Origin of the sequence: Pseudomonas sp. GM21 (assembly GCF_000282215.1) — a bacterium.
GTDB lineage: Bacteria > Pseudomonadota > Gammaproteobacteria > Pseudomonadales > Pseudomonadaceae > Aquipseudomonas.
On the sequence record NZ_AKJS01000105.1, the window covers coordinates 1 to 57,671 of the forward strand.

General features: G+C 60.3%; 44 protein-coding genes and 1 pseudogene (1 of these 45 running past the window's edge). 24 read left to right on the top strand and 21 right to left on the bottom strand.

All coding sequences use genetic code 11. The features are described 5' to 3' along the window. Positions 1–87: 87 nt before the first annotated feature. Positions 88–1,032: a SphA family protein gene (locus PMI22_RS12560; RefSeq protein WP_007946449.1), complete on the bottom strand. Its 945-nt coding sequence runs from the start codon at positions 1,030–1,032 to the stop codon at positions 88–90. A 208-nt stretch (positions 1,033–1,240) separates the two neighbouring features. Here PMI22_RS12560 and PMI22_RS12555 point away from each other — a divergent pair, with 208 nt between their 5' ends. The 11 genes and pseudogenes from PMI22_RS12555 (at position 1,241) to PMI22_RS12510 (ending at position 12,108) form a co-directional block, all read left to right on the top strand. Beyond that, a complete protein-coding gene (locus tag PMI22_RS12555; RefSeq protein ID WP_007946450.1) occupies positions 1,241–2,287 on the top strand; it encodes an AraC family transcriptional regulator in 1,047 nt (348 codons plus the stop codon). Positions 2,288–2,492: 205 nt separating this feature from the next. Further along, complete coding sequence (locus tag PMI22_RS12550) at positions 2,493–3,380, top strand: Dyp-type peroxidase (protein WP_007946451.1); 888 nt, start codon at positions 2,493–2,495, stop codon at positions 3,378–3,380. Positions 3,381–3,396: 16 nt separating this feature from the next. Further along, complete coding sequence (locus tag PMI22_RS12545; protein ID WP_007946452.1) at positions 3,397–4,368, top strand: Gfo/Idh/MocA family protein; 972 nt, start codon at positions 3,397–3,399, stop codon at positions 4,366–4,368. 269 nt (positions 4,369–4,637) lie between these two features. Continuing rightward, positions 4,638–5,390: a GntR family transcriptional regulator gene (locus PMI22_RS12540; RefSeq protein WP_007946453.1), complete on the top strand. Its 753-nt coding sequence runs from the start codon at positions 4,638–4,640 to the stop codon at positions 5,388–5,390. After that, positions 5,387–7,131 (top strand): annotated as a pseudogene (locus PMI22_RS0129465) (fumarate reductase/succinate dehydrogenase flavoprotein subunit). Before PMI22_RS12540 ends, PMI22_RS0129465 begins: the two are co-directional and overlap by 4 nt. Positions 7,132–7,157: 26 nt before the next feature. Further along, positions 7,158–7,403 (top strand): 4Fe-4S dicluster domain-containing protein, encoded by a 246-nt coding sequence (locus PMI22_RS12535; protein WP_007946457.1) that lies wholly within the window; start codon positions 7,158–7,160, stop codon positions 7,401–7,403. 257 nt (positions 7,404–7,660) lie between these two features. Beyond that, entirely contained in the window at positions 7,661–9,079 is a 1,419-nt protein-coding gene (locus PMI22_RS12530; protein ID WP_007946458.1) for an ABC transporter substrate-binding protein, read from the top strand. A gap of 188 nt (positions 9,080–9,267) precedes the next feature. Then, positions 9,268–10,014 (top strand): ABC transporter permease, encoded by a 747-nt coding sequence (locus PMI22_RS12525; RefSeq protein ID WP_162131647.1) that lies wholly within the window; start codon positions 9,268–9,270, stop codon positions 10,012–10,014. After that, a complete protein-coding gene (locus PMI22_RS12520) occupies positions 10,014–10,862 on the top strand; it encodes an ABC transporter ATP-binding protein (protein WP_007946460.1) in 849 nt (282 codons plus the stop codon). Before PMI22_RS12525 ends, PMI22_RS12520 begins: the two co-directional genes overlap by 1 nt. Then, positions 10,859–11,821, top strand: coding sequence for a HEAT repeat domain-containing protein (locus PMI22_RS12515; RefSeq protein ID WP_007946462.1), 963 nt, complete (start codon positions 10,859–10,861; stop codon positions 11,819–11,821). Before PMI22_RS12520 ends, PMI22_RS12515 begins: the two co-directional genes overlap by 4 nt. Then, positions 11,818–12,108 carry a DUF971 domain-containing protein gene (locus PMI22_RS12510; protein ID WP_007946463.1) on the top strand — a complete coding sequence of 97 codons (291 nt, stop codon included), beginning with the start codon at positions 11,818–11,820 and terminating at the stop codon, positions 12,106–12,108. Before PMI22_RS12515 ends, PMI22_RS12510 begins: the two co-directional genes overlap by 4 nt. Before the next feature lie 10 nt (positions 12,109–12,118). Here the strand turns inward: PMI22_RS12510 and PMI22_RS12505 are convergent, their stop codons facing one another. Both PMI22_RS12505 and PMI22_RS12500 read right to left on the bottom strand, forming a co-directional pair. Beyond that, positions 12,119–12,856, bottom strand: coding sequence for a TorF family putative porin (locus tag PMI22_RS12505; protein WP_007946464.1), 738 nt, complete (start codon positions 12,854–12,856; stop codon positions 12,119–12,121). A gap of 126 nt (positions 12,857–12,982) precedes the next feature. Further along, positions 12,983–14,725, bottom strand: a complete 1,743-nt coding sequence (locus tag PMI22_RS12500) for an amidohydrolase (RefSeq protein ID WP_007946467.1) — start codon at positions 14,723–14,725, stop codon at positions 12,983–12,985. A gap of 103 nt (positions 14,726–14,828) precedes the next feature. Between PMI22_RS12500 and PMI22_RS12495 the strand changes: the two genes are divergently transcribed. The 7 genes from PMI22_RS12495 (at position 14,829) to PMI22_RS12465 (ending at position 26,959) form a co-directional block, all read left to right on the top strand. Next, positions 14,829–15,761 carry a LysR family transcriptional regulator gene (locus tag PMI22_RS12495; RefSeq protein ID WP_007946468.1) on the top strand — a complete coding sequence of 311 codons (933 nt, stop codon included), beginning with the start codon at positions 14,829–14,831 and terminating at the stop codon, positions 15,759–15,761. A gap of 186 nt (positions 15,762–15,947) precedes the next feature. After that, a complete protein-coding gene (lexA, locus tag PMI22_RS12490; protein ID WP_007946469.1) occupies positions 15,948–16,565 on the top strand; it encodes a transcriptional repressor LexA in 618 nt (205 codons plus the stop codon). After that, complete coding sequence (imuA, locus tag PMI22_RS12485) at positions 16,565–17,182, top strand: translesion DNA synthesis-associated protein ImuA (protein WP_007946470.1); 618 nt, start codon at positions 16,565–16,567, stop codon at positions 17,180–17,182. The genes lexA and imuA overlap by 1 nt, the downstream gene beginning before the upstream one ends. Before the next feature lie 7 nt (positions 17,183–17,189). After that, positions 17,190–18,605 (top strand): Y-family DNA polymerase, encoded by a 1,416-nt coding sequence (locus tag PMI22_RS12480; protein ID WP_007946471.1) that lies wholly within the window; start codon positions 17,190–17,192, stop codon positions 18,603–18,605. Then, on the top strand, positions 18,581–21,679 hold the full coding sequence (locus tag PMI22_RS12475) for an error-prone DNA polymerase (RefSeq protein WP_162131648.1): 3,099 nt from the start codon (positions 18,581–18,583) through the stop codon (positions 21,677–21,679). Before PMI22_RS12480 ends, PMI22_RS12475 begins: the two co-directional genes overlap by 25 nt. A gap of 370 nt (positions 21,680–22,049) precedes the next feature. Beyond that, positions 22,050–24,161: a hybrid sensor histidine kinase/response regulator gene (locus PMI22_RS12470; protein ID WP_007946473.1), complete on the top strand. Its 2,112-nt coding sequence runs from the start codon at positions 22,050–22,052 to the stop codon at positions 24,159–24,161. A gap of 161 nt (positions 24,162–24,322) precedes the next feature. Beyond that, positions 24,323–26,959, top strand: coding sequence for an excinuclease ABC subunit UvrA (locus tag PMI22_RS12465; RefSeq protein ID WP_007946474.1), 2,637 nt, complete (start codon positions 24,323–24,325; stop codon positions 26,957–26,959). A gap of 109 nt (positions 26,960–27,068) precedes the next feature. Here PMI22_RS12465 and PMI22_RS12460 read toward each other — a convergent pair whose 3' ends face one another. The 7 genes from PMI22_RS12460 to PMI22_RS12430 all read right to left on the bottom strand — a co-directional run bounded on the left by PMI22_RS12460 (position 27,069) and on the right by PMI22_RS12430 (position 33,260). Then, the gene (locus PMI22_RS12460; protein WP_007946475.1) at positions 27,069–29,012 is read right to left on the bottom strand and encodes a response regulator; all 1,944 of its coding nucleotides are present in this window, start codon (positions 29,010–29,012) and stop codon (positions 27,069–27,071) included. After that, positions 29,002–29,877 carry a sensor histidine kinase gene (locus PMI22_RS12455; RefSeq protein WP_007946476.1) on the bottom strand — a complete coding sequence of 292 codons (876 nt, stop codon included), beginning with the start codon at positions 29,875–29,877 and terminating at the stop codon, positions 29,002–29,004. Before PMI22_RS12455 ends, PMI22_RS12460 begins: the two co-directional genes overlap by 11 nt. After that, a complete protein-coding gene (locus tag PMI22_RS12450; RefSeq protein ID WP_007946478.1) occupies positions 29,870–30,880 on the bottom strand; it encodes an ATP-binding protein in 1,011 nt (336 codons plus the stop codon). Before PMI22_RS12450 ends, PMI22_RS12455 begins: the two co-directional genes overlap by 8 nt. Continuing rightward, a complete protein-coding gene (locus PMI22_RS12445) occupies positions 30,877–31,281 on the bottom strand; it encodes an anti-sigma regulatory factor (protein WP_007946479.1) in 405 nt (134 codons plus the stop codon). The genes PMI22_RS12450 and PMI22_RS12445 overlap by 4 nt, the downstream gene beginning before the upstream one ends. Continuing rightward, on the bottom strand, positions 31,278–31,640 hold the full coding sequence (locus PMI22_RS12440; RefSeq protein ID WP_007946480.1) for an STAS domain-containing protein: 363 nt from the start codon (positions 31,638–31,640) through the stop codon (positions 31,278–31,280). Before PMI22_RS12440 ends, PMI22_RS12445 begins: the two co-directional genes overlap by 4 nt. Positions 31,641–31,644: 4 nt before the next feature. Then, positions 31,645–32,496: an STAS domain-containing protein gene (locus PMI22_RS12435; protein ID WP_007946482.1), complete on the bottom strand. Its 852-nt coding sequence runs from the start codon at positions 32,494–32,496 to the stop codon at positions 31,645–31,647. Positions 32,497–32,738: 242 nt separating this feature from the next. Further along, on the bottom strand, positions 32,739–33,260 hold the full coding sequence (locus tag PMI22_RS12430; protein WP_007946483.1) for a DUF4142 domain-containing protein: 522 nt from the start codon (positions 33,258–33,260) through the stop codon (positions 32,739–32,741). Between the two features lie 218 nt (positions 33,261–33,478). Here PMI22_RS12430 and PMI22_RS12425 point away from each other — a divergent pair, with 218 nt between their 5' ends. Next, entirely contained in the window at positions 33,479–33,721 is a 243-nt protein-coding gene (locus tag PMI22_RS12425; RefSeq protein ID WP_007946484.1) for a DUF465 domain-containing protein, read from the top strand. 109 nt (positions 33,722–33,830) lie between these two features. Next, positions 33,831–33,992: a hypothetical protein gene (locus PMI22_RS31630; protein ID WP_007946485.1), complete on the top strand. Its 162-nt coding sequence runs from the start codon at positions 33,831–33,833 to the stop codon at positions 33,990–33,992. Between the two features lie 114 nt (positions 33,993–34,106). Here the strand turns inward: PMI22_RS31630 and PMI22_RS12420 are convergent, their stop codons facing one another. The 7 genes from PMI22_RS12420 to PMI22_RS12390 form a co-directional block, all read right to left on the bottom strand. Next, a complete protein-coding gene (locus PMI22_RS12420; RefSeq protein WP_007946486.1) occupies positions 34,107–35,198 on the bottom strand; it encodes an SMP-30/gluconolactonase/LRE family protein in 1,092 nt (363 codons plus the stop codon). After that, positions 35,195–36,340, bottom strand: a complete 1,146-nt coding sequence (locus PMI22_RS12415) for a sterol desaturase/SRPBCC family protein (RefSeq protein WP_007946487.1) — start codon at positions 36,338–36,340, stop codon at positions 35,195–35,197. Before PMI22_RS12415 ends, PMI22_RS12420 begins: the two co-directional genes overlap by 4 nt. Positions 36,341–36,439: 99 nt before the next feature. Further along, positions 36,440–37,303 (bottom strand): LysR family transcriptional regulator, encoded by an 864-nt coding sequence (locus PMI22_RS12410; protein ID WP_007946489.1) that lies wholly within the window; start codon positions 37,301–37,303, stop codon positions 36,440–36,442. 54 nt (positions 37,304–37,357) lie between these two features. Next, a complete protein-coding gene (locus PMI22_RS12405) occupies positions 37,358–39,088 on the bottom strand; it encodes a hydrogenase maturation protein (protein WP_007946490.1) in 1,731 nt (576 codons plus the stop codon). A gap of 297 nt (positions 39,089–39,385) precedes the next feature. Continuing rightward, positions 39,386–41,233, bottom strand: a complete 1,848-nt coding sequence (locus tag PMI22_RS12400) for an amidohydrolase (RefSeq protein WP_033049324.1) — start codon at positions 41,231–41,233, stop codon at positions 39,386–39,388. 295 nt (positions 41,234–41,528) lie between these two features. Beyond that, positions 41,529–41,843, bottom strand: coding sequence for an SCP2 sterol-binding domain-containing protein (locus PMI22_RS12395; RefSeq protein WP_007946492.1), 315 nt, complete (start codon positions 41,841–41,843; stop codon positions 41,529–41,531). A gap of 78 nt (positions 41,844–41,921) precedes the next feature. Then, the gene (locus PMI22_RS12390; protein WP_007946493.1) at positions 41,922–42,632 is read right to left on the bottom strand and encodes a histidine phosphatase family protein; all 711 of its coding nucleotides are present in this window, start codon (positions 42,630–42,632) and stop codon (positions 41,922–41,924) included. Positions 42,633–42,835: 203 nt separating this feature from the next. Between PMI22_RS12390 and sohB the strand changes: the two genes are divergently transcribed. Beyond that, positions 42,836–43,858, top strand: a complete 1,023-nt coding sequence (gene sohB, locus PMI22_RS12385) for a protease SohB (protein ID WP_007946494.1) — start codon at positions 42,836–42,838, stop codon at positions 43,856–43,858. A gap of 185 nt (positions 43,859–44,043) precedes the next feature. Further along, on the top strand, positions 44,044–47,784 hold the full coding sequence (locus tag PMI22_RS12380) for a dermonecrotic toxin domain-containing protein (RefSeq protein WP_007946495.1): 3,741 nt from the start codon (positions 44,044–44,046) through the stop codon (positions 47,782–47,784). A gap of 52 nt (positions 47,785–47,836) precedes the next feature. On the opposite strand, the gene PMI22_RS12375 is transcribed toward PMI22_RS12380, so the two are convergent. After that, on the bottom strand, positions 47,837–48,331 hold the full coding sequence (locus tag PMI22_RS12375) for a DUF934 domain-containing protein (protein WP_007946496.1): 495 nt from the start codon (positions 48,329–48,331) through the stop codon (positions 47,837–47,839). Then, positions 48,315–49,973: a nitrite/sulfite reductase gene (locus tag PMI22_RS12370; RefSeq protein WP_033049319.1), complete on the bottom strand. Its 1,659-nt coding sequence runs from the start codon at positions 49,971–49,973 to the stop codon at positions 48,315–48,317. Before PMI22_RS12370 ends, PMI22_RS12375 begins: the two co-directional genes overlap by 17 nt. A 520-nt stretch (positions 49,974–50,493) precedes the next feature. On the opposite strand from PMI22_RS12370, the gene PMI22_RS12365 reads away from it, so the two are divergent. Continuing rightward, the gene (locus PMI22_RS12365; RefSeq protein WP_007946499.1) at positions 50,494–51,570 is read left to right on the top strand and encodes an ABC transporter substrate-binding protein; all 1,077 of its coding nucleotides are present in this window, start codon (positions 50,494–50,496) and stop codon (positions 51,568–51,570) included. On the opposite strand, the gene PMI22_RS12360 is transcribed toward PMI22_RS12365, so the two are convergent. Both PMI22_RS12360 and metH read right to left on the bottom strand, forming a co-directional pair. Further along, complete coding sequence (locus tag PMI22_RS12360) at positions 51,567–51,785, bottom strand: DUF2970 domain-containing protein (RefSeq protein WP_007946501.1); 219 nt, start codon at positions 51,783–51,785, stop codon at positions 51,567–51,569. The two genes, PMI22_RS12365 and PMI22_RS12360, sit on opposite strands and share 4 nt — an antisense overlap. 95 nt (positions 51,786–51,880) lie before the next feature. Beyond that, on the bottom strand, positions 51,881–55,591 hold the full coding sequence (gene metH, locus PMI22_RS12355) for a methionine synthase (RefSeq protein ID WP_007946502.1): 3,711 nt from the start codon (positions 55,589–55,591) through the stop codon (positions 51,881–51,883). A gap of 155 nt (positions 55,592–55,746) precedes the next feature. On the opposite strand from metH, the gene PMI22_RS12350 reads away from it, so the two are divergent. After that, positions 55,747–57,671: the 5' portion of a fatty acid cis/trans isomerase gene (locus PMI22_RS12350; RefSeq protein ID WP_007946503.1), read on the top strand. It continues 373 nt past the right edge of the window; only the first 1,925 of its 2,298 coding nucleotides appear in the window; the start codon lies at positions 55,747–55,749; its stop codon lies off the right edge, out of view.

Consider the following 57,671-nt stretch of genomic DNA (forward strand, 5'->3'; position numbering starts at 1 on the left):
GCCGAACGCAGGCTTCGCCAGCTGCTACAAAGTGCGGTTCGGCTTAACTGACTGGCATTAGGGCTTGCCCGCGATGGCGTCGTTCAGTCAGAACGCATACGGAATACTGACCTTGGCCCAAAGCATTTCCCCTTCAGGCCGGTTCTCCACATCAAACTCCTTGGCCCAGCGGATCTCCGCGCTGGCGTACTTCAAAAAGGTCAGGTGCAGCGCCGGACCAATCGCAAACACCTGCCCGCGAACCCCGTCGCTCACGTCCTCGCCATTAAACTGTACGGTGTGGCCGAACTGTTTGTCGTCGGTGGTTTGCTTGAGGTAGTAGCCGTTCAAGCCGAGCATCAAGTTGTCGGTAATTTTGTAGCTGGCCGAATAGTCGAAGTGGAAAATCTGCCCCGACTCGTAATCGGTGTCTTTGTTTTTTCCGTTGAAGCTGTACGTCGTCTTCACCGACATCTCGGTGTTTTCCGACGGCAGCCACGTGAAGGAGAACAACGGTTTGTAGGTGTAGAAGTTGTTGCTGGTGTTGGCCAGGCGATCGACCGCGTATTCGCCGGTCGGCACGGTGATTTCCAGCGCGGCGCCCAGGGTCAGGGTTGGGCCCATGTCCCAGAGAATGATCGGCGCGAGGGTGGTGTCGCCCATGCCTTCGCGGGTGTCGTGCAAGCCGAACACCGAGACTTCCTGCTTGAGCCAGGGCTGCCCAATGTAGCCCGCCACGCGGCCACCAAAAACCCGCAGCGGACTGAGGTAATCGAGGCGCGGAATCACCGCCGTGGATTCGATGTCGACTTGCGGCACCTTGCCACCGAGCGAGCTGATATTCAGCTTCGTCGACGTGTAGTGGTTGTAGTAGAGGTTGAACACCAGCATGTTGTCCGGAAGGCTGTCGGGCGACAGCGGCAACATGAAAAAACCGTCGGTTCCGGGGCCGATGTTGTCCACGCCGGCCTCGGTGGCCATTGCCGGTTGAAGGGCGCAGACGCCGGCCAGGCTGATGACCAGTAGGGGAAATCTCGTGCGGGTCGGGATCATGGGCGTACTCATTATTATTGTTAGCGGGCTTTCCTGCGTCCATACGAGGGCCGCAACATAGAAATAAGCTGTCTGCGCTGCACAAGGCAGGGTTTTGGCGGCCATTAAGGGGGACTTCTGCGGACAGCCGTTAAACCCTGTGCTAACTTCCGTCGACATAACTGGTAACAAAAATAAGAATGCAGCTCGACCAGGAATGTTTAGCCCCATGCAAATGAAAGTGATTGATCCCACCTTTGAACTGGCGCTGGTGTCGCCATTTCTTCTGCAAACACTGGCCGAAGTCGCGGAGCAAAAAGGCGTCAACCCTGACAGCCTGTGCCGAGGGCTCGGCTTTACCTTTGAAGATCTCCAAGACCCGGCGCAGCGTATTTCCTATCGCCAGGCCGTGGCGATGATTCAGCGCGCGCTCAAAGTCTTGCCCAATCAGGGGCTGGGCTTGTGGGTCGGTGCGCAGAATGTGCTCGGCACGCTGGGATTGCTGGGGCATGTGTTGTCGCTGTGCAAGACCCTGCGCGATGCCTTTGAACTGGGCATTCGGCACCAGCACACCTCCGGCGGGATTGTGGTATCGAGCGTGGAGGAGGCGGGTGATCGGGTGTTTGTCGACGCCCAATGCCGCTTGCCGTTCGCTGATGTGCAGCTGTTTGCGGTCGAGGAGTTTTTCGCCAGTCTGCTGGTGTATGGCCGGGCGCTGGTCGGGGCGGATTTCAAGCCGATGGCGGTCGAGTTCATGCACGCCGCGCCGGACTATCTCAGCGAGTATTCGCGCCTGCTGGGGCCGGACGTGCGTTTCGGCTGCCTGCAAAACCGTATGGTGATCGCGGCACATTGGCTGGATGTGCACCTGCCCAATCACCACTCCCTGGCCCTGCGTCAGGCGGTGAAATTGCTGGAGCTGGAAGCCACGCAGGTGAATCAGAAAATGGACTTGATCCAGGCGGTGGAACGGGCGATTGCCCGAGACCTGACAGAGGGCAGCCATATCGAGAAAATCGCCGGCGATCTCAACATGAGCAGTCGTACCTTGCGCCGCCGCCTCACGGAGCACTCGCTGACGTTCGAAACACTGCTGGAACAAGTGCGCCAGGCGCGCACCATGGGACTGCTGGCCAACCCGGACATGTCCATCGAGCGCATCACCGAAGAAGTCGGCTACAGCGATGTGCGCAGTTTCCGCCGTGCCTTCAAACGCTGGACCGGTATGAGCCCGAGCGCATTCCGCAATGAAAGCCCAGCCCTCGATACTTTGTAGCAGCTGACGAGCAGCGCGAGGCTGCGTTCGGCGGCGAAGCCGTCGCAAACCCTGTACGCAAGGTGTGCCTGACACACCGCATTGCCTGGTTTCTCGGCTGCTTCGCAGCCGAACGCAGCCTCGCGCTGCTCGTCAGCTGCTACGGGTCGTGCACACAAAACCTCGTGCTCCGGTTAAACTCCGTGCTCTTTTTCAAGGAGTTCATATGAGTTATTACCAGCCGGGCATTCTCGCCACCCCTGTTCCGCCTCAAGCCCGCCATATGTTCTTCGCCCTCGAATCCGCCGAAGCCTTGCCGGTCGCGCTCGACAACTTGATGCGCGTGGTGGACGGGAAGTCGGCTGTGGTCGGTTTCGGGGTGTCGCTGGTCAAGGCGTTGCACGCGCAGATCGATGGCTTGCGAGCGTTTCCGGCGTTGACCGGGGTTGGCGTCGACAACCCGTCGACACAACACGCCTTGTGGTGCTGGTTGCATGGCATCGACCGGGGTGAATTGCTCAATCGCAGCCAAGCCATCGAAGCCGCTCTGGCGCCGGCCCTGCGCCTGGTGCAGATGAACGAAACCTTCCGCCACAAGACCGGGCACGACCTGACCGGCTACGAAGACGGCACCGAAAACCCGCACGACGACGCCGCTGTCGCCGCCGCGCTGTTGGGCGAAGGTACGGACGGCCTGGTCGGTGGCAGCTTTGCCGCGATCCAGCAGTGGCAGCATGACCTCAAAGGTTTTCACGCAATGCCGTCCCATGAGAAGGACAACATCATGGGCCGTCGTTTGAGCGACAACGAAGAACTCGACGACGCGCCGGTCTCCGCCCACGTCAAACGCACTGCCCAGGAAAGTTTCGCCCCCGAGGCATTCGTGGTCCGTCGTTCGATGCCGTGGATCGAAGGTGATCGTGCCGGGCTGATGTTCCTCGCGTTCGGCTTTTCCCTCGACGCCTTCGAAGCGCAACTGCGGCGCATGAGCGGTCTGGAAGACGGCATCACCGACGGCCTGTACCGCATCAGCCGCCCAATCACCGGCGGTTACTATTGGTGCCCCCCGCTCAAGGACGGTCAGCTGGACCTGCGCGCGTTGCGCATTGGCTAACGAACAGGAGATGAACATGGACGTGGTGCGTTGGGGCATGATCGGTTGCGGCAGTGTTGCCGAGCGCAAGAGCGGGCCGGCCTTTTACAAGGCCCCCGGCTCGGCGTTGGTGGCGGTGATGGGGCGGCGGCTGGAGGCGGTGACGGATTACGCCACACGCCATGGCATCGCCCGGGTGTACACCGACGCGCAAGCGCTGATCAATGACCCCGAGGTGGACGCGGTGTATATCGCCACGCCGCCCGACAGCCATCACGCCTACAGCCTGTTGGTGGCCGCCGCCGGCAAACATTGCTGTGTCGAAAAACCGATGTCGCTGAATGCCGGGCAAAGCCGCGAGATGCAAAAGGTCTTTGCCAATGCCGGATTGCACCTGTTCGTTTCCTACTACCGGCGTTCGTTGCCGCGCTTTCAGCAAGTGCGTCAGTGGCTGGATGCAGGGCGGATCGGCGAGGTCCGGCACCTGACCTGGACGCTGACCAAAGCCCCGTCGCCAGTCGATCTGGGCGGCGCGCACAACTGGCGCACGGACCCGGACATTGCCGGTGGCGGTTACTTCGCCGACCTGGCCAGCCACGGGTTTGACCTGTTCCAGTACCTGCTCGGCGACATCACCGACGTCGCCGGTTTCACGGCGCGACAGGCCGGGCTGTATGCCGCAGAAGATGCGGTCAGCGCCAGTTGGCGGTTCGCTTCGGGGGCGACGGGCATGGGCTGCTGGAACTTCGTGGCGGATCGTCGCGAGGACCGCGTCGAAGTGATTGGCAGCCAGGGCCGGATCAGTTTTTCGGTGTTTGATGAGCACCCGCTGCAGCTTCAGGCGGATGAACATCTGAGCCTCCACATCGACCATCACGAACACATCCAGTGGCATCACGTGCTGGGCATGAACGCGCACATTCGCGGCGAAGCGCAGCATCCGGCAGTGGCCGGGGAAGCGCTGAAAACCGACTGGGTGATGGATCAGATCCTCAAGCGCGGTCACTGAACTCCACCGATGTAGCAGCTGCGGAGCACCGCGAGGCTGCGTCCGGCGGCGAAGCCGTCGCAAACCCTGCACGCAAGGTTTTCCTGACACACCGCACCCTCTGATTTCACGACGGCTGCGCCGCCTGACGCAGCCTCGCGGTGCTCCGCAGCTGATACACAGGATTGTGCTCGTTCGGCGAATCTAACCTTATGCTCAAACAGTATTTCTCAATCCTCACAACGTCTATCTAAGATCACGTCATAACTCGTTATAACAAGTGATCTGTCATGACCGATAACGTTCTATCTCTCAGTAGCGTTCCACTGCACACCCAACTGCGGGACGTACTGCGCGCCCGTATCCTCGACGGTGAATACCCGCAAGACAGCCAGATGCCTTCCGAAAGCGAGCTCGGCGCGCTGTTCAAAGTCAGCCGCATCACCGTGCGTCAGGCCTTGGGCGATCTGCAAAAAGAAGGGCTGATCTTCAAGATCCACGGCAAAGGCACCTTCGTCGCCAAGCCGAAAACCTTCCAGAACGTCAGCACCCTGCAAGGCCTCGCCGAGTCCATGACCGGTCGCGGCTACGAGGTGATCAACCGCCTGCGCAGCTTCAAATTCATCACCGCCGACAAACTCGTCGCCGAACGTTTGCAGGTCGCCGAAGGCGAAATCGTGGCGCAGATCAAACGGGTGCGGCTGATCAACCGCGAGCCGATTTCGCTGGAAATCACCTACCTGCCCAAGGTTCTCGGTGAACGACTGGAGAAGGCAGATCTGGTGACCCGCGACATTTTCCTGATCCTTGAAAACGACTGCGGCCTGACCCTCGGTCATGCCGATCTGGCCATCGACGCGGTCCTGGCCGACAGCGACCTGACCCAGGCACTGAACGTCGAACCGGGCTCGCCGATCATGCGCATCGAGCGGTTGACCCATGACGCCAGCGGTCAGCCCGTGGATTTCGAACACCTTTACTACCGTGGCGATGCCTTCCAGTACCGCTTGCGGATCGACCGGCAAAAAGGGGCGCAGGCATGACGCACAGCTCAATAACCAGAAGCACGCTGGAGCAGGAATACGACATCGTCGTGATCGGCGGCGGCACCGCAGGACCGATGGCGGCGATCAAGGCCAAGGAACGCAACCGCGATCTGCGCGTATTGCTGATCGACAAGGCCAACGTCAAGCGCAGCGGCGCAATCAGCATGGGCATGGACGGCCTGAACAACGCGATCATTCCCGGCCACTCGACGCCGGAGCAATACACCAAGGAAATTACCATCGCCAACGACGGCATCGTCAACCAGGCGGCGGTGTACGCCTACGCGACTCACAGCTTTGAAACTATCGAACAACTGGACCGCTGGGGGGTGAAATTCGAGAAGGACGAGACCGGCGACTACGCGGTCAAAAAGGTCCACCACATGGGCGCTTACGTGCTGCCGATGCCGGAAGGCCACGACATCAAGAAAGTCTTGTACCGTCAGTTGAAGCGGGCGCGGGTGAGCATCACCAATCGCCTGGTTTGCACCCGATTGCTCACCGATGAAGAGGGCGCAGTCAACGGTGTGATGGGCTTCGATTGCCGCACCGCCGACTTCCATGTGATCAAGGCCAAAGCGGTAATCCTGTGCTGCGGGGCTGCCGGACGCCTGGGCTTGCCATCCTCGGGTTACCTGATGGGCACCTACGAAAACCCGACCAATGCCGGCGACGGTTACGCCATGGCGTACCACGCCGGGGCTGAACTGGCGAACCTGGAATGCTTTCAGATCAACCCGCTGATCAAGGATTACAACGGCCCGGCCTGCGCCTATGTCACCGGCCCCTTGGGTGGCTATACCGCCAACAACAAGGGCGAACGCTTCATCGAGTGCGACTACTGGAGCGGCCAGATGATGTGGGAGTTCCATCAGGAACTCGAAAGCGGCAACGGCCCGGTGTTCCTCAAGCTCGATCATCTGGCCGAGGAAACCATCCAGAACATCGAAGAGATCCTGCACAGCAACGAACGCCCGAGTCGCGGCCAGTTTCACGCCAACCGCGGTACTGACTACCGTACGCAGATGGTTGAGATGCACATCTCCGAGATCGGTTTTTGCAGCGGGCATTCGGCATCGGGTGTGTGGGTCAACGAGCGAGCCGAGACTTCAGTGAAGGGTTTGTACTCGGCGGGTGACATGGCGGCGGTGCCGCACAACTACATGCTGGGTGCGTTCACCTATGGCTGGTTTGCCGGCAACAATGCGGCGGATTTTGTCGCCGGCGTGGGTTTTCAACGGTTGATGCCAAACAGATCGAAACAGAAAAACAAAGGGTCTACGCGCCCCTGGACCGCGAACACGGTCTGCCACCCGCGCAAGTCGAGTACAAGCTGCGGCGCTTTGTGAACGACTATCTGCAACCGCCGAAAGTGACCAAGAAAATGCAGATCGGCCTGCAACGCTTCAGTGATATCCAGCGCGATCTCGATCAGATCAAGGCCCACAACGCCCACGAACTGATGCGCGCCATGGAAGTCAGCATGATCCGCGACTGCGCCGAAATGGCCGCCCGCGCCTCATTGTTCCGCGCTGAAAGCCGCTGGGGGCTTTACCACTATCGGGTCGATCACCCGCTGCGCAACGACAGTGACTGGTTCTGCCATTGCCACCTGAAGAAGGGGGACGACGGCCGTATGACCAGCTTCAAGAAAGCCGTCGAGCCTTACATCATCCCGCTCGATGCCGAAGAAATGCAGGCCTACGACCGGCTGCGGGTCGGTGCCTTTGCGGCCTGAGCATCACTAAAAGGAGAGACCGCCCAATGGCCTATCAACCCCAGGAAATCTTCTTCCGCTCCAACGCGCCGGTCACGGTCGACGAGGATCTTTGCATCGCCCACAAAGGCTGCACCGTGTGCGTCGACGTCTGCCCGATGGACCTGCTGGCGATCAACCCGGCCACGCAGAAAGCCTACATGGCCTTCGACGAGTGCTGGTACTGCATGCCCTGCGAAAAGGACTGCCCGACCGGGGCGGTGAAAGTCGAAATTCCTTACCTGTTGCGCTGAGTGTGAGTCCCGGCATCTCTATTGAATGACCGGACGCCTTCGCCGGCAAGCCGGTCTCGCTCCCACAGGGAAATGCATTCCAACAGGGAAATACAATCTAAATGTGGGAGCGAGCCTGCTCGCGAAGAGGCCAGCCCAAACAACCTAAAGCCATCCGGCAACCCCCGGACGCCAGCTTCAAACCACCCCTCGTTTCCCACCACGCCCTGATCGTGGCGGAGACGAACATCCTATAAATGATTCGAGGGGATACATCCATGTCTTTGCCAACATTACTGCGTGCAGCGTTTGCCGGTCTCGTACTGGCCTCATTCACCTTGTCGGCCTCGGCCGAAACCATCCGCATTGCCATCGGCACCCAGGACACCACCATCAATTGCGCCGCTGGCGGATTGCTGATCCGTGAACTCGGTCTGCTCGACAAATACCTGCCTCACGACGGCCAATACAAAGACGCCCAATATGAGGTCGAGTGGAAAAACTTCACCAGTGGCGCACCGCTGACCAACGAGATGGTCGCCGGTAAACTCGATTTCGGCGCCATGGCCGATTTCCCCGGTTCGTTCAACGGCGTGGCATTTGAAACCGCCGGCAAGCACAGCCTGTTTATCAGCGTGCTCTCGGGCAGCATCAAGGGCAGCGGTAACGGCATCGTGGTGCCGAGCGCTTCGGGTGTGCAGTCATTGGCGGAGTTGAAGGGCAAGACCATTTCCGTGCCGTTCGCCTCGACAGCCCACGGCATGTTGCTGCGCGCCGTGGCGGCTCAGGGTTGGGATCCGCTCAAAGACGTCAACATCATCGCCCAGCCGCCAGAAGTCGCAGGCTCCGCGTTACAGGCCGGGAAGATCGACGCCCACGCCGACTTCGTGCCGTTCGCCGAACTGTTCCCGAGCCGTGGTTTCGCGCGCAAGATTTACGACGGCGCCCAGGCCGGGGCACCAACGTTCCACGGCGCGCTGGTGGATCAGGCGTATGCGAAGAAGTACCCGGAAATCGTCGTTGCCTATCTACGGGCAAGCATCGAAGCCAACCAGTTGCTGGCGGCGGAACCTGAGAAGTACAGCGAATTGATCGCCAAGGTCACCGGGGTCGATGCCGAGGTCAATTACCTGTTTCACGGCCCGCTGGGCGTGCAAACCCGCGACCTGAGCTGGAAGCCGGAATACCGTCAGGCGGTGGGCACCGCCATCGATACCCTCAAGTTGTTGAAGAAGGCTGATCGCGGTCTCGATCTCAATACCTTTATCGACGAGCAGTACATCCGCGCTGCGTTCAAGGCTTCGAACCTGGATTACACCGCGCAACTGGCCAACTACGCGCAGACACCTCTGAAAGCCGTGGATGCAGCGAGCGGGAAGGCGATCACTGACGTCAACCATGTGGCGGAAATCTGGGTGCGCGGTGAACCGAAGGTTCGCCAGTACGCCTCGGCGCAAGCGGCGTTCACTGCGTTGGCCGGTTTGAAGTCGGAAGGCAAAAACATCCGCGCGGTGTATGCCCAGGCGAGTGACAGCGGGATCAAGCTGCTGGCGGATCAGGCGTGGTTTGCCAGCGATGCGAAAGGGCAGCTCAGCGCGTTCCTGCTCAAAGGCCAGGCCCAACAATTCGCCACGGCCCAGGGCGGAAAGGTCTTCGACTTCACCGAAGCCTCCACCCAATCCGTCGCCGCCCGCTAACCCCAAACACACCGCATTCCCCTGTGGGAGCGGGCTTGCCCGCGATGGAGCCAGACCAGTCGATATCTATGTCGACTGACACACCGCCATCGCGGGCAAGTCGGACCGCCGCACCGCCGCTCCCACAGGGAATCAGGTTGAGAGGAAGAATTGTGTACCGATCCTATGCACGCTGGCTCCCCCGAGCCATGTCACTGCTGTTGTGCCTGCTGTTTTGGCAACTCGCCGCCAGTGGTCACTGGAACCTCGGCCTGATCACCTTCGCCAACGTCCCGACGCCGCTGGCCGTCCTCCAGGCCGCGTTGGGCCTTGGCGATTCCGGCAAGCTCGGCCAACACCTGAGCAGCAGCCTCAGCCGGGTCTTCGCCGGTTACCTCGCCGCGCTGTTTATCGGCATCGCCCTGGGCCTTGTCATCGGCCGCTCGAAATGGGCCGAAGACTTACTGCTGCCACCCTTGGAAGTCCTGCGCCCGATCCCTGCTGTCGCCTGGATTCCGCTGGCGATCCTCATGTTCCCATCCTCGGAACTGTCGATGGTCTTCATCACTTTCACCGGCGCGCTGTTCCCGATTCTGCTCAACACCGTGCACGGCGTCGAAGGCGTCGACCCGCGCCTGATCGCCTCGGCCAAAAGCCTCGGGGCAGGGCGTCGGGCGATTCTGCTGGAGGTGATTTTGCCGGGCGCCGCACCGAGCATCATCACTGGCCTGGCCATCGGCATGGGCACCTCATGGTTCTGCCTGGTGACAGCGGAAATGATCTCCGGCCAATACGGCATCGGCTATTACACCTGGGAGTCCTACACCATTCAGAACTACGCCGACATCGTCGTCGGCATGCTGCTGATCGGTGTACTCGGGATGGGCAGCAGCCTGCTGATCAAACGTCTCGGCGGGCTGTTCACGCCGTGGCACCGACCACGAGGGAAAGCCTGATGAGCGTGATGCAAACCCCGGAAGGGCGGATTGATATTCGCCAGTTGTCCATCGTCCTCGGTGAAGGCTCGCAAGCCTTTGAAGCCGTGCAAGGTCTGGATTGCCAGATTGAAGCGGGGCAGTTCGTGTGCGTTCTCGGGCCGTCCGGTTGTGGTAAATCGACCTTGCTCGGCGCGCTGGCCGGGCACCTGCAACCGCGTTCCGGCAGCCTCAAAGTCGATGGTGCGCAGGTCTCGGGCCCGTCGCCGCAGCGCGGCATGGTGTTCCAGCACCACACACTGTTCCCGTGGCGAACCGTGCGTGACAACGTCGCCTTCGGCCTGAAGATGCGCGGCATCGGCAAGGCTGAGCGCCACAAAGCCGCCGATGAAATCCTCGCTTTGGTGGGCCTCGAAGGCTTCGCCGAGCGCTGGCCCGATCAACTCTCCGGCGGCATGCAGCAACGGGTGGAAATTGCCCGGGTGCTGATCAACCGCCCACGCCTGTTGCTGATGGACGAACCCTTCGGCGCCCTCGACGCGCTGACCCGGTTGAACATGCAGGAGCTGTTGCTGGACATCTGGACGCGGATTCGCACCACCGTGGTGTTCGTCACCCATGACATCGACGAAGCGCTGTTCCTCGCCGATCGCCTGCTGGTCATGAGCTCGCGCCCCGGGCGGATCATCGAAGACCTGCGCCTCGACTTTCCAAGGCCACGCACCACCGAACTGGTGACGAGCCATGAGTTCTCCCGCCTGAAGCGCCATTGCCTCGAATTACTGCGTCACGAAGACGGTCGGCAGCTACCGCGCCTGAACCCTCTCGGACTCCCCCCTGAAAACAAACTGCCGCGATTTGCCCTATGACCTCACTATTCGATGTAACCGATAACGAAGATATTCTCGCCCTGCAACCGCGCCTGACCGATGACGATCCCGGCGTGCGCCGCATTGCGCTGATTGAACTGGCCGACCTTGAAGAACCGGACGGCTTGCTGTGGCTGGTCAATCGACTGGCGCAAGACCCAACCGAAGAAGTCCGCGCCGAAGCCGCTCGCTTGCTTGAAGCCTGGGAAGAGGCTCCGGTGGTCGAGGCCTTGTGTCAGGCGCTGACCGATTCCTCGTTGGCCGTGCAGTCTGCCGCCGCGCAAAGCCTCAGCCTGCTCAAGAGCGAGGCGGCAGGTCGGGTGATTCTGCCGTGGACCGGGCACGCCGAGGCCAGCGTTCGCATTGCCGCGTTCAGGGCGTTGCGAGAGTTGCGTTTTCCCGAGGCCGCCGCTGCCGCGTTAAACGCGTTGACGGATGCAGACGCTAGCGTTCGTCGCGAGGCGGTGGGGGTGCTCGGCTGGCTCAAGCAGCTCGATGCGTTGCCGGATTTGGCGAGATTGGCCAGCGCCGATCCCGATACTGAAGTGCGCCGCGCCGCCACCGGCGCCCTCGGGCTGGCTTGCGACGCTCACGTGCTGCCCGCGCTGCGCCAGGCCTTGCAAGACGACGCCTGGCAAGTACGCGAAGAAGCCGCGACCACGTTGGGCAAAGTCGGCCACATTGATGCCGGCAGCGCACTGGTCGCGGCCTTGAGCGACGATTACTGGCAAGTCCGCCTGCGCGCCACCCGCAGCCTCGGTCGATTGCGTTACGCCCCCGCCCTTGAAGCCTTGATCGAAACCCTTGGCCACCGCATCAGCAACCTGCGCAAGGAAGCCGCGCTGGCCCTTGGCGAATTGAACGAAAAGGGCGCCATCGCCCCCTTGCAGGCCGCGCAAGACGACGGCGATCCGGAAGTGCGCAAAGCCGTGCGCATCGCCTTGAGTCAACTGCAATGAACCCGGTGGCGGTGGGTAATTCCTTAGGTAAACAGCAGCTGCGCTTGAACTGGCCGGATGGCCGTGAGCAGAGGCTGGGGCACGCTGAACTGAGGCGTCAGTGCCCGTGCTCGCAATGCCGGGCGTTTCGACTGCAAGGTCTGACGGTGAAGGTTGATCCGCGCATTCGCGTGGTCGAGTTGAATGTCCAAGGCTACGGCCTGCAACTGATCTTCAGCGACGGCCACGAACGCGGCATCTACCCGTGGCCGTACCTGGCACAACTCACTCCCGAACCCACCTCATAACTCCTGTGGGTCAGAAGGATTTGCTGACGCTCGCCACCACGGTGGCGCTGCACAGGTCGTCGTAGCCCCAATTGCTGGTGCATTGGCTTTTCGACAGGTCGGTGTCGATGTAGGCCAGGCCCAGCAGCACCCCGGCCAGTTCGTGGGTCAGTTTGACTTCCCATTCGCGGTACGACTCTTCGCCATGACCGGAGCTCGTGAACATGCGCGGGTCCTTGAAGTCCATGTTGCCGTAGCGCAGCTTCAGGCCGGTGTCATAAGGCAACTGGGTTTCGTAACCGACATAGGTGTACATCGAATTCTGCTCGCTATCGATGCCCGGCGCATCGTCGGAGTAATAGGCTCCGAGTTTCACCCCGTAAACGCTGAGAATGCCGTAAACCTCACTCTGGTTGAACTGGCTTTCTTTCGGATAGGTGTATTTGAGGTAGCCGATGTCGAGGTTGATGTCGTCGGTGGCTTCCCAGAGCCAGCCGCCGTAGTAGTCGACTTCCTGACGGGTTTTCAGGCCGCCGCCGAAGTCGACGTTCGAAGTCCAGGCCCCCACGTACAGACCCGTGCTGTGGGCCAGCGTTACGCCGGCCTGCGCGGCGGGGTCATTGAGTGTTTGCGAAATGCCACGGGTGCGGTAATCGCTCGCCAGGGTCAGGTCCACCAGGACGGAAAAGTCGTCGTTCAAGACGATGGCCTGGCTGCTTAGCGGCAGCATGCTCAAGGAACCGAGGGCGAACAGGGTGAAAGCTTTCATGAGTAAAGTCCCGATGCTTTTTATTGTTAGGGGCAGGATTGTTTATGGGCCGTTTTTTTTGCGGCAAAGCTGCGCCGAACCCCGGCGTTGAACGCGGGATCGGCCAGCGGGTACAGCGGATTTTTATTAGAGGGTCGGTGCGTAGACTTCGCGTCCGGCGAACCAGGTTTGCAGCACTTGGGTGTCGCTCAAGGCCTTGTCGTCGACGGTGAATACGTCACGGTCCAGCACGATGAAGTCGGCTTGCTTGCCGGGTGTCAGGGAACCGATTTGCTTCTCCAGGCCAATGGTGCGCGCCGCATTCACGGTGTAGGCGTAGAACATCGTTTCACGATCCACGGCTTCCTTGATGTTCAGCACGCCCAGCGGGCCGAGGCGGGTGATGGCCTGGGCCATGGCGTTCCATGGGTTAGGCGAAGACACCGGCCAGTCACTCGCACCGGAGATGGTCGCGCCCTGTTTGAGCAGCGAATGCGCGGGGTATTGATAACGGAAGGCGAGGGCGCTGACGTAGGGCTTGATCATGTCCGTGGTGTAATCATCGGCCGACGCCCACAGCAGTTGCATCGAGGCGATGACGCCCAGCGGTTTGAACCGCGCAAACTCCTTCGGGTTGACGATTTGCAGGTGGGTGATCGAATGCGTCACGCCGCTCTGACGATCCTTGCGCGCCTGGGCGATACCGTTCAGCGACTCACGCACTGCGCGGTCGCCGATGGCGTGGATGTGCACCAGCCAGCCGCGCTGGTCGATGGCGCTGACCAGTTCGCCAAAATGCTTCGGATCGATCAGCAATTCGCCCTGTTTGTGCGAGTTGCTGTAAGGGTCGATCATCGCCGCGCTCTGGGCCGGGAATTCGATCACGCCGTCGGCGAAGATCTTGACGCCGGGCAGGGTCAGGTTCGGGATGCCCTGAAATTGCTGGCGGACTTTATCCAGTGTGTCGAGGTCGGCCGGTATGCTTTTCGGATTGGCCACCAGCAGGGCGGCGACGTGGGCGCTCATGCCACCGGTTTCGGACAATGCTTTATAAGCGGGCAGCACGCCGACGGTTTTCTCCGTGGGCTTGAGCGCGAACAGCGGTTCGCCCGGCGCGGCGTTGGCGGCGGGGTCCATCCACGCCGTGATGCCGACGCTGTTGTTGTAGCGCACGGCCGATTGGGCAGCCTTGAGCATATCGGCGGCGCTCGGCACCGGTATTTTCGAGGACACCCGGTCCCAACCGGCGTCAACCAGGAAGCCGTTAGGGGTGCCATCGGCACGTTTGCCGATGGTGTCCGCTTCGGCCGCGGGCAAGGTCTTGAGCAATGCGGCATCAATCCCGGCGCGCTTGAGCATGAAGTCGTTGGCCCAGGCGGTGTGGTGGTCGCTGCCGGTAAACACCACGGGCACGTCGGCCCATTCACCTTGGTTGAATTTGTTGCCCAGCTCCTCGGCCTTGGCCCAGTAGACCGAACTCATGCCGGCGATGGTCAGCACATCGCCGTGTCTGGCCTTGCCGTCATCACGCCAGCCGCGCAGGCGTTTTTCCAGTTCGTCGAGGCCGACCACCTCGTCTTCCATGTTGGCCGAGACCATTTCCAGACCGCCGAAAATCGCATGGGAATGGGTGTCGATCAGGCCGGGCATCAGGGTTTTGCCGCCCAGATCCACCACTTTTGTTTCCGGTGTGATCAAGGCTTTGATCTGTGCATCGCTGCCGACTTGCAGCACCTTGCCGTCCTGAACCGCCAGCGCCTGCACCTTCGGTTGGGCACGGTCGGCGGTGAAAATCTTGCCATTGATCAGCACCAGATCGGTGGCTGCCATGGCTTCCATCGAGGCAAAACTAACAGCGGCTATCAAGAGATTCGGGATGAATCTTTTCATTGAATGTTTCCTTGTTATTGCGTCTGATGGCCAGATTAGTGGCTGCTGGTGCGCAGCAGAACGCCTTCCTCACGAAAAACGTTTTTGCCGGAATGGAAAAAGTATGGACAAGTTGGGTGCGTTGAAAATGTTCGTGGTCACGGCGCAACTCGGCAGTTTCAGCCGCGCCGCCGAGCAACTGGGCAAGACCCCGTCGGCCCTGACCAAAGCGGTCAACCACCTGGAAGCCGAACTCGGCGCGCGCTTGTTTGAGCGCAGCACCCGGCGGATCTTGCTCACCGAATCCGGGCGGCTCTATCTGGAAACCGCACGCCAGGTGTTGCAGCGGCTGGAGGAGGCCGGCGAGGAAATCGAGCAGTTGCAGCATGGCCTGCGCGGCAACCTGAAAATCACTGCGCCGCTGGCCTATGGGCAGGCATTTCTCGATCAGGTGTGTGGCGGTTTTCTGGAGCAATACCCGCAGATCAATCTGCAGGTGGACCTGTGCGATGAGTTCGTCAATCTGCTGGAAAGCGGCTACGACCTGGCCCTGCGCGAAGGCCATGACGATTTGCCGGGGTTGATTGCCCGCGTCGTCGGTAGCAATCGCCTGGCTCTGTGTGGCAGCCCGGCCTATCTGGCGCGTAAAACAGTGGCCGTCACCCCGCACACCCTCGATGACCATGAGTGGCTGCTGTACCGCCATCCGTTGCTCAGCCGCGAATTCTGGTGGGTCGAGCGCGACGGGCAACGCCTGAGCCTGCCACAGCCGCAAAATCCGCGACTGCGCAGCGACAACTACGACTTGTTGCTGGCCAACGCGCTGGCCGGGCGCGGTTTGCTGCACACGCCGTTGTGGAGCGCCGCGCCGTACATCGCCGATGGCCGGCTGGTGCAGGTGATGGCTGACTACGACATCGACCCGGACAGCTTTGGCCCGCACATTCTGGCGGTGTACCCGAGCCATCGGCGGGCGACCGCGAAGGTGCTGGCGTTTATCGATTACATCGCAGGGTTTCTGACGGCTCGTGGCTTGAGCGAAGACGACGGCAGTTGAGTCTTCGTTTACACACTGGCCCGGCCCCTGTAGCAGCTGTCGAGTGAAACGAGGCTGCGATTTTTACAGACAAAATCGCAGCCTCGTTTCACTCGACAGCTGCTACATGGCTCCTACGCAGCTCCTACGCAGAGTTCCTACACGACGCCTACAAGTCCTTGTCAGGGAAATGCCAAAAGAGTACAAATGTACTCCATGACGACTTTAACTCCCCGCCGTACTGCCATCCTGACCTTTATCCGCGACCGAATCGCGGAGCACGGTCAGTCCCCGAGCCTTGCTGAAATCAGCGAGGCGTTCGGTTTCGCCTCCCGCAGCGTGGCGCGCAAGCATGTGCTGGCGCTGACCGAAGCCGGTTTTATCGAGGTCAACCCGCATCAGGCCCGTGGCATTCGTCTACTCGGGCAACCGGCGCGCCCCGAATGGCTGGACATCCCGGTGCTCGGCCGGGTCGCGGCCGGTGCGCCGATCGGCGCCGATGCCGAGGTGCACAGCCGTTTGATGCTCGACCCGGCAATCTTTTCGCGGGTGCCGGATTACATGCTGCGGGTTCAGGGTGACTCGATGATCGGGGACGGCATTCTCGATGGCGATCTGGTGGGTGTGCGGCGCAATCCGGAAGCGGTCAACGGCCAGATCGTCGTGGCGCGGCTCGACGGCGAAGTCACCATCAAGCGCTTCGAGCGCACCGGCGACACGGTTCGCCTGTTGCCGCGCAACCCGGCGTATCAGCCGATCATCGTGCAACCCGACCAGGACCTCGCTATCGAAGGGGTGTTCTGCGGCCTGGTGAGGCAAGGGTGATGGGCGCCGTCGTTGCGCTGGATACGCTGTTCAATGGCGGCCAGGTCTGGAAGGGACGGCCTGCGCCCCCGGCCGTCAGCCCGCAACCCACCGGGCATGCCGCGCTGGACGCGGCGTTGCCCACCGGTGGCTGGCCGGAAGCTGCGCTGACCGAAATCCTTCTGGCCGGGCAGGGCGTCGGAGAGCTGCAACTGGTGTGGCCGGCGCTGGCGCGGTTGTCGGCGGCGGGTGAACGCATCGTGCTGGTGGCGCCCCCTTACGTGCCATATCCCCAGGCGTGGCAGAACGCCGGGGTCGATCTGCGCCAGTTGTCGATCATCCAGGCCAGTGAACGGGATGCCTTGTGGGCGGCTGAACAATGCTTGCGTTCCGGCAGTTGCGGTGCGGTGCTGTGCTGGCCGCACAAGGCCGATGACCGGGCGTTACGGCGCTTGCAGGTGGCGGCGGAAACCGGCTCGACCCTAGCGTTCGCCTACCGTTCTATCCATGAAGCGGTCAACCCTTCACCCGCCGCCCTGCGCATCGCCATCGACGCCAGGCCTGCGCAATTGCGCGTGCTCAAGTGCCGGGGCGGGCTGGCGCGCTCGGCGCCGATTGCCTTCCCCGTGGGGCATTGAGGTTGCCATGCGCTGGGTCTGTATTCTTTTCCCGCAATTGGCGCTGGACGCGGTGCTGCGTCAGCGCCCCGATCCCGATGAGCCGCTGGCACTGCTGACCGGTCCGGCGCAGCGCCGGGTGTTGCAAGCGGTCAACGCGTCGGCGCGGGCGCTGGGCCTGCGGCCGGGCCAGTCGATGACCGCCGCGCAGGCCTTGAGCAAAGGCTTTGCCACGGCCGAATACGACGCCGCCGAGATCGAGCACTGGCAGCAGTTCCTCGCCGCATGGGCTTATCGCTTCAGCTCTCAGGTCAGCGTGCATTACCCGCGTGCCGTGGTGTTTGAAATCGAATCCAGCCTGGGCTTGTTCGGGCCGTGGCCGACGTTTGAAGCACGGTTACGCGCCGAACTCGGCGAGCTGGGTTTTCGCCATCGGATCGTCGCAGCCCCCAACCCGGTGGCCGCGCGGGTGCTGGCCAACGTGTATGACGGGCTGGTGGTGCCGGACAACGACGCCTTGCAGCACCATCTCGGGCAGTTGCCCGTCGACCGGATCGCCCTGGAACCCGTGGTGGCCACGGCGTTGTCGCGCATGGGCTTGCGCACCTTGAACCAGGTGCAGGCGCTGCCGCGACAGAGCCTGGCCCGGCGTTTCGAAGCCCAGGTGCTCAAGCATCTGGACGCGTTGACGGGGGCGCGGCGACTGGCCTTGGCGTTCTACCTGCCGCCGGACCGTTTCGACGTGCGCATCGAACTCAACTTCGACGTGCAGTCCCATCAGGCGCTGCTGTTTCCGCTGCGCCGGCTGACCGGCGACCTGTCGGCCTTTCTCTGTGGTCGGGACAGCGGCGTGCAGCGGTTTGACCTGCACCTGGAGCATGCCGGCTTGCCGGACTCGGTGATCAAGGTCGGCCTGCTCAGCGCCGAACGCGATCCGGCCATGCTCTTCGAACTGGCCCGGGGGCGACTGGAACAGGTTCAGGTCGAAGCCCCGGTGCGCGGTTTTCGGCTGTGTGCCGAAGACTTGCCGAGCTTCGTCCCGCAGTATCAGGAACTGTTCGATGACCGCCCGCAGCAATCCTTGCCCTGGGAGCAACTGCGCGAACGCTTGCGCGCGCGGCTCGGTGATGAGGCGGTGCACGGCTTGCGCTTTCAGGCCGATCACCGGCCCGAATGCGCGTGGCAGGCACGGGTCGACAGTCAACTCTGCGCGGGGTTGCCGGGTGTGCAGCGTCCGGGCTGGTTGCTGACGGAACCGCAGGCGATCCACGAAGGCTCGACCCGCATTCTCATGGGCCCGGAGCGCATCGAGTCCGGCTGGTGGGACGGCGCCGACGTGCGCCGCGATTACTACCTGATCGAAACCCGTTCCGGCCAACAGGGCTGGGCCTATCGGGCGGTGGGTGAGGGCGGTCCGCTGTGGCTGCAGGGCTGGTTCGCATGAGCATCGACTATGCCGAATTGCACTGCCTGTCGAACTTCAGTTTCCAGCGTGGCGCCTCCAGCGCCCTCGAACTCTTTCAACGGGCGAAAAAGCACGGTTATCAGGCGCTGGCGATCACCGATGAATGCACCCTGGCCGGTATCGTCCGCGCCTGGCAAGCGGCCAAGGCGGTGGAGCTGCCGCTGATCATCGGCAGCGAAATCCGCATCGAGAACGGTCCGAAACTGGTGCTGCTGGTGGAGAACCTGGAGGGTTACCAGACCCTGTGCCGGCTGATTACCCGGGCGCGGCGCCGTACGCAAAAAGGCCAATATCAGGTGCTGCGCGAAGATTTCAGCGAGCCGATGCCGGGGCTGCTGGTGTTGTGGGCACCGGACGCTGTCGATGACTTCGAACAGGGCCACTGGCTGCAACAGACTTTCACCGAACGTCTGTGGCTGAGCGTCCAGTTGCATCGCGGCCAGGACGATACCCGGCGCCTGGACGCGTTGCTGACCCTTGCGAGGGAACTGCGCATCCCAGCGGTGGCCAGCGGCGATGTGCACATGCACACCCGTGGCCGGCGCGCCTTGCAGGACACCATGACGGCCATCCGTCATCACCTGCCTGTGGCCGAAGCCGGGCTGCGCCTTCATCCCAATGGCGAGCGGCATGTGCGCAGCCTGGAGGTTTTGCAATCGATCTACCCGCCAGCCTTGCTCGATGAAACGTTGGCCATCGCCCGGCGTTGCACCTTCGACCTTGGGCAGCTGCGTTATCAGTATCCACGGGAGTTGGTGCCGCAAGGCCACAGCGCCGATTCCTGGTTGCGCGAATTGACCGAGCGCGGCATTCGCGAGCGCTGGCCCCAAGGGGCGAGCGAGAAGGTACGCGGGCTGATCAACAAGGAGCTGGGGCTGATCGCCGAGCTGGGCTACGAAAGCTATTTCCTGACTGTTCAGGACATCGTCGCCTTCGCCCGACGCGAGAAAATTCTCTGTCAGGGCCGGGGCTCGGCGGCCAATTCGGCGGTGTGTTTCGCCTTGGGCATCACCGAGATCGACCCGGACCGGATGAACATGCTGTTTGAGCGCTTTCTTTCCAAGGAGCGCAACGAGCCGCCGGACATTGATGTGGACTTCGAGCACGAACGTCGCGAAGAAGTCTTGCAGTACATCTTTCAGCGCTATGGCCGCAGGCGCGCGGCGTTGACGGCGGTGGTCAGCACCTATCACGCCGCCGGCGCGGTGCGTGACGTGGCCAAGGCGTTGGGGTTGCCGCCAGATCAGATCAACGCCCTGGCCGATTGCTGCGGCCACTGGAGTGATGCCACGCCGCCCGTGGAGCGTTTGCTGGAAGGCGGGTTCGATCCCGAAAGCCCGGTGCTGCGCCGGGTCTTGAGCCTGACGCAACAGCTGATCGGTTTTCCCCGGCACCTGTCCCAGCACCCCGGTGGCTTCGTGATTTCCGAGCAGCCTCTGGACAGCTTGGTGCCGGTGGAAAACGCTGCCATGGCCGAGCGTACGATCATTCAGTGGGACAAGGACGATCTCGACGCAGTCGGGTTGCTCAAAGTGGATATTCTGGCACTGGGCATGCTCAGCGCGATCCGCCGTTGTTTCGACCTGCTGCGCCGCCACCGAGGCCTTGACCTGAGTCTGGCGACGATCCCGTCCGAAGATCCGGCCACCTACGACATGATTGGCCGTGCCGACACCATCGGCGTGTTCCAGATCGAATCCCGGGCACAGATGTCGATGTTGCCCCGGCTCAAGCCTCGCAAATTTTATGATCTGGTGATCGAGGTGGCCATCGTTCGCCCCGGTCCTATCCAGGGCGGTATGGTCCATCCGTATCTGCGGCGACGAAACAAGGAAGAACTCGAAAGTTACCCCTCCGAAGAATTGAGGGAGGTGCTCAAGCGCACCCTCGGCGTGCCGCTGTTCCAGGAACAAGTGATGCAGATCGCCATCGTCGCCGCCGACTACAGCCCCGGCGAGGCCGATCAGTTGCGCCGTTCCATGGCGGCCTGGAAACGCCACGGCGGGCTGGAACCGCACAAGGACCGACTAGCCGCCGGGATGAAGAAAAACGGCTATACGGCCGAGTTCGCCGCGCAGCTCTTCGAGCAGATCAAAGGTTTCGGCAGCTACGGGTTTCCCGAGTCCCACGCCGCCAGTTTCGCCTTGTTGACCTACGCCAGTTGCTGGCTCAAATGCCACGAACCGGCGGCCTTCGCCTGTGCGCTGATCAACAGCTGGCCGATGGGTTTCTACAGTCCGGACCAGATTCTCCAGGACGCGCGCCGGCATCATTTGCAGATTCGTCCGGTGGATGTACGTGCCAGTGACTGGGATTGCAGCCTGGAGCCGATGACCGGTGCACAACCGGCGATTCGCATGGGGTTGCGGATGATCAAGGGCTTTCGCGAAGACGATGCCCGGCGCATCGAAGCGGCGCGCGCGCGTGGGGTGTTTGTCGACATCGCCGACCTCGGCGAACGTGCGCGCCTCGACGCCCGTGCCCAAGAGCAACTGGCCGATGCCGGCGCGCTGCGGGGTTTGGCCGGTGACCGGCATCGGGCGCGCTGGGAGGTGGCGGGGGTGCAAAAGCAACTTGGTTTATTTGCCGGCCTGCCGCGTCAGGAAGAGGACGTCGTGGCGTTGCCCAAACCCACAGTCGGCGAAGACCTGCAAGCCGATTACGCCAGCATCGGCACCACCCTCGGCCCGCATCCGCTGGCGTTGTTGCGCGGTGAATTGAAAGCCCGGCGTTGTCGCAGTTCGCAAGAACTGATGGCGATCGAACACGGGCGCCCGGTCAGCGTCGCGGGGTTGGTGACGGGGCGGCAACGTCCGGGCACCGCCAGTGGCGTGACCTTCGTGACCCTGGAAGACGAGTTCGGCAACGTCAACGTGGTGGTCTGGCGCGACTTGGCGGAAAGGCAACGCCAGGTGCTGGTCGGTTCGCAATTGCTCAAGGTCGATGGCCGCTGGGAAAAGGAAGGCGAAGTTCGCCACCTGATTGCCGGACGCTTGAGCGACCTGAGTGCATTGCTCGACGGCATCAGCGTACGCAGCCGGGATTTCCGCTGACCTGTGTCGAAGGGGTATTGACGACCGCAGCGCAGCCGTCGCAAACCCGGCAATTGAGTTCTTTCAGGTAGAAAGCAGACGCAGCCTCGCGTTGCTCGACAGCTGCTACAAATCCCCACCACCCACCCTGTAGCAGCTGACGAGCAACGCGAGGCTGCGTCTGGGATTTGCCTGACAAAACGCGATTGCCCGGTGAGGTTCAAGACGGTATCTACGCGGAGAGTGAGCAACAAAAATCTGCCCGTTGAGAATCAGCTAACCTCTATGAAACCATTGACGTCGGCGGCGCTCGAAACAAACGGGTCCACGCCGTTCTCAAGTCGTCGCGATCCTCCAGGTCAGTTCATTTACAGGGACTCAGAGCCAGTCGATGCAGTTTTTAGATGAAAGCCACGGGTGTGCCGGCTGGACCGGTGAAATGGCCGGGCGTATTCGTACGTTCGACTGGTGCCAGACCGAACTTGGCAGCCTCGACACCTGGCCCGCGAGCCTGTGCAGCTCGGTGCAGTTGATGCTCGCCTCGCCACTGCCGATGGTGATGCTGTGGGGGCGCGCCGGGTACATGATCTACAACGATGCCTACTCCAAATTTGCCGGTGGCCGCCATCCTTACCTGTTGGGCGTCCCGGTGGAAATGGGCTGGCCGGAAGTCGCCGAATTCAATCGCAATGTGGTCGATACCTGCCTGGCGGGTGGCACCTTGTCCTATCGCAATAAAGAGCTGGTGCTTCTGCGTGACGGAATTCCCGAAGACGTCTGGCTGGACCTCTATTACAGCCCGGTGGCCGATGATGACGGCAAGCCGGCCGGGGTCATGGCGATGGTGGTCGAGACCACGGAACATGTCATTTCCGAACGTCGCCGCCAGGCAGCCGAAGACGCCTATCGCGCCGACAACGAACGGGTGCGCCTGGCACTCAATGCCGGAGCCTTGCTCGGCTCATTCGTCTGGGACATCAAAGCCAACAAGCTCTCCGGCGACGAGCGCTTTGCCCGCACCTTCTCTTTTCCCGCAGATCAGGATCTGGCCGACCTGCCCCCGGACGTCACCGAAACCAGAATCCACCCCGACGACCTCAATTGGGTGCAGGAACAGGTCAGTCAATCGGTCGAAACCGGAGAAGCCTTTAATGCGGAGTATCGCGTGCTGCGCCCGGATGGCGGTTATCTATGGGTGCTGGCGAGCGGCTGTTGCGAGTTTAACCAGCAGGGCGAACCGTTCCGTTTTCCCGGCGTATTGATCGACATCCATGAACGCAAGTCTGCCGAAGAATCCTTACTCAGGTTCACACGCAACCTGGAGCAGCGCGTCGCCGATGAAGTCGAAGCGCGGTTGGCAGCTGAAGAACAACTGCGCCAGTCACAGAAGCTCGAAGCCATCGGCGGCCTCACTGGTGGCGTGGCCCACGACTTCAATAACCTGTTACAGGTGATCGCCGGCAACCTGCACTTGCTGGCGCGGCACGAACCGGATAACGCCAACGTGCAGCGCCGGGTCAACGCATCGATTGCCGCAGTCGAACGTGGCGCCAAATTGTCTTCGCAATTGCTCGCCTTCGCCCGTCGCCAGCCATTGTCGCCAGCCGTCTGTAATCCAAAACAGGTCTTCGAAGGTCTGGCGGAAATATTGCAGCGGGCGCTGGGTGAAACACTCCAGATCAAGGTAAACGCCCCGGATGATGCCTGGCACATCTTCGTGGACCGCAATCAATTGGAAAACACCATTCTCAACCTGGCGATCAATGCCCGTGATGCCATGAAAGGTGAGGGGACCATCGGTTTGAGTGCCGAACACGTCGTCCTGGATCAGAAGTTTTGTGCAGGCAAGGGCATCGTGGCCGGCGACTACGTCTGCGTCACGGTGGCGGACACTGGTATCGGCATGCCGCCACAGGTGCTCGCGCAAGCCTTCGAACCGTTCTTCACCACCAAGGCCGACGGCCAGGGCACGGGGCTGGGGTTGAGCATGGTGTTCGGTTTCGTCAAACAGAGCGGCGGGCACATCGAGATTTCCAGCACCGAGGGACAGGGTACTCGGGTTCAGTTGTACTTTCCCCGTAGTCTGCGGCCGGCGCCCAGTGAAGCCACTCAGCAAGTTGCACAGCTGCACGGTGGTCATGAAACCATTCTGGTGGTCGAAGACAACGAAGCGGTTCGCACCTCGGCAGTGGAGTTGCTGCGTGAAGAAGGCTATCAAATCCTGACGGCGGCCAATGGAGACCAAGCGATGCAGATGTTGCTGGAGGGCACGCAGGTAGACCTGATTTTTACTGACGTGGTCATGCCCGGCTTGATCAAAAGTGCTGACCTGGCGGCATGGGCCAAAGTGCAAATTCCCCCAGTGGCTGTGTTGTTCACCTCGGGCCACACCCGTGACATTATCTCGCGCAATCACCAACTCAGCTCCGACACCTATTTACTGAGCAAACCCTACGATCCTGAAGCACTCACCCGAATGGTTCGCACAGTCCTAAATGGCTAATCCCCCTGTGGAAGATCAACACCGAACCCCTGTGGGAGCGAGCCTGCTCGCGATGGCGTAGTGTCAGCCGACATAAATGTTTAATGACACACCGCCATCGCGAGCAGGCTCGCTCCCACAGGGGGCATGTGTGTTTTCAGTTATTTCATTAAGGTTTCCCGATGCCCCCAAAGCACACATCCAACCCTCCCTCCGGCATGGTCAGGGTGCGCGGCGCCCGGGAGCACAACCTCAAGAACATCGATATCGACATACCGCGCGATGCGCTGGTGGTGTTCACCGGTGTCTCGGGTTCGGGCAAGTCGTCGCTGGCGTTCTCGACGCTCTATGCCGAAGCGCAACGCCGCTATTTCGAATCCGTGGCGCCTTATGCGCGACGGCTGATCGATCAGGTCGGTGTACCGGATGTCGACTCCATCGAAGGCCTGCCGCCGGCCGTGGCTTTGCAGCAACAGCGTGGCACGCCGAGCACCCGCTCTTCGGTGGGCAGCGTAACGACGTTGTCGAGCCTGATCCGCATGCTGTACTCCCGGGCCGGCAGCTACCCGCCGGGACAGGCGATGTTGTATGCCGAAGACTTCTCACCCAACACCCCACAAGGCGCGTGCCCGGAGTGTCATGGGTTGGGGCGGGTTTATGATGTCACCGAAGCGCTGATGGTGCCCGATCCGAGCCTGACCATCCGCCAGCGAGCGGTCGCTTCCTGGCCCACGGCCTGGCAGGGACAGAACCTGCGCGACATCCTCGTGACCATGGGTTACGACGTCGATAAACCCTGGCGCGATCTGCCGGAAAAACAGCGCGACTGGATTCTTTTCACCGAAGAGACACCGACGGTGCCGGTGTACGCCGGGCTCACGCCGGAAGAAACCAGGGTTGCGCTCAAACGCAAGCTGGAACCCAGCTATCAGGGCACCTTCACCGGCGCCCGACGCTACATCCTGCACACCTTCACCCACTCGCAAAGTGCGCTGATGAAGAAGCGCGTTTCGCAATTCATGCTCGGCAGTCCTTGCCCGTTATGTGATGGAAAACGGCTTAAGCGCGAGGCATTGTCGGTGACGTTTGCGGGCTATGACATCGGTGAGTTATCGCAGATGCCACTGCTACAAGTGGCCGCCGTGCTGAAACCCGTGGCGGCGCACAGTTACCTTGAGCAGGCCGAAGAGGCGGGTGACGTGTTGACCCACCAGCAAACCCGCGAGGCCCGCGACGCGCGAGTTGCCCACGGTGCCAGCGGTCATGCCAACGCACCGGACGTGCGCCACACGCCCAATCTGTCGGTGGAAAAACGCCTGGCCGCGCAACGGATCGCCCAGGATTTGCTGGAACGGGTCAGCACCCTGACCGACTTGGGCCTCGGATACCTGGCGCTGGAACGCAGCACGCCGACGCTGTCATCTGGCGAGTTGCAACGACTGCGGCTGGCGACACAATTAGGCTCGCAACTGTTCGGTGTGATCTACGTCCTGGATGAGCCCTCAGCCGGCCTGCACCCGGCGGACGGTGAGGCGTTGTTTGAAGCGCTGCAACGCCTGAAGGCCGCTGGCAATACGCTGTTTGTGGTTGAGCATGATCTGGAAACCATGCGCCGGGCCGACTGGTTGATCGACGTCGGCCCGGCGGCAGGTGAGAACGGTGGCCAGATTCTCTACAGCGGTGTGCCGGCAGGATTGTCCGAGGTGACGAACTCGCAGACCCGCGCCTATCTGTTCGCCGAAACTGTCACCGAACCGCGCGCCTGTCGCAAGGCTACCGACTGGTTGCGCCTGGAGGGCATCACCCGCAACAACCTGAACAATCTCAGCGTCGAGTTTCCGCTGGGCTGTTTCACCGCCGTGACCGGGGTGTCCGGTTCCGGCAAATCGAGCCTGGTCAGTCAGGCGCTGCTGGAGTTGGTCGGTGCCCATTTGGGGCGGGCCGCCAGCGATAGCGAAACCGAAGCGTTGAGTCTTGAGGACGATGCGCCGCAAGTCAGCGGCGGTCAGGTTACGGCCGGGCTGGCCTCGATCAAGCGCCTGGTGCAGGTTCATCAGAAACCCATCGGCCGCACGCCACGTTCCAATCTGGCGACCTACACCGGGCTGTTCGACAACGTGCGCAAGCTGTACGCCGCCACGCCCGAGGCTCAGGCCGAAGGCTACGACGCCGGGCAATTCTCGTTCAACGTCGCCAAGGGCCGTTGCCCGACCTGCGAAGGTGAAGGCTTTGTCAGCGTCGAGTTGTTGTTTATGCCCAGTGTCTACGCGCCATGCCCGACGTGCCATGGTGCGCGCTACAACCCCGAGACGCTGGCGATCAGCTGGCAAGGGTTGAACATCGCCCAAGTGCTGGGGCTGACGGTGGATGAAGCGGTCGAGGTGTTCGCCGAGCAACCGGGCATTCGCCGCTCGCTGGAGGTGCTGCGCGACATCGGTCTGGGGTATTTGCGCCTGGGGCAACCGGCGACCGAGTTGTCCGGCGGTGAAGCGCAGCGCATCAAACTGGCGACGGAGTTGCAACGTAACCAGCGTGGCGCGACGTTGTATGTGCTTGATGAGCCCACAACCGGTTTGCATCCACGAGACGTCGACCGCTTGCTGGAGCAGTTGAATACGCTGGTGGTGGCGGGGCACACGGTGATCGTGGTCGAGCATGAAATGCGCGTGGTGGCACAGAGTGACTGGGTGATCGACATCGGACCGGGGGCGGGGGATCAGGGTGGGAAAATCGTTGTAGCCGGCACGCCGCAGACAGTGGCCAAAAGCAAAAAGAGCCGGACTGCGCCGTTTTTGGCCCGGGTGCTTGGCAGGGCTTGATGTGTTGTTTTTACTGGCCTCATCGCGGGCAAGCCCGCTCCCACAGGGATTGCGCTGCCCATTGTGGGAGCGGGCTTGGTCCGGGCGGCGTTCCGACGATAGCGGTCTGTCAGGCGCAGTCCAAAGTGCGTCGGACCTTGTCCAGCAGCTCACTAATCTGAAACGGCTTGATCAGCATCTCCATGCCATCCCCCAAAAACACCTGCCGATTGATCGCGTTTTCTGCATAGCCGGTCATGAACAGGATTGGTAATCCTTCACGCCACCCTCGGGCGACATCTGCCAGTTCGCGGCCATTCATGCGCGGCAGGCCAACGTCCGTCAGCATCAGATCAATCGACGGATCGTTTTGCAGGCGCTCAAGGGCGGCTTCGATGTCACCCGCCTGGGTGCAGCGATAACCGGCATCCACCAGGACCTCGGCGACGAACATGCGTACCGACGGCATGTCCTCGACAATCAACACATGCTCGCCCGAGCCTTGTTGGTTCGTCGCCTCTGAGACCACATCAGCCGTGGTCGGGTCCGAACTGGCCGGCAGCATGATGGTGACTTCGGTACCGCGTCGGGCAACGCTGCGGATATGCGCATCGCCCCCCGATTGCCGGGCGAACCCGTAAATGCTCGACAGCCCCAGGCCCGTGCCCTGGCCCAGCGGTTTGGTGGTGAAAAACGGGTCAAACACCTTGTCGATCACACTGTGCTCGATACCGGTTCCGTCATCGCGTACCGACAGCGCGACGTAGGCGCCATCCGCCAGTTTCAGGTCGCCGTGGGAATACGCCGCGTAAGTGCTGACCCAGATATTCCCGCCCTGCGGCAAGGCATCGCGGGCGTTGATCACCAGGTTGAGCACCGCGCTTTCCAGCTGGATCGGGTCAACCAGCGCAATCGCGGCTTTGGAGGTCAGTTCGAGCTTCAGGGCGATGTGTTCGCCGATGGTACGCACCAGCAATTCTTCGAGGGAACGGATGTGTTCGTTGATGTCCACTGGCCGCGTATCGAGCGGTTGTTGGCGGGCGAAGGCCAGCAAACGATGGGTCAGCGCGGCGGCGCTCATGGCCGAGTTCAACGCCGCGTCGGCGTAGAACTGAACCTTGTCAGTGCGTGCGTCGGCAACGCGTTTCTGGATCAATTCCAGGCTGGTGATGATGCCGGTCAGCAGGTTGTTGAAGTCATGGGCAATGCCGCCGGTCAACTTGCCCAGCGCATCCATTTTCTGCACTTGCAGCAACTGGGCTTCGGTGCGCACGCGCTCGGCGATTTCACGTTCCAACTGCGAGGTGGCGTCGTCGAGCCGGGCCAGGTGCGAGCGCTCGCGGTGGCGGTGTTCAGTGACGTCTTCGACAAATACCAAGCTTAGTCCCGGAGTACGATAGGGCGAAATCTGCCACTCGGTTTCCCGTAGCTCACCCTCAACGCGCATGTTCAAAATGCCTTTCCAGCGCTCGCCAGCGAGCAGGCGCAGGCGCAGTTCTTCGATCACTGCGTCCTGGTCTTCGGCGAAGCATTCACTCAAGGTGTCCGTGTCGACATTGTCCAGAATCAACCGGGAGAAAGCGTGGTTGCACTCGTGCACTTTGAACTGTGCATCCAATACCGCGATGGGCGCCGACACGTTGACGAAAATCTCGCGGAACCGCGCCTCGCTTTCGCGCAGGGCGTTTTCGGTGTCGCGCACTCGCAGCAAAGTGCGCAGGGTCGCCAGCAATACGTCCGGGTCCACGGGGTGGATCAGGTAGGCGTCCGCGCCGGCGTCCAGGCCCGTGATGATGTCGCCGGTCTGGATCGACGCAGCCGACACGTGAATAACCGGCAACAGGGCGGTGGCAGGCTCGGAACGCAGCTTGCGCACGATGTCGAAACCGCTCATGTCCGGCAGGTTGACGTCCAGTATCAGCGCGTCGATCGATTCGCTGTCGATCAGCGCCAGGCCATCACCGCCGGTCCCGGCTTCGAGCACGGTGTACCCGTGAGACTCCAGGCGCCGGCGCAGGGCGTAGCGCGTCGCAACGTTGTCGTCGACGATCAGCAGGCGGATGTCACGTTTCATCGGCAGGCTCCATGGCGATGGCCAGCGGGATGATCACGAAAAAGGTCGAACCGACCCCCGGTGTACTCTCGACCCCGACTTCGCCCCCCAGCAATGCGGCGAAGCGTTTGCACAATGACAATCCCAGGCCGGTGCCGCGCAAGCGCTTTTGCAAGGGCGAATCGACTTGGGAGAAGTCCTCAAACAATGCGCCATGTAGCTCGGCAGCGATACCAATTCCGGTGTCGCTGACGGCAAAACGCACGAAGTTCGTGCCTTCGAGCCGGGCCGATACTCGTACTTCACCGCGCGTGGTGAACTTCAGCGAATTGGCAATGAAGTTGCGCAGGATCTGAGCGAGTTTCTTGTCGTCGGTGAACAAACGCGGCAAGCCCATCGGTTCTTCGAAGATCAGATCCACGGCGCTTGCGTCGACAATTGGGCGAAACATGCCGCGCAGGGCCGCGAACAAGTCCAGCATGTCGAACCAGGCCGGTGAAATGCTGATGCGCCCGGCCTCGATTTTCGCAAGGTCGAGCAAGTCGTCGACCATGTCGCTCAACTCCCGCGCGGCGGTGCTGACGAAAGTGACCTGTTTGTGTTGCTCGGGGCTGAGCGGGCCGTCGAGTTCATCACTGAGCAGGCTGGCAATGCTCAGGATAGAGCCCAGTGGCGTGCGAAACTCGTGGCTCATGTACGACAGGAAACGGCTCTTGAGGTCCGAGGCCTGTCGCAGTTCTTCGGCCTGGTTGTCGAGTTCGGCGTACAACGCGAGCACGCCCTGATTGGTTTCATCAAGCTCTGCGCGCAGGGCGGCGGTTTCACTCTGCAAGCGTGCAATCAGTGCCGAGGGGTCGTCCGGTGCGAGCGAGGGTGTCTCAGCCATGGGCGGCCTCCAGGGCAACGACCAATACCGTCACATCGTCCCGGCCGCGACAGAAATCGCGGTGCAGGACGGCGGCTATCACGGCAGGATGACGGTGCACCAGGCCAGGGTAGTCGTGCAAGTTCCATCGGGACTGCAAGCCGTCGCTGTACATGATCAATAGATGTCCGTTCACGTGAGCATAGTCAAAGGGTTGGGCCTTTCGATACTGCCCGCCAACGATGCCGGGATGGGACGCCAGGCCACGGGATTTGTCGGGGGCGATCAGGCTGGCGCCGATGTTGCCGATACCGGTGAACGTCAGTTTGTCGCGATGCGCGTCGAACTGCGCAACCGCCAACGCGCCACCGCGGGTGCCGATCATGGCCTGGTGAATGTCTTCGAGCAGGAGCACTGGGGAAGCGAACGGCGTTCGCGCAAAGGCTATTTCGCCGGCGCGGGCGGCGTGCTCGGCGTCTTCGCCGTGGCCCAGGCCGTCGATCACCAAGGCGCTGAGATTCGCTCCGTCAATCGCCAGGTGCCAGACATCGCCACACGCCGGATCGCGGGCCAGCGAGTGCTGGCTGACGCCCAGTCGCAGGTCCGTAACCTTGTGGGTGCGCGGATACAAGCGGGCCAACAGCACGGCGCCCCGGGAATCGGCATACACATCGAACACGTCGGTCTGCCGTGACACAGCACCCAGGCCAATGCCTTGAGTGCCACCCGTAGAAAAACCGTCCGCCAGGCACGCCTGCAAATCAAAGCCCTGCGCGCGATCCACTGCCAGCATCTCGATCCCGTGACCGTTTTCAAACGGTAGAGTCCGCAGGTGCAGTTCGCCTCGGGTGGCATGCTTGAGCACGTTGCTCGCCAGCTCTGTGGCCACCAGCGCCACACGCCCGGCATCGGTAGCGTCGAAGCCGATGTGTTCAGCGAGTTTCTGCGCGGTGCGCCGGGCATGGCCGATCTGGCTGCTGTCTTCGATCAACAGGACGTCGGTCAGGGTGCCGGTAATGTTCATGTCCATCGGGTGATCGTTATGCGAGTGCCTTGGCCGGGCGCGGTATCCAGTTCGAATTCATCCACGAGACGCTTGGCACCGGTCAAGCCCAGGCCCAGGCCGCTGCCGGAGGTCCAGCCGTCGGTCATCGCCAGTTTGATGTCGGGAATGCCCGGACCTTCGTCGCGAAAGGTCAGGCGCAAACCCACTCGCGAGTTTTCGTCGAGGATCTGCCAATCCATGTCACCGCCACCGCCATAAACCATGGTGTTGCGCGCCAGCTCGCTGACGGCGGTCACCAGTTTGGTCAGGTCGATCAGGCGCATACCGCACTCGGTGGCCAGCTTGCGTGCGGTCTGGCGGGCCATGACCACGTCCTGCTCAATGTGAATCGGGTGAGTACCGCTGCTGCGCAGGGTCATTGCTCGCGTACTCGTTCATGCAGCAGTTTCATTCCGCGCTCGACGTTCAGTGCGGTGCTGACACCGGGCAGGGTCAGGCCCAGTTCGACGAGGGTGATCGCCACGGCCGGTTGCATGCCCACCAGCACGGTTTCGGCGTCCATGATTTTAGACAGGCCGGAAATGGTGCCGATCATCCGGCCAATGAACGAATCGACCATGTCCAGTGCGGAAATATCGATCAACACACCGCGCGCCGAGGTGTTGCTGATGCGCTCGGACAGATCGTCCTGAAGGGTCAGGGCGAGTTGGTCGTGCATGTCGACCTGAATGGTCACCAGCAGAAAGTCGCCCATCTGCAGAATAGGAATTCTATCCATGGGCTTATACCGTCTTGCTGACGGTGATTCCCAGGCGGGTCAGGGCCAGTTTCAGGGCATCGGCCAGATTGGCCTTGGTGACCACGCCTTGCAGGTCCAGGCCCAGGTGCACGATGGTCTGGGCGATCTGCGGACGCACGCCGCTGATAATGCAGTCAGCACCCATCAGGCGAATGGCGGTCACGGTCTTGAGCAGGTGTTGAGCCACCAGGGTGTCGACGGTCGGCACGCCGGTGATGTCGATAATGGCGATTTCCGAGCCGGTATCGACGATCCGTTGCAGCAGCGATTCCATCACGACCTGGGTGCGTTGCGAGTCCAGGGTCCCGATCATCGGCAGCGCAAGAACGCCGTCCCACAGTTTGACCACCGGCGTGGAGAGTTCCAGCAGTTCTTCTTGCTGGCGCTTGATCACCGCTTCGCGAGATTTCTGGAAGGTGCGGATGGTGTGCATGCCCAGCGCATCGAGCAGTTCAGACACTTCCCAGAGCTGCTCGCCGAGCACCGCTGGACTGTCTTTGTAATGGTTTTGCAGCAGGCCAAACAGTGGGCCTTTGAGCGAAAAGATGAAGCTGGCGGTCTGGTGCGAGTCCTGGCCGAGCAAGGCGCGGCTGTGAGAGAGCTTTTCAAGGAACTGGCGCGCTTCATCCCAGCCTGGCGCAGAGACATTTGGCCCGTTGCCGTTTTCCAGCCCACTGACCACCAGGTGCAGGAACTCTGCGGTTTGCTGCTTGAGTTCCTGGTCTTTGAGATTGCGAGTAGCACCATTGGCTTCCAGGCCCTTGATCCATTCGTTGAGCAGTTGCGCCTGGTTATTTTTCATCGCATCGAGTGTGCTGATTTGCAGTGCTGCCATGTCCATGTGCTCCTGAATGAGTCTTTCCCGGTTCCATTGAAAACGACCGGCGTGAAGTCAGTGACCTTTGCCGAATGAAATAGTTGTGCGTTTCGCGCAGGTTATTTTCATTACGACCGTAAGTAGCCCGGTAACTCTAGTCGGCGCTGCCTTAAGCGGCGATTTTTTGGCTGAGAATCGGGGGAGGCCAGGACCATTCAAGCAGCTAAAAAGAAGACCGCATCAGCGGTCTTCCAGGTGAGTCATTTATCAGGGTGGGCGGCCTGGAGCTTTTTCGCCATGGCCAGGTGCTTCTCAAGGGCGGGCAGCATTTGCTGGGCAAAGCCTTTTAACGCGGTGGCGCCTTTCTCCTTGTCGTCCGTCACGGTATTGGCTTCTTTTTTGAACAGCTCAATGGTGTCTTCGTGGGCTTTGACCTGATTGTTCGCATAGGCCGCATCGAAGGATTCATCGCGCATGTCGAGAATTTGCTCCTTGGCTTGTTTGACCAGGGTCGTGGTGTCCGGCACCTCGATGTCATGCTTTTTCGCCAGGGCGGCCAGTTCGTCGTTGGCTTTCGAATGATCGGTGATCATCATATTGGCAAACGCCTTGACGTCCGCCGACTTGCTTTTTTCCAGCGCTAAACGGCTGGTTTCGATCTCTGCAATGCCGCCTGCGGCCGCACTGTCGACGAAATCATTGTTAGTGGCGGCAAATGCCGTGCCCATGCTGGCGCTCAAGGCAACGGCTAGGGCGAGGTGGCGCAGGGTGAATCCGTCCATTGGTTTTTCTCCACACAGGTTTTTGAAAGTGATCCAGTGATCGTTAATCTGTGGAGGCCGGGTTTTGGGCAAAGGTTTTATCGCATTTGCGACAGGACGACGAACGGACACCGCTGGTCTGACAGGTGGTCGACAGAACCCTCAAACCAAGGCCATTCTGATACTTGGTGAACGCAATTCGATCGCGTTTGCTACCGATCATCAAACGGAGGTGTTCCATGCCGGTGCCCCATGACCTGTTTCAGGACTTGAAGGTTTCAAAGGAAGAGATCCAGCAAAAACGCACCAAGGATCCGTTACTGGATTCACTGATCAACAAATATTCCCAGGCGGATGCTGACGTGGTGAAGGCCGAGACCGCGTCATCCGATGCGCCCAGTGATGATGTGTTGAAGAAGCTCAAGGAGAAGCGATTGCAGGTCAAGGACAAGATCGTCCAACAATTGCAGGCATCGTCCTGACGCGCCGTCTCGAGCCACCGACGACCGGTGTCGCACAATTTGGAACGGCGTAATCACCGGCACCTCGAATGTGAAGAGGCGTCATTAACGACTCCCTGAGAGGTGCCTTATGTCCGATCCCGGATTTCCGAGTGAACAGGAGGGCGGGTATGACCCGATGCCGACTGGTCCTGAGCCCGACCCGTACGACATCGAACCCGAACCGGATCCTGAAGATGACGACCCTGAGCGCGTGAATGAAGAAACAGCTGACAACGCTGATCGCGAATAACCCACACATCCCCCTTTAGGAGTGAGCCTGCTCGAGTGAGCGTCGTGTCATTCGACATTCATATCGACTGACACGACGCTATCGCGAGCAGGCTCGCTCCCACATGGGTTCGTGTTATTTCTGGAGGGCGGTGGCGAGCGGCAACCGCGCCATGTTCATTGCCTTCAGCGAACCGAAATACAGCCAGTCCCCATACTCCCGCACCGTGGTAATCGGCGAATAATTGCCGCTGCTGGCGTCCTGCAGATTGGCAATCACCTTGCCATCCAGATCCAGCCCCAAGGAAAAGGCGCGTTTTTCCACCGGTTTAGGCAGCACGGTCATCGCCCGGGCAATCATCTTGCGCACGAAAGGGTGCGATGCCGTGCGGTCGAGCAACGCATTGCGCGGTGCATAGAGCGCCACCCAGTAGCGGTCGTGGCCATTGAATGAAAGGTTGTCCGGCAGCCCCGGCAAGTTGTCGATAAACAGGTCATGCGTGCCGGCTTTCGGCCCGGTCAACCAATAGCGGCTGATGCGGTAAGCGCCGGTTTCGTTGACCAATACAAAACTGTCGTCCGGCCCCAGGGTAACGCCGTTGGCGAACTCCAGCTTGTCCAGCAACACGCTGGTTTTTCCGGTCTGGAAGTCATAACGCAATAAACGGCCATCGCCGCCATGTTCAATGATCGCCTCGCCATCCTTGCCGTAGCCCCAACGGCTGGAGGCGTCGCTGAAATAGGCGAAATGCCCCTCTGTGTCGATGGCCACGTCATCGGTAAAACCAAACGGCACGCCACCTGCCGTGGTGGTCAACGGGATCAATTGGCCTTGGGCATCCAGCGACAGCAGCCCTTTAACCCCGTCCGCGATCACCAGCAATCCATTGGGGTGACGCGCCAGGCCCAAGGGTCTGCCGCCGGTATCGGCCAGCACCTTGGTTTGTTTGCCGTCGATGCTCGAGCGAATCAACCTGCCGTCATGCAGGCCGGTGATCAGCGTGTCACCCTCCAGCAACAACGCTTCGGGTCCTTCAATATTCGCCGGGCCGACACGCTCCACGCCTTTGAGGCGCTGATTGTCGGCGTAGACACCGCTGGTGAGGGACGGCGCCGGTGGCGGATTCCAGGTGACCGGTTCCACTTTGGTCGGGAACAGCAACAGGAACGCGCAAAGAGCGATCAAGAGCAGGGCCAGTAGATGTCGGAACTTGATGATTCTTTTCACACGTTGGCTCCGGCAGGTGTCAGTTGTTTTTGCGCCATCTCCCGCAAGGCCCGCATCGATTCGGCGGATTCACGCTCGATACGCCGTTTGAGCAGCAGCTGATTGGCAATGCGCATGCCAAAACCTTCGAACTGATAGTCCAGGGTGCGAATAAATTGCGTGCCGTTGCCTTCGGTCGCACATTCGTAAGTCACCACCAGCGACAACCCGTGATCGCCCCGTGCCTGGGCACTCCAACGACGCCCCGGCAGGTATTCGTTGACCTCCCAACTCAAGTGTCCGTCGCGGCCGCCGGCCCTGATGTCTTCCTCAAATCGTGAACCGGCGTGCAATGGGCCGCCCTGACCGTCAACCTTGAGTGAGGAGGGATGCCACTCCGGCCAACGGGTGACGGTGCTGGCGTAGGCGAGCACGTCAATCGGGTTTCCTGCGATAGCGATCTGGTGCTGCATGCGGGTCATGGGCGTTCTCGTCAGGGCCAGAGGGGCAGGGTCCGGTTCCCGGTAAAGGGTGCCGAACAGGTAATCCATCAGCGGAAGCACGATGTTGAAATTGCGTTCCTGCATCAGCTCGTTGCGGTGATGCAGCTCATGCAGACGGCGCATCTGGCGAATCCACGGCAAACGCGTGACCGGGTTGCCGGGCGGCAGGTGCTCGCAGGCATGAAACACTTCATAAGTCAGGTAGCCGAGGACCAGACAACCGCTCACCAAGCCGGCGACGTTGCCATCAAAACGTTTAAGCAGCCACCAAAGGGGCAGGGCAATAACGGCGGTGTACACCACGATCAGCCAGGCTGGAAACAGAATCACCCGCCAGTCCCGCGCACTGTCGTAAGTCATGTGGCCGGGTGCGAAAAAGCTGTGATGGTCGCCGGCATGGCGGGCATAGAACATCCGTGCGAAGCGCTTTTTGTGATGCCCCAGATGTCGATGCACCACGTACACGCCGAAGTTGAAGAACAACAGCGTGATTGGCACGGCCAGCCATTCCAGCGGCTTGACCTGATGCACGGTGCTCCAGAATCCGCCGATGGTCAGCACCCCGAACACCAGCACAAAAGCGCCGTGCAACCATGGGTTGTAGAGGGGATGAATATCGGCGCGATAGCGGCTACGGAATGCCTGGGTGGTTTGCCTCACTGCGCTCACCTCTGGTTATTGTTATAGCCAGCAGATTAGCTGATCTCCCCGCAAAGACCTGCGGCAACTAGAGGACACAAGCGCCATGATCCGGTGTGTTCAGCTCAACGGGTTCCAGCGTTGCGACCAGTCTTCATCAGACTGGATCACCTCTCGCAATAAATCGAATGCCCGTTGCAGAGTGACCGAGTCGCGATCGCGCGAGTACACCAGGTAGGTCGGATAGCTGAATTCCGGGGCCTTGGGCACGGGTTCCAGTACACCGCTTTGCACATAACTCTGGACCACGCGCGTGCGGAAGTAACCACTACCGCCGTTTTCCAGGATGTACTGCAATCCGAGTGGGCCGAGGTTGAAACTCAACGCGGCTTTGGCTTTTTCCGGCAGGGCTGCATCGTGCTGGCGACGGAAACCCGCGCCCCAGTCGATGTACACGTAAGGATCGGGTTTGCCGACCAATCGCACCAGCACCAGTTTTTCTTCCAGCACCTGCTCGACTTGCAGGCGTGGCCAGTATTCCGGCTGATAAACCAGCGCCGCATCGAGCACACCCAGCTCCAGTTGTCGCAAGAGGTGTTCGCCGTCGCGGATGTCCATGCGCAGGGCGTGGCTGGGAATTTTCTCGCGTAGTTCGCCGGCCCAGCGGAGCATCAACGGATTGCACAGGCTGACCTCGCCACCGATGTGCAGCACATCGCGGTAACCCTCGGGCAACGGCAAATCCCGACGCGCCGCTTCCCAGGTCTCGACCAGTTGATTGGCGTACACCACGAAGGCTTCGCCATTGGGCGTCAGACGCGCGCCGGCGCGGTTGCGCACGAACAGCGTGCTGCCGAGATGGCTTTCAAGTTTCTGCACGCGAGCGGTGATCGCGGTTTGGGTGACATGAAGCTTGTCGGCCGCTGCTGCCAGGCTGCCGTGGCGGACGATTTCCAGAAAGGTGCGGGCGAGGTCGATGTCCATGGGAAAGCCGGTGCGGGAAGTGACGGCATTGTAAACGGATACGCGATGGTCAGCTTAGGTAGCCGCTACCGAAGGCTGAGACTGGCTGCGCAGCTGTGCCCACTGCGCCACCAATCGCACCGGTGTCTCATACGGTTTGCGCTTGAAGACAAAGTTACGGCACTTCTCGGCGAACTGTTTGCGATTGCGCACCATGTCCCGTTCCATCTCCGCCAACTCGGCGTCTCTGCATTGCTGCATGAGACGGGTATCGGGTCGATGCTTGCGCTCTCGCACAGCGGCGTACGCCGGGTCGGTCAACGCGTCGCTCGCCCGTTGCAATAACCACACGCCAAACGCTTGCGGGGAATGTGGACCGATTTCCTGGACCATGCCCCATTGCATTGCCTGGATGGCGCTGATCGGCAGGCACTCCTCGGTGAGTTTTTCCGCCATCTGCCGGCCGACGGCGCGGGGCAGGCTGTAGGTCCAGTATTCAGAGCCGTACAACCCCATGGTTTTGTAATGCGAGTTGAGTACGATGTCCGCGCGGGCGAAGACTATGTCAGCAGCCAGCGCCAGCATCACGCCGCCGGCTCCGGCACTACCGGTCAGGCCGCTGATTACCAATTGCCGGGCGCTGAGTAACTCCTGACAGACGTCGTCGATCGCTTGGATATTGGCCCAGGCCTCCTGCTCCGGAACCGTGGCGGCCTGGATCACGTTGAGGTCCACGCCGTTGGAGAAACTGCCGCGCCCCCCCTTAATCAACAGCACTTGGGTGTCGCGGGACTTGGCCCATTGCAGCGAGGCCATCAGGCGCCGGCATTGTTCAGTGCTCATGGAGCCGTTATAAAACTCGAAAGTCAGCTCGCCGACATGCCCGCATTCTCGATAGCGGATCGGTTGATAGGTTTGAGTGTTGTATGGGGTTGAGCTGATTGATCCGTCGAGTCTGGGCACATCACGCAACTTTTCGGCGAGGACATGCCGGGCGGGGCGTTTGAAGGTTTCTTCGCCGAGTCGGGGTTTGCTTCGCAACGAGCCGATCCACACACTGCTATCCCCGGTGGCGACCAGCACTGCTTCGTCGAGCACCGCCAGAATCTCCCCAGGTGTGCCGCTACGTGAATCCAGATGGGCGTCGTACACGTAGTACTGACCACTTGCCAGGCTTGCCAAAACACCGGGCTGTCCGTCGGCGGCGTCGATGCAGCGTTTGATGAAACGCGAGCAGTCGTGCCAACCGAAGGTCCGATCATCCTGCTTCATGTTCGGCTGCAAGCGGCCCAATACAGCGGGATTTTTATAATCCACCGATACGGGCACGAAACCGTTGGTGAATTTGTCCACGACATCGCGAATGCAATGGATCGCCGCATCGCTGACCGGGCCGTTGTACAACTCGGATTTGCGCAGGCCCTGGGGCAGGTTGAATTCGCAGGTAGACCAGACCGGCCCGGCGTCCATTTCTTCCACCGCTTGCAGCGCGGTGACGCCCCAGCGGTCTAGCTTACCGATAATGGCCCAGTCCAGTGCGCTGGCGCCACGGTCACCAACAATGCCCGGATGAATAATCACAACGGGTCGTTCCGCGTTGTTCCACACGTGCTGCGGCACCCGGTCCTTGAGAAACGGGCAGATCACCAGATCGGCGCCAGACTGCTCAATCTGCTCGCAGACTGATTTTTCATCGGTGAACAGCACGACACTGGGGCAATGCCCCCACTGGCGTAACTCCAGCCAAGCCCGTTGGCTCAGGCCATTGAACGCCGAACACAACAAAATAATGTTGAGAGGTCGCATGTTTGACTCTTCCTTGAGAATGTTCAGCCATCGGCCTCGAATCAGCCGTCCATGGCGTTCGATGCAGCGCGCCATTCCCGCTGCTTGTTTGTTACCTGGAAGAGTAAAACTAGAGTGCTTGCACTGGCGCCTGTAAGAACTGACAGTTCTTTAGAACTGTTTGCGATGTCAGGGTGGCAAACAACTGTGGGAGCGAGCCTGCTCGCGATGGTGTGTCAGTCAACATCAATGTTGAATCTCAGACCGCTATCGCGAGCAGGGCCCACAGAGGATTGCCGATGTAGGCGAGGTCATTGATCAAAACGCAAAACACGAACAGCCAAACGCTCCCCAAAATCCCTGGAAGTCACTGACTGGCGCTGGCGATAGTCGCGCCCGCTCATGGCTGTGCGCATGTACCGCGCAGGCACCAACACACTGGTGCACCTGCGCTGTCATCGGCGTCAGATGTTTCCAGTGTCCCGGCACCTTGGCGACCGGTGACCACTCAGGCACCACAGGAATGGGCGCAGGCCCAAGTTTTTCGAACTCACTGGTGGCATGCACAATTTTGCCGTCGACAATGGTCAGCACCGACTCGATCCATTTGATCGCCTCATCTTCGATGTGGAAATAGTCTGCCGACAGCGCGATCAAATCCGCCAATTGCCCGACTTTGATTTGACCCTTCTTGCCTTGTTCCGAAGAGAACCAGGCGCTGCCATGGGTGAACAGTTCGAGCGCCGTATCGCGGCTCAGGCCTTGCGGGTACAGCTCCAATCCGCCGACGGTGCGGCCGCTGACCAGCCAATACATCGAGGTCCAGGGGTTGTAGCTGGAAACGCGCGTGGCGTCGGTGCCGGCGCCGACCGGAATTCCTTCGGCCAACATGCGCGCAATCGGAGGCGTATGTTCCGCCGCCTTGGCGCCATAACGGTCGACGAAGTATTCACCCTGGAACGCCATGCGGTCCTGAATCGCAATGCCACCGCCCAAGGCTTTTACCCGTTCGATGTTCTGCGGCGTAATGGTTTCGGCATGGTCGAAAAACCATGGCAGACCATTAAACGGAATGTCGCGATTAACCTTCTCGAACACGTCGAGCATGCGGCTGATGGATTCGTTGTACGTCGCGTGCAAACGGAACGGCCAGCGCTGTTCCACCAGATGCCGGACCACCGGTTCCAGCTCCTGCTCCATGGTTTGTGGCAAGTCCGGGCGCGGTTCGAGGAAGTCTTCGAAATCCGCCGCCGAGAACACCAGCATTTCCCCGGCGCCGTTGTGCCGCAGGAAATCGTCACCCTGGCCGTAGTGAGAAGTGCTGGTCCAGTTTTTGAAGTCGGTCAGCTCCTCCTTGGGTTTCTGGGTGAACAGGTTGTAGGCGATGCGCACCGTGAGTTGTTGGTCTTTGGCCAGTTGCTGGATGACGTGATAGTCGTCGGGATAGTTCTGATAACCGCCGCCGGCATCGATGGCACTGGTGATGCCAAGGCGATTGAGTTCGCGCATGAACTGGCGGGTCGAATTGACCTGATACTCCAGCGGTAATTTGGGCCCCTTGGCGAGGGTCGAGTAGAGAATCATCGCGTTCGGCCGGGCGATCAGCATGCCGGTGGGATCGCCATTGGCATCGCGCTGGATTTCGCCACCGGGCGGGTTCGGCGTGTCGCGGGTGTAGCCGACCACTCTCAGTGCCGCGCGGTTGAGCAGGGCGCGGTCGTAGAGGTGCAGGACGAACACCGGGGTGTCCGGCGCCGCTTTGTTCAGTTCATCAAGGGTTGGCAGACGTTTTTCGGCAAACTGGAACTCGTTCCAGCCACCGACCACCCGCACCCATTGCGGCGTGGGGGTGCGATCGGCCTGGTCCTTGAGCATGCGCAAGGCATCGACCAGTGACGGCACGCCTTCCCAGCGCAGCTCGAGGTTGTAATTGAGGCCGCCCCGGATCAAATGCAGGTGCGAGTCATTGAGGCCGGGAATCACCGTGCGACCGTGCAGATCGACGATTTGCGTGCCGGGGCCTTGCAGGGCCATGGCCTGGGCATCGCTGCCGACCACGACAAATCGTCCGTCCTTGATTGCGACAGCGCTGGCCTGGGGCTTTTTTCGATCAACGGTGTGCAGGCGTCCGTTGTACAGAATGAGGTCGGCCGGAGTATCGGGCATGGTTTTACTCCCTGCGAATAGCGGGCTGATCCAGGCACCGACAGCACCTGCCGAAAGGCCTTGCAGTACACGTCGGCGGTTGAAACCGTCAGGGGCATCAGGTGGGCTCATGGCCGTGCTCCACGCAAAATAAGTCGGGGGCAAACAGCCGATCCCTGATGGATGCGGCCAGAAGGAATATAGACGGTGAATCCGCAGCGGGGCGTTTTCCAGGGATCGAAAACGACGAATCCCGCCACAAGGGGCGGGATTCGTTGATAGCCAGACAGGTTCCCGAAGGTCGGAAACCGCCGTCTTAGCTTGGGAACAGCTCGGACAGTTTCATCGCCAGCATCATGTCGCCTTCAGCGCGCAGTTTGCCGCCCATGAACGCTTGCATGCCGTCGGTCGAACCGTCAACGATGCCTTGCAGGGTTTCGCCGTCCATCACCAGAGTGACCTGTGCGTCCGGGTTTTCGCCTTCTTGCAGCTCGCAGGTGCTGTCTTTGACGATCAGCGAGAAGTTCTTGGTGTCGTCGATGCGGAAACCGAAAACCAGGTCCAGACCGGCAGCAGCGGCTGGGTTGAACTTGGCTTTCATTGCTTGTACGGCATCAGCTACGGAGGTCATGGTTTGATCCTTTTTCTGGTAATTAGAGCAGGGTAATTAGAGCTGGGTGATTACAGCAAGGGTCACAATATTCCGGACTCAGCGAAACGTGATGAGATCCGGGGTCTTCAACAGTTGCAGGTGGGCGTGACTGTTGAAGGAAGCCAGTGCCACCTCGCGACCACGGAACTTCAGGTGGTTGAGTGAGGTGTTGACGATTTGCCAGTTCAGCTCAAAGGCCTGCCTGGCAGGTATTTGTGTAATGAGATGAAGCAGGGCGGTGATGGTGCCGCCGGAGGTAAACACGGCGATTTTCTGGTGACTGTCGGCACATTCCAGGATTCGTTGCAGGCCGCCTTGCACGCGTTCGACAAAACCCAGCCAGCTTTCCAGGCCAGGTGTGTCATAGGTGCCGGACAGCCAGCGTTCGATGATCAGGGCAAAGATGCGCTGGAATTCGGCGCGGTTTTGCGCGGCATTGCGCAGGATGTCCAGGGCCTCGGGTTCATCGTCCAGCATGGCCGGCAACAGCGCGCGGATCACCGCGTCGGCGTCGAACTCATTGAAGGCACTATCGATTTCCAGGGGCGGTGCCGGCAAGCCTGCGGCGGCATACTGCTCCAATGCGCTATTGGCGGTATGTTGCTGGCGGCGCAGGTCACCCGAGAGGCAGCGATCGAAGCCGATACCCAGCCCGGCCAGATGCTGGCCAAGGATTTCTGCCTGGCGAATACCGGTCGGCGACAGGACGTCATAGTCGTCTGCACCAAAGGAGGCCTGGCCATGTCGAATCAAGTAGATGCTGCCCACGTCCGCGTCGTCCCGGTACGTTGAAGGTTTGGCGAGGTTATGAGGATGGCAGTGAGCTGTCAATGAAAAAACATACGCTTGTTTGAAATGCCCGCTACAGGGCTGTTGCCAGAGGTTTCACGGCTGGTCGCCGGGCTGGCGCATGGGTATGCTGAACACATCCCGCGCGTGTTTAAGCCGCGCATCGTAATGAAGGAGTCACTGTGGAGTTTTTGTCCGAATACGCCAGTTTTCTGGCCAAGACCGTGACACTGGTGATCGCCATTCTGGTGGTCCTGGCCAGTTTTGCGGCGTTGCGCAGCAAAGGTCGACGCAAGTCGGCCGGTCAATTGCAGGTCAGCAAACTTAATGATTTCTACAAAGGGCTGCGTGAACGCCTGGAGCAGACCTTGCTCGACAAGGACCAGCTGAAGGCCTTGCGCAAGTCCCAGGCTAAATCCGAGAAAAAGCAAAAGAAAACCCCCGAGGCCAAACAACGCGTGTTTGTGCTGGACTTCGATGGCGACATCAAAGCCTCAGCCACCGAGAACCTGCGCCACGAAATTACTGCGCTGCTGACGCTTGCCACGCCCAAGGATGAAGTAGTACTGCGTCTGGAAAGCGGTGGCGGCATGGTTCACAGCTACGGCCTGGCGTCCTCGCAATTGGCGCGCATCCGCAATGCTGGCGTGCCGTTGACCATCTGCATCGACAAGGTCGCGGCCAGCGGCGGCTACATGATGGCGTGCATCGGCGAGAAGATCATCAGCGCGCCGTTCGCGATCCTCGGCTCGATTGGCGTGGTGGCGCAACTGCCCAACGTCAATCGCTTGCTGAAAAAACACGACATCGATTTCGAAGTGCTGACGGCCGGCGAATACAAACGCACCCTGACCGTGTTTGGCGAAAACACCGAAAAGGGGCGTGAGAAGTTCCAGGAAGACCTGGACATTACCCATCAACTGTTCAAGAACTTCGTCGCGCGTTATCGCCCGCAACTGGCCATCGATGATGTAGCCACGGGTGAAGTCTGGCTCGGTGTCGCAGCCCTCGATAAGCAACTGGTCGACGAACTCAAGACCAGCGATGAATACCTCGCCGAACGGGCAAAAAATGCCGAGCTCTTTCACCTGCACTACGCGGAACGAAAAAGCCTGCAAGAGCGTATTGGCATGGCGGCCAGCGGTTCGGTCGATCGTGTATTGCTGACTTGGTGGAGCCGATTGACCCAGCAACGCTTCTGGTAATCGCCAGCGCGACATCGTGTTGAAGAAGAAACCGGGACTTATGTCCCGGTTTTTTTTCGCCCGGATTCGCCCACATTCCCTTATGAAAAGGCGAAACTTCCTAAGTCTGCTGTCGACCCGATCCTGCATTCGAGTGAATGGCAACTGGTTAGGGTGATGTTCCAAATGCTCGCAATGGAATGCACATGACCGACCTCAATCCTGACAATGTCGCCCGCCCGCTACGAATGCGCGAAGAACTCAACGCCGCCGTGAACATCGCAATGCCGCAAACCCCTCGTCAATTTGGGGTCCGCTTGATTAGGGAGAAGTGGGGGGCGGATATCGATCCACAGACGGCCCTGCTGGTCACACTTGATTACGAATACAAGGGTCATCCTGCACCGGAGGGTATTCACCAAGGGCAAGTAGCGAGCTCGCAATCGCTGCTGCAAGCGCTGCTTTCCAATTATCAGACCGTGGGAGACGGACGCTTCGCGGAAAATGCGTTTGGCCTGTACACCCCGCCGGACCTTGGTCCTTCTGTTCGAATCGTGCCGCGGGTCGACGAGTTCGCTGACCACGGCAGCGGCAATCACCAGACATACGAAGGCATTTATCGCCAAACGGCCCCGCAGACCTATGGGCCGTCGACACAGATCACCTTAAAACCCGCTGATTTCAAGAAATGGGTCTGGGAGCTGGATTTGCAGGATTCGTACAAGGCATATCTCAATCAGGCCTGGCCGTCTGACGAGATGCTCGTTGCACCGCAACCCTGTGGGTTGAGAACGTCGGCCAAAGCGGCATTTGTCATGGCCGCCTGGTTGCAGCAACAGGAACAACGCCTGAGTGAGGAGGGCCTGAAGCTCGCAATGCAGGCAGCAGGTTTGCCGCTGGATCAGGCATGGGAAACGCTGACCACCGAATCGCTGCAAGCACTTACCCGCATTCCACCCACGGTCACGGCGAGCCGATTAAAGCTGTATCGCTACACTGCGACCGATATCTGGACCTTTCGTGTCGCCACCAACCCTCGGGTACTGATGTACATCCCTGGCAATTCCTCACCGCTGCACGACTTCGCCGACGTTACGCAATTGCACCAATGGGTGGTGAAACAGAGCAATGCCAGTGCCACGAAGCAAGCCGTGGCTTCTCACTTTATCGAAGATGATCGACAAGACGGCACCTTCCACGCAGGTGTGCTGACGGCGTTGGACGGCATGGCGATTTACCCCCAAAAGCACTGGCTGACGAACAATGCCGGCTTCTTCAACAATGATGGTTATTGGGATCCCGCCGAGTACGTCGGGTTCGACGATCAAGCCCCTGCGACCGATCCGTTTGCACAGTTGGTATTGACCATGAAGCAGGCGGCTTGGGGGAGCGCCAAAACCATTCGAAACGACGCGCAAGTCAACCGTGACAATTTGAGCGCAGTAATTGAGCCACTCGTGCAATGGATAAACCAGTTTGGGCCGCTGGCACTGTTTGTACCGGGGGGAGAAGGCGTATTGGCGCTAGCAGGGCTCATCGACGCCGGTTACGGGCTGGATCAGGCCGTGAACGGTGAAACGCCGGGCCAGCGCAAAGAGGGCGTAACGCGCACGGTGTTTGGCTTGCTCAATGCGCTGCCGCTGGCAGGCGCAGGGGCGGATGTTAGCGTTGGAAGGGCTGAGGCCAAAGCACTTGGGCCAAGTGAACACGTCGCCCTTGTAAAGCCGGCCGAGGACAGTGTGGCAGCGCCTTCCAGGCTATCGCGGCTGGAGCTGATCCGCGGCATTGGCCCCTCGGTCGCGTCATTCAGCGATGAAGTCCTGGCGCAGATCGGCAAGGTCAGCGCAGTAGACGACGACATGCTGCGCTTGATGAACACCGGCCGGCCACCGACTCCGTTGCTGACTGACACGATCAGCCGCTTCCAGCTCGATCAGGAACTGGGGCCGGTCGGTCAAACCGGATTATTCAATAGCCGTTACGCCGCGCTGCAGCAATCGGAGCATAAATGGGTCCAGCTGTTTCAACGTCAATACCCGGGGCTTCCCAAAAGCGCCATAGAGCAAATGCTCGACCGCTATGGCGTAGACATTCGCGCGACGCCCGACGTTGTCGAGGTCAGGCAAGTGTTCAAACGCCTGGACAGCAAGGCCCGTCAGTACCAGCAGCATGTGCGCCTGAATCGTGCTTACGAAGGCCTTTACCTTGGATCGGTCGCCAATGCCGAGACGGACACGCTGGCATTGCACTCCCTCCAGAATGTACCCGGATGGCCCAAAAATCTTCGGATAAACATTCTTGACCATTCGCCTTCCGGGCGAGTTCTGGACAGCTGCGGTCCACTCGATGCTGCTAACACTCGGAGCCTCATCAGGGCAAAAGATCGCTATGACCCCCCAGCCTTGCCATCGGACTTCTACGAGGCTGTCCTCGCTATCCTGTCAAAGGACGAACGCTTGGCGTTACACCTGATGACTGATGATCCTGCCAATGAGCTGCGACTCAAGGTCGGCGCAGTGGCGATACCTCGTTCGCAAACCCTGCTGGGCCTGCAAAGGATGGACAGCGGGCTAACGTTTGAGCCTCAGGGGCTGCGCGGCGGAGGTTACCCCCCGACACCTCAAGGCGTAGCCATGACCCACGAGATGATGAGGTTGCAGCTCAAGGATATTTATCCTGACTTCACCGCTGCGCAGGCCGATGAAGTCCTGCAACGGGTGGGCAACAATGTGCAAGCTTATATCGATGGGTTAAAGCAGCAACTTCAGCAACTCAACATCGATTTGAGCCGTTGGATTGACCGCGTTCCCCATGATGTCGCTGATATGGACCTTCCGTTTCTGGTTGCTGGCGATGCGGCGGCGGAGGATTTGACGTCCGCACAAATCACGGCGTACAACGACCAGCTGCTGGCGGATGAGCTACAAGATGAACGAGCCCTGAGGACGGAGCTCGCCGAGGAACTGGTCTCCATATGGCAAAAGCGTGGCGGTTCCCCGTCTACCACGCTGGATATGAATTACGAAAACTATCACCGAATGCCAACGTTGAATGTGCGGTTCGACGACGTGACCGAGTTGTTGATGAAAGGCTTCCATCTGACCGAGCAGGACAGCTTGAACGGGTTTATCGAGCGTTTTCCAAACCTTGAAATACTGGATCTGGACAGCGTGGACTTGCGTCACTACATCGTGGCCGGCGATGCTGGTCGCTCTTTGCCGCCCGCAATCGAGCAATTGACGCACCTTCGCTCGCTGCACCTGCGTGGAACACGGCTGGTTTTCAGTGAAAGTGCCGCGTCACAGCTGCGTGACCTGACCCAACTGCAATTGCTGGACTTGAGTGACAACCCGCTGGGTGTACCCCCTCTGGTGTTGGGTATGAACGATCTACGCCAGCTTAACCTGAGAAATACACACATCAGCCGGTGCCCGATCGGTATCAAGGACGAGCCCTATCTGACGTCCCTGGATTTACGGGATAACCAGATTACCCGGGTTCCACCCGCGGTGATAAATCAGGCCGTTGCAGACGATCGCGTGTTGCTGTGGGGGAATCCGCTGACGGACGAAGACACGCTACGTCGGCTGATCAGTCATCGAGAGGCAACGGGAATCAATTTATGGCTTGGAATGCCCGGCGCCGACTATGGAACGTCGACAGTATGGCTGCGAGACTGCGAGGCAGCGTTGCAGCAGTCCCGGCATGCGCTTTGGCAACGACTGGCAGGCAAGCCTTCTGGCACACGGTTTTTAGCGGTCATGGACAGGCTGAGCCTGACGGCCGATTTTCAAGTCAGCTATCTATCGCTACAAACACGAGTCTGGCGATTGTTGGACGAGGCCGATGCTTCGGAGCAAATGTGGAATCGATTAAGTCGCAGCAGCGGGCGTTTTGATCATCCGATGGCGGCTTTCAGGGCACTTGAGGAACGTGCCAATCTTTAATTCAAAGCAGGAGGGGAGCCTTGAACCCCGTGAGGGGTTCAAGGCTTGACCATCAGCGGCGACGGAACAGCGGCAGCGGTTCGTCGGTGGCGGCTTGATAAGTCACTGAGAAGTCCTTCAGACCTTCCAGGGCTTCATACGGGTCTTTGTCGGCGCGTATTGCGAACGCATCGAAACCGCAGCGATGCAGGTAGAACAGCTGGTCGCGCAGCACATCGCCGATCGCCCGCAGTTCACCTTTGAAACCGTAACGGTCACGCAGCAGGCGGGCGTTGGAGTAGTTGCGGCCGTCGGTGAACGCCGGGAAGTTCAAGGCGATTACCTGGAACAGATCCACGTCGTCACCTATCTCTTCAGCTTCTTCGCCGGCGTCCAGCCAAACGCCCAAGCCGCCATCGCGGGCCTTGAGCATACGGCTGTGTTCGCGCCACAGCTGCAACGGGACGATCAGGTCATCGCAGTTGCTGATCTCATCGATGTTGAAGTCCTTGGGCAGCAAGTGCCAGGTCTCGTCGACGACCTCGTTGTTTTTAATGATTCGCTGCATAGACGCGCTCCTTGAAGAGGTCGATACCGATACGCTGATAGGTGTCGATGAAGCGTTCGTCTTCGGTACGTTGTTCGATGTACACGTCGATCAGCTTTTCGATCACGTCAGGCATGGCTTCCTGGGCAAAGGACGGGCCAAGGATTTTACCCAGGCTGGCGTCACGACTGGCGCTGCCACCGAGGGACACCTGGTAGAACTCTTCGCCTTTCTTGTCCACCCCGAGGATGCCGATGTGGCCGACGTGGTGGTGACCACAGGCGTTCATGCAGCCGGAGATGTTCAGGTCCAGTTCACCGATGTCGAACAGATAGTCCAGGTCATCGAAACGACGCTGGATCGATTCGGCAATCGGGATCGATTTCGCGTTGGCCAGCGAGCAGAAGTCTCCGCCAGGGCAGCAGATGATGTCGGTCAGCAAGCCAATGTTCGGCGTGGCGAAACCTTGTTCGCGCAACTCGCCCCACATCGCGAACAGTCGGGACTGTTCCACGTCGGCCAGAATGATGTTCTGTTCGTGGGACGTGCGCAGTTGACCGTAGCTGTAACGGTCGGCCAGCTCGGCCACGGCGTCGAGCTGCTTGTCGGTGATGTCGCCCGGTGCCACACCGGTCGGCTTCAGGGACAGGGTCACGGCCACATAGCCCGGCTTCTTGTGCGCCAGGGTATTGCGCGTGCGCCAGCGGGCGAAGCCAGGGTGCTGCTGGTCGAGCTCGGCCAGTTCGGCGCTCTGGTTGTCCAGGACCTTGTAGTCCGGGTCAACGAAGTGTTTGGCGACGCGATGCACTTCGGCTTCGGTCAGCGTGGTCTGGCCACCGCGAAGGTGTTCCATTTCCGCGTCGACCTTTTGCGCGAAGACTTCAGGCGTCAGCGCCTTGACCAGAATCTTGATGCGCGCCTTGTACTTGTTGTCACGACGACCATAGCGGTTGTAGACCCGCAGGATGGCATCGAGGTAGCTCAACAGGTCTTGCCACGGCAGGAACTCATTGATGAACGCACCCACCACCGGCGTACGGCCCAGGCCACCACCGACCAGCACACGGAAGCCCAGTTCGCCTGCGGCGTTGTGCACCGGCTCAAGGCCAATGTCATGGACTTCGATGGCAGCACGGTCAGACGTCGAGCCGTTGACTGCGATCTTGAATTTACGCGGCAGGTAGGCGAATTCCGGGTGGAACGTAGTCCACTGACGGACGATCTCGCACCATGGGCGCGGATCGATCAATTCATCGGCGGCGACACCGGCGAACTGGTCGGTGGTGACGTTGCGCAGGCAGTTGCCGCTGGTCTGGATCGCGTGCATCTGCACGGTCGCCAGTTCAGCGAGAATGTCCGGTATGTCTTCCACGGCCGGCCAGTTGAACTGCACGTTCTGCCGGGTGCTGATATGGGCGTAGCCCTTGTCATAGTCGCGGGCAATCTTGGCCATCATTCGCACTTGGCGCGAAGTCAGTTGGCCGTAAGGCACCGCCACTCGCAACATCGGCGCGAATCGCTGGATGTAGAGCCCGTTTTGCAGGCGCAGGGGGCGGAATTCTTCTTCGCTCAGCTCCCCTGCCAGATAGCGTCGGGTCTGATCACGGAACTGCTTGACGCGGTCCTCGATGATCCGCTGATCGTATTCGTCGTATACGTACATATAGGTCCTGTTCTCAGGCTTGGGTCGCTCGGATACAGCTGCGTTTTTGTGCTTGCCGCAGTCCAAGAACCTCTGCAATTCTGCGCGCACGGCCGCGCTCTCCCTACGGAGCCGGGGCAAGATACCAGTTTGCGGTTATGCGCAAAAGTGATGTTTGAGTATATGTAAAGAACCAAAGCGACTAACAGCAAGCGTTATGACTAAACCCCTATTTGTGGTGCGGGCAATCGTCGTCTTTACTGTGGTCGAGTCTTTATGCAATCACCGATAAAACCGACAAGAGGCGATGCAATGAGCAACCCTACCAAAGCGACAAAGACTGACAGTACGGTCGATGCTTGGGCGATCTTGTTTCTGATCATCCTGGTCGTGGGCACGGCAGTATTCTGGGTCAGTCATCAATAACCGACCCCGTCCGGGTCCCGTTCTGACGATTGTCGGACAAAAACAGCAATAAACACCGTTTTACGAAATTTCACTGGCTATACTGCGCGGCGCAATTTCGGGGGCTCGGACGTTAATGTTGAAGCTTTTCTACACCTGTCTACTGATGCTTGGCGTGGTCTTCGGATCGGCTGCGCGTGCGGAATCGGTGTTGTTTCTGAGTCCGGGGAAGACGCAAGAAGCATTCTGGACCAGCTACGCGCAATTCATGCAGGCCGCTGCCCGGGACCTCGGCATCGACTTGCAGATTCTCTATTCTCAACGCATGCCCGAACTCACCGTGGCGCAAGCACGCCAGGCTTTGCAAGGTCCTGACCGTCCGGATTATCTGGTGTTTGTCAACGAACAGTACGTTGCACCGCAAATCCTGCGACTGGCGCAAGGCAGCGGCGTGAAGCTGTTTATGGTCAACTCGTCATTGACGGCCAACCAATTGAGCCTGCTGGGCGAACGTCCCGATCGCCTCGGCAGTCTGGTGCCCAACGACGAGGAAGGTGGCTACCTGATGCTCAAGGAGCTGATTCGTTTGCATCCGCCTGCTGCACCCGGTCAGGTGATTGAGCTGCTGGCCTTTTCCGGTCTGAAGATCACTTCCTCGGCGCAACTGCGCGAACAAGGCATGATGCGCGCGCTGGCCGAGCATCCGGAAGTTCGTTTGCGACAAATGGTTTACAGCGGCTGGACCCGTGAACGCGCCTATGAACAGGCGAAACTGCTGTTTCGGCGCTATCCGAACGTCTCGCTGATATGGTCAGCCAACGACGAAATGGCCTTTGGCGCGATGCAGGCGTTTTCGGAAGAAAAGGGCGGTATGCCCGGCAAGGACGCCTTGTTTGGCGCGGTCAATGCCTCACCCGCTGCGTTACAGGCGAAAGTCGATGGCACGCTGAGCGTGTTGTTGGGCGGGCACTTCACGTTGGGCGGCTGGGCGCTGGTTCAGTTGCATGACGTGGATCAGGGCGTGGACCTCAGCCAGTACGGCGGCCGTGATCGGCAGGTCCCGTTGCTGCAACCGATCGACAAGGCGCAAGCCAGACAGCTGCTGGCGTTGGGGGCTAAGCCGGACTATGGCGTGAACTTCCGTCGTCTATCGGCCAAGGGGCGGCCAACGTCTTACCGTTACCCGTTCAGCCTGCATACGTTGATGCCCTAAACCCCGGCCAGATACACCACCAACTGCACGATGCCGTACAAGGTCAACGCGAACACCGCCGTGAACAGAATCCCCAGAATCACGAAATGACTCGGTTTGCCGTGAGTGAAATCCCGAGCCCGGTTCTTTCCGCTCTGCACCCCGAATGCGGCGGCCATGACGCTGTGCAGCATCTGCCAGAAGGTGGGCGGCTTGTTGTCGACTGGATCGTCCATAAATCCCTCGTCACCTGTGTTTGAGCCATAAGCATAGACCTACGGCTCCCACAGGGGGTCTTTGTTGGCCACGGAGTTGTGGCCAACCGGGCTGGTTAGTTGTCGTAACCGAGGTTTGGTGCCAGCCAGCGCTCAGTCACACTCAACTCCTGACCTTTGCGCGACGTGTAGCTCTGCACCTGATCCTTGTCGATCTTGCCCACGGCGAAGTACTGCGCCTGCGGGTGAGCGAAATACCAACCGCTGACCGCCGCCGCCGGAAACATCGCGTAGTGCTCGGTGAGGAACACGCCGCTACGACCCGCCTTCAGCTCTTCAGCCTCCGGATCCAGCAGTTTGAACAGCGTGGACTTCTCGGTGTGATCCGGGCAGGCCGGGTAGCCCGGAGCAGGGCGGATGCCGGTGTATTGCTCTTTGATCAGCGCTTCATTGTCGAGCGTCTCGTCCTTGGCGTAGCCCCAGTAGTCTTTACGGACCTGTTGGTGCAGCCATTCGGCGCAAGCCTCGGCCAAGCGGTCGGCCAAGGCCTTGACCATGATCGAATTGTAATCGTCGCCAGCATCTTGATACGCCTTTGCCACTTCTTCAGCGCCAATGCCTGCGGTGGTGATGAAACCGCCGACGTAGTCGGTGACTTCGCTGTCCTTCGGCGCAACGAAGTCGGCCAGGGAGAAGTTCGGCTTGCCATCGGTCTTGATGATTTGCTGGCGCAGGTGATGCAGCTTGGCAATCGCCTTGCCGTCATCGCCGTAGACTTCAATGTCATCGTCACGCACCTGGTTGGCCGGCCAGAAGCCGAACACCGCACGGGCACTGATGAGTTTTTCGTCGATCAGCTTGGCGAGCATTTCCTGGGCATCGGCGTACAGTGCCGTCGCCGCTTCACCGACCACTTCGTCTTCGAGAATGCGCGGGAACTTGCCGGCCAGGTCCCAGGAGATAAAGAACGGCGTCCAGTCGATGTATTCGGCCAGAACCTTGAGGTCGATGTTGTCCAGCACTTTGGCGCCGGTAAACGTCGGTTTGACCGGCTCGTAAGTGCCCCAGTCGAACTGCGGCTTCTTGGCGATGGCCGCCGGGTAGCTCAGGCGTTCGGTGCGGGCGCTGCGGTTGGCGGTGCGTTCGCGAACGTCGATGTATTCCAGACGGGTTTTCTCGACGAACGCCGGTTTCAATTCCTTGGACAGCAACTGCGTCGCCACGCCCACGGCGCGGGAGGCGTCGGTGACGTAGATCACAGCGTCGTTGCTGTACTTCGGCTCGATCTTCACCGCCGTGTGGGCCTTGGAGGTGGTCGCGCCACCGATCATCAGCGGCAGGTAGAAATCCTGACGCTGCATTTCGCGGGCGACATGGACCATTTCATCCAGCGAAGGCGTGATCAGACCGGACAGGCCGATGATGTCGCATTTTTGCTCTTTCGCCACTTGCAGGATTTTTTCTGCCGGGACCATTACGCCGAGGTCGACGATGTCATAGCCGTTGCAACCCAGGACCACGCCGACGATGTTCTTGCCGATGTCGTGCACATCGCCCTTGACGGTCGCCATGAGGATCTTGCCCTTGGCTTCGGGCTTGTCGCCTTTTTCCAGTTCGATGAACGGGATCAAGTGGGCCACGGCCTGTTTCATCACGCGGGCGGATTTCACCACCTGAGGCAGGAACATTTTGCCGGCGCCGAACAGGTCGCCGACGATGTTCATGCCGGACATCAGCGGGCCTTCGATCACTTCAATCGGACGAGCGAAGGACTGACGGGATTCTTCCGTGTCTTCAACGATGTGCGTGGTAATGCCCTTGACCAGCGCATGCTCCAGACGCTTGTTGACCGGCCAGCCGCGCCATTCTTCGGTCTCGGCTTCCTTGACGCTGCCGTCGCCTTTGTACTTGTCGGCGATGGCGAGGAGGGCGTCGGTGCCTTCCGGGGTGCGGTTGAGGATCACGTCTTCGACGGCATCGCGCAGCTCTTGCGGGATCTGGTCGTAGATCTCCAGCTGACCGGCGTTGACAATGCCCATGGTCAGGCCGTTGCGGATCGCATACAGCAGGAACACTGAGTGAATCGCCTCGCGCACCGGGTTGTTGCCACGGAACGAGAAGGACACGTTGGACACGCCGCCCGAGGTCAGCGCATACGGCAGCTCGTCGCGGATGTAGGCGCAGGCGTTGATAAAGTCCACGGCATAGTTGTTGTGTTCTTCAATACCGGTGGCCACGGCGAAGATGTTCGGGTCGAAAATGATGTCTTCTGGCGGGAAGCCGACTTCGTTGACCAGAATGTCGTAGGAACGTTTGCAGATCTCTTTCTTGCGTGCTTCGGTATCGGCCTGGCCGGCTTCGTCGAACGCCATCACGACAACAGCCGCGCCGTAGCGCTTGCACAGTTTGGCGTGGTGAATGAACTGCTCGACGCCTTCTTTCATGCTGATCGAGTTGACGATGCCCTTGCCCTGGATGCACTTGAGGCCGGCCTCGATCACTTCCCACTTCGAGGAGTCGATCATGATCGGCACGCGGGAGATGTCCGGCTCGCCGGCAATCAGATTGAGGAAGGTCACCATGGCCTTCTTCGAATCGAGCATCCCTTCGTCCATGTTGATGTCGATCACCTGGGCGCCGGCTTCGACCTGCTGCAGGGCGACTTCCAGGGCTTCGGTGTAATTGTCTTCACGGATCAGGCGGGCAAACTTGGCGGAACCGGTGATGTTGGTCCGTTCGCCGACGTTGACGAACAACGAGTTGCGATCGATGGTGAAGGGTTCCAGGCCAGAGAGGCGGCAGGCCTTGGGGATTTCCGGGATTTCACGCGGCGCGTAACCGGCCACGGCTTTGGCGATGGCTTCGATGTGGCCCGGCGTGGTGCCGCAGCAACCACCGACAATGTTCAGGAAGCCGCTTTGGGCGAACTCTTCAATGACCTTGGCGGTGTCCACCGGCAGCTCGTCGTACTCGCCGAATTCGTTCGGCAGACCGGCGTTCGGGTGCGCGGAAACATGGGTGCCGGCCTTGTTCGACAGTTCTTCCAGGTACGGGCGCAATTCGCGGGCGCCGAGGGCGCAGTTCAGACCGACCGAGATTGGCTTGGCGTGGGCCACGGAGTTCCAGAAGGCTTCGGTGGTCTGGCCGGAAAGGGTGCGGCCGGAGGCGTCGGTGATGGTGCCGGAAATCATGATCGGCAGCTCGATACCCAACTCTTCGAACACGCCTTGCACGGCGAAGATCGCCGCTTTGGCGTTCAGGGTGTCGAAGATGGTTTCGATCAGGATCAGGTCGGCGCCGCCTTCGATCAGGCCTTTGGTGGCCTCGGTGTAGTTCTCCACCAGTTCATCAAAGGTCACGTTGCGGTAGCCAGGGTTATTCACGTCTGGCGACAGCGAGCAGGTGCGGCTGGTCGGGCCCAGTACGCCAGCGACGAAGCGCGGCTTGTCCGGGTTCTCGAGGGTTTTCGCATCGGCGACCTGGCGCGCCAGGCGAGCGCCTTCAACGTTCAATTCGTAGGCCAGTTCTTCCATGCCGTAATCGGCCATGGAAATCCGGGTGGCGTTGAAGGTGTTGGTTTCCAGAATGTCGGCGCCGGCATCCAGATAAGCTTTCTCGATGCCACCAATCACATCCGGGCGAGTCAGCACTAACAGGTCGTTGTTGCCTTTGACATCGCTTGGCCAGTCAGCAAAGCGTTTGCCACGGTAATCCTGTTCTTCGAGCTTGTAGCTCTGGATCATCGTGCCCATGCCGCCATCGAGAATCAGGATGCGCTCTTTGAGGGCGTGCTTGAGAGCTTGAAGGCGAACACTGCGATCGGACATTTGGACTACTCGGAAAGGCCATGACGAAGGGGCGGGATCATAGCAAACCTGTGCGCTTTTAGAGCATGCCCCGGTTTTGCATGAATATCGTTCATGTTGGCACGGGCGTCCACCCGGTAGAATCGCGGCGATTTTCCATGATTGGGACCAGGGATATGTCGTATCGCGTCATCATCAGCATGTTTATGCTGCTTCTAAGCTGGGACGCTGTTGCGCAAGGTCCGGCCATTTCTTCTGCTATTTCCTACAGTCGTGACATACAGCCGATCTTTACCGAAAAGTGCGTCGCCTGCCACGCATGCAATGATGCCGCTTGTCAGCTCAACCTCGGCAGTGGCGAAGGAGCGGCACGTGGCGCGACGAAAGTCCCGGTCTACGACGGCGATCGCGTCACCGCTGCTGCACCGACCCGGCTGTTTTACGATGCTTCTGGCAAGCAAGCCTGGCAGCAAAAGGGGTTTTTTCCGGTGCTTGACGCCCAGGGCAGTCAGGCCGCGTTGATGGCGCGAATGCTTGAACTGGGCCACAACACCCCGTTGCAACCCAATGCCAAAATTCCGCAAGACATCGTGCTGGGGCTGAACCGGGAAAACATGTGCGCCACACCGGCGCAATTCGACGGTTACGCCCGTTCGCACCCCAAAGAGGGTATGCCGCTGGCAGTCACTGGCCTGACCGATCAGCAATACCAGACGCTGCAGCGCTGGCTGGCGTCAGGTGCGCCGATTGATGAGCAAGGGCTGGTACCGAGCGCGCAAGAGGCGTTGCAGGTGGTGCAGTGGGAAAACCTGCTCAACGCGCCCGGCTCCCGGCAAAGCCTGGTGGCGCGCTGGCTGTTCGAGCACTGGTTTCTTGCGCATATCTACTTCAAGGACGGCGAGCCTGGGCACTTCTTCCAGTGGGTGCGTTCACGTACGCCAACCGGCCAGCCGATTGACCTGATTACCACACGCCGTCCGAATGACGACCCTGGCACGCAGGTGTATTACCGTTTGTGGCCGGTGCAGGGTGTGATTGTGCAGAAGACGCACATTACCTATGCGCTGAGTGCGGCGAAGATGGCGCGGGTCAAAAGCCTGTTTTACAGCGGCAACTGGCAGGTCGATGCCTTGCCCGGTTATGGGCCGGAGCGGCGGGCCAATCCGTTTACCACGTTTGAAGCAATCCCGGCGCAGGCGCGTTATCAGTTCATGCTCGATAACGCCGAGTACTTTGTGCGCACCTTCATTCGCGGCCCGGTGTGCCGTGGCCAGATTGCCACCGATGTGATCCGTGATCACTTCTGGGCGCTGTTCCAGGCCCCTGATCACGACCTCTATATCATCGACCCCAACTATCGCGGGCAGGCCACGCCGTTGCTGGCCATGCCCGGCCAAAACGATGACGTCGGCAGCGTCTTGAGCCTGTGGCATGACTACCGCGACAAACGTAACGAGTACGAAGTGCTGCGCCGGGACAGCTACGCCGACGCACCGGCACCCAGCTGGTCGACCTTGTGGGCGGGGAATGACAACGCGCTGCTGAGCATCTTCCGGCACTTCGACAGTGCTTCGGTGAACAAGGGCCTGATCGGCGACGTGCCGCAAACGATGTGGTTGTTCGACTTCCCGCTGCTGGAGCGCACTTACTATCAACTGGCGGTGAACTTCGATGTGTTCGGCAACGTTTCCCATCAGGCCCAGACCCGTCTGTATTTCGACCTGATCCGTAACGGCGCCGAGCAGAACTTCCTGCGCCTGATGCCGGCCGACTCCCGGGACGGCTACCTCGACGATTGGTACCAGGACGGCGGCAAGGTCAAGATGTGGCTGAACTACGAGGCCATCGATGACGACAAACCGACCGCGCTGAAACTCGACGAAAAAGACCCCAAGCGCGACTTCGCCACGCAATTGCTGGCCCGTTACGGCGATCTCAACGCCAGGCCCGATCCGATCAACCGGTGCTCAGGCGCGTATTGCTCACGGCCCAATATCGACCCGGCCTTGCAGGACGCCGAACAGGATTTGAGTCGCCTGACTTCGCGCCCGGCGGCGGGATTGAAGGTCATCGACCAGTTGCCCGAAGCGACAATGCTGCG

What these genes read in the sequence shown, in the direction of transcription:
- PMI22_RS12425 (WP_007946484.1), top strand. Translation starts at nt 33,479, where the DNA reads ATGCCGGTGCCCCATGACCTGTTTCAGGACTTGAAGGTTTCAAAGGAA.
- PMI22_RS12445 (WP_007946479.1), bottom strand. Translation starts at nt 31,281, where the DNA reads ATGACCCTGCGCAGCAGCGGTACTCACCCGATTCACATTGAGCAGGAC.
- PMI22_RS12530 (WP_007946458.1), top strand. Translation starts at nt 7,661, where the DNA reads ATGTCTTTGCCAACATTACTGCGTGCAGCGTTTGCCGGTCTCGTACTG.
- PMI22_RS12450 (WP_007946478.1), bottom strand. Translation starts at nt 30,880, where the DNA reads ATGAACATTACCGGCACCCTGACCGACGTCCTGTTGATCGAAGACAGC.
- PMI22_RS12400 (WP_033049324.1), bottom strand. Translation starts at nt 41,233, where the DNA reads ATGCCCGATACTCCGGCCGACCTCATTCTGTACAACGGACGCCTGCAC.
- PMI22_RS12435 (WP_007946482.1), bottom strand. Translation starts at nt 32,496, where the DNA reads ATGGCAGCACTGCAAATCAGCACACTCGATGCGATGAAAAATAACCAG.
- PMI22_RS12555 (WP_007946450.1), top strand. Translation starts at nt 1,241, where the DNA reads ATGCAAATGAAAGTGATTGATCCCACCTTTGAACTGGCGCTGGTGTCG.
- PMI22_RS12540 (WP_007946453.1), top strand. Translation starts at nt 4,638, where the DNA reads ATGACCGATAACGTTCTATCTCTCAGTAGCGTTCCACTGCACACCCAA.
- PMI22_RS12560 (WP_007946449.1), bottom strand. Translation starts at nt 1,032, where the DNA reads ATGATCCCGACCCGCACGAGATTTCCCCTACTGGTCATCAGCCTGGCC.
- PMI22_RS12360 (WP_007946501.1), bottom strand. Translation starts at nt 51,785, where the DNA reads ATGGACGATCCAGTCGACAACAAGCCGCCCACCTTCTGGCAGATGCTG.
- PMI22_RS12525 (WP_162131647.1), top strand. Translation starts at nt 9,268, where the DNA reads ATGTCACTGCTGTTGTGCCTGCTGTTTTGGCAACTCGCCGCCAGTGGT.
- PMI22_RS12545 (WP_007946452.1), top strand. Translation starts at nt 3,397, where the DNA reads ATGGACGTGGTGCGTTGGGGCATGATCGGTTGCGGCAGTGTTGCCGAG.
- PMI22_RS12440 (WP_007946480.1), bottom strand. Translation starts at nt 31,640, where the DNA reads ATGGATAGAATTCCTATTCTGCAGATGGGCGACTTTCTGCTGGTGACC.
- PMI22_RS12430 (WP_007946483.1), bottom strand. Translation starts at nt 33,260, where the DNA reads ATGGACGGATTCACCCTGCGCCACCTCGCCCTAGCCGTTGCCTTGAGC.
- metH (WP_007946502.1), bottom strand. Translation starts at nt 55,591, where the DNA reads ATGTCCGATCGCAGTGTTCGCCTTCAAGCTCTCAAGCACGCCCTCAAA.
- PMI22_RS12455 (WP_007946476.1), bottom strand. Translation starts at nt 29,877, where the DNA reads ATGGCTGAGACACCCTCGCTCGCACCGGACGACCCCTCGGCACTGATT.
- PMI22_RS12520 (WP_007946460.1), top strand. Translation starts at nt 10,014, where the DNA reads ATGAGCGTGATGCAAACCCCGGAAGGGCGGATTGATATTCGCCAGTTG.
- PMI22_RS12395 (WP_007946492.1), bottom strand. Translation starts at nt 41,843, where the DNA reads ATGACCTCCGTAGCTGATGCCGTACAAGCAATGAAAGCCAAGTTCAAC.
- PMI22_RS12405 (WP_007946490.1), bottom strand. Translation starts at nt 39,088, where the DNA reads ATGCGACCTCTCAACATTATTTTGTTGTGTTCGGCGTTCAATGGCCTG.
- PMI22_RS31630 (WP_007946485.1), top strand. Translation starts at nt 33,831, where the DNA reads ATGTCCGATCCCGGATTTCCGAGTGAACAGGAGGGCGGGTATGACCCG.
- PMI22_RS12535 (WP_007946457.1), top strand. Translation starts at nt 7,158, where the DNA reads ATGGCCTATCAACCCCAGGAAATCTTCTTCCGCTCCAACGCGCCGGTC.
- PMI22_RS12495 (WP_007946468.1), top strand. Translation starts at nt 14,829, where the DNA reads ATGGACAAGTTGGGTGCGTTGAAAATGTTCGTGGTCACGGCGCAACTC.
- PMI22_RS12370 (WP_033049319.1), bottom strand. Translation starts at nt 49,973, where the DNA reads ATGTACGTATACGACGAATACGATCAGCGGATCATCGAGGACCGCGTC.
- PMI22_RS12460 (WP_007946475.1), bottom strand. Translation starts at nt 29,012, where the DNA reads ATGAAACGTGACATCCGCCTGCTGATCGTCGACGACAACGTTGCGACG.
- PMI22_RS12515 (WP_007946462.1), top strand. Translation starts at nt 10,859, where the DNA reads ATGACCTCACTATTCGATGTAACCGATAACGAAGATATTCTCGCCCTG.
- PMI22_RS12465 (WP_007946474.1), top strand. Translation starts at nt 24,323, where the DNA reads ATGCCCCCAAAGCACACATCCAACCCTCCCTCCGGCATGGTCAGGGTG.
- PMI22_RS12375 (WP_007946496.1), bottom strand. Translation starts at nt 48,331, where the DNA reads ATGCAGCGAATCATTAAAAACAACGAGGTCGTCGACGAGACCTGGCAC.
- PMI22_RS12510 (WP_007946463.1), top strand. Translation starts at nt 11,818, where the DNA reads ATGAACCCGGTGGCGGTGGGTAATTCCTTAGGTAAACAGCAGCTGCGC.
- lexA (WP_007946469.1), top strand. Translation starts at nt 15,948, where the DNA reads ATGTACTCCATGACGACTTTAACTCCCCGCCGTACTGCCATCCTGACC.
- PMI22_RS12505 (WP_007946464.1), bottom strand. Translation starts at nt 12,856, where the DNA reads ATGAAAGCTTTCACCCTGTTCGCCCTCGGTTCCTTGAGCATGCTGCCG.
- PMI22_RS12380 (WP_007946495.1), top strand. Translation starts at nt 44,044, where the DNA reads ATGACCGACCTCAATCCTGACAATGTCGCCCGCCCGCTACGAATGCGC.
- PMI22_RS12365 (WP_007946499.1), top strand. Translation starts at nt 50,494, where the DNA reads ATGTTGAAGCTTTTCTACACCTGTCTACTGATGCTTGGCGTGGTCTTC.
- PMI22_RS12470 (WP_007946473.1), top strand. Translation starts at nt 22,050, where the DNA reads ATGCAGTTTTTAGATGAAAGCCACGGGTGTGCCGGCTGGACCGGTGAA.
- PMI22_RS12500 (WP_007946467.1), bottom strand. Translation starts at nt 14,725, where the DNA reads ATGAAAAGATTCATCCCGAATCTCTTGATAGCCGCTGTTAGTTTTGCC.
- PMI22_RS12410 (WP_007946489.1), bottom strand. Translation starts at nt 37,303, where the DNA reads ATGGACATCGACCTCGCCCGCACCTTTCTGGAAATCGTCCGCCACGGC.
- imuA (WP_007946470.1), top strand. Translation starts at nt 16,565, where the DNA reads ATGGGCGCCGTCGTTGCGCTGGATACGCTGTTCAATGGCGGCCAGGTC.
- PMI22_RS12550 (WP_007946451.1), top strand. Translation starts at nt 2,493, where the DNA reads ATGAGTTATTACCAGCCGGGCATTCTCGCCACCCCTGTTCCGCCTCAA.
- PMI22_RS12480 (WP_007946471.1), top strand. Translation starts at nt 17,190, where the DNA reads ATGCGCTGGGTCTGTATTCTTTTCCCGCAATTGGCGCTGGACGCGGTG.